Source organism: Bacteroides sp. AM37-9 (assembly GCF_003603455.1).
In the GTDB taxonomy this organism is placed as follows: Bacteria; Bacteroidota; Bacteroidia; order Bacteroidales; family Bacteroidaceae; genus Bacteroides; species Bacteroides xylanisolvens.
Genome location: NZ_QTNF01000011.1, coordinates 56503 through 114173, shown reverse-complemented (window position 1 = coordinate 114173; position 57671 = coordinate 56503). Strand labels below are relative to the sequence as shown.

The following is a 57671-nucleotide window of genomic DNA, read 5'->3' as shown; positions in this document are numbered from 1 at the left end:
GGCATCTTCAATCTTTGTTTTTACAAACATCGTTTCAGGTAGGATGAGGCTTTCCTCTTCTTTCCTTGTTTCTTTATATCCATTGGAGACTTTTTGGTTACTTCCTTTGGTATATTGTGTGTTCCATGTATTGAAATCTGCTTCAGTAAGATTCACCAATCCTTCACTCCATGTATCCAGGACAAGAGATATCGGCTTTCCCTGGATGTTTATCGGGCATACTACTCCTAATCCCGTTATCAGGTTGAAATTTTCCCGATAGTTAAGTTTCATATAAGAAGGGCGGTAGGGCTGTGTAATCGTAATTTTCTTCCGTTGCATGTCAATGGTTAATACAGAAGTGCGGAAAACAGCACCACTTAATACACCCATAACCCCTAGCTTGCGTAGATAAGGTTCGTCTTCTAATGTGAAAGCCGGAAGATCGTTTGCAAATGTATTTTTACCAATAGCTACTGTTCCCATTTCATATACCTTTCCAACAGGTACCTGTTTAAATACAAAATCTTGGTAAGAACTAAAAGTTCCTCTCTTTTCTGTATTGATGTGTAACTTTTTGAGAGCTTCAGGAAGTAGAGCGTTATGTCCCGATAAATCAAGGACAAAGTCAGCTGCTTCACCATTTATAGTGGCTTCCACGATAATTTTTCCATCAATAGTTTTGAATGGAATGACCTCTGTCATACTGTTTTGTGTTTGTGCACTGATGCCTCCTGTAATACAAAATGCAAGCAAACAGAGATACATTTTAGTTATTATTCGTTTCATATATTCTTTCTGTTTAAAGTTTATTTCTCTTTCCTGATTTCAATTCTTTTCTCTTGATTATATTTTTTGATGATAATATAGCCGGTATCACCAGGTATAGCATTCATAATTTCTTCTACGGCCATCTGGCTCATGGGGCAATCTTTAAGAGAAGTTCCGTTGATATTAATCACTTCGTCGCCGAAAGCAACTGCATCTTTCATGCTATCCCATATAGTTGTAATTTCGAATCTTTCGTTGCGCGGTAATATGCTTACGTTCCAAAGAGCGGGAGCACCACCCATGTCGATTTTTCCTTCTTCAAATGGGAGGAAGTAAAAACGTCTCCGCATATAATCAATAATTACTTTACCATATTTCAGTAGATCCACCCCGATGATAGTTCCATTCATGACAGTTGTTGTACTACCTACGTTTGTGAATTCTTTTCCCATGATATTGATGGAAGGTACAGATACTTTTTTAATATCTACCGGCTTGCCCAACCCTGTTATTCCGGCAGCTACGATACCATATCCATGATTGGTAACTTGCGAAATGTCAGCCAACCTGTTGTAATCTTCCGTACAATAAAGCAGAAAGCCTCCTGCACCTGTGTCGAATAGAACTTTTAAATCATTGTTTCCTAAGCGAACGTTGACAATGGAATGATGTTCAGTTTCATCTAACAGCGGAATTCCATCTGTAACCTTTAACTTTTCGGGACGATAAGGATAGTTGATTACCATTATTTTAGAACGGGAATCGAATGTTACTACCGACTGTGCAAAGGCATCTCCTCCAAGAATTCCGACAACTCCCAGGTCTGTGAAGAATGGATTCTTAGGTAGTACCATCGTTTTCAACTGTTTGATTTTGTAGTTCTTTCCGATGGAAACATTTTGTACGTGGGCTTCCTGATAGTTGGAGCCTTGTGCATTCACATCGGAAATGCGCATATATCCTGCGGCAGTAGCTTTCATTTCAGTTGCGGCGTCATACATAGTCCCGGTTCTTCCTCCTGTATCGACGATGTATTTTACATTTACACCATTAACAGTAACGGGTATAATGATTTTCTCCTGAATGAATTCATAAGGAATGGTATCGCAAACCTTATTCTGGATTTGCGCTACCATTTCTTGTCCGCAGTTTAGAAATAATAGCAGCCATAAGACGGTCAGTATTCCTATTCTTTTCATGTCATTCTTTTTTGTAGATAATATTTTTTATTCCGGAAGCAGTCTCAATCGTTAGCTTCGTCTGTTTTTTCTCTTTCAATTCCGGTATTCCGTTCAGAATACTTTCGCAGAAGTCATATTTCTTAGCAGGTTTGCCATTAATCTTAATCACTTTGTCTCCTACTTCTATCTTACCTTTCGTGCTACTCCAGACGGTAGATACATATAAGTCTCCGTCTTTGACCGTCAAATCGAAGTTGTTGCATTGATTGTTGATTTCATTATCCGGTTGGAAAGCTTCAAAATAGAATCTTCCACGTGGATAGTCGATAGTCACTTTCCCGTATTGTAATAACTTTACACCTAGTAATGTATAAGGGTGTTTGTCTGTATGGGTCGTCAGGTTGCGAAATTTAGTGGCTCCTACTGATAATAAAGGAATATGTACTCTATAAGAAGAAGCTTTGTCTGCTTGTCCGGCTACACCGATACTTCCTTCCCCATATCCTTCAGAAACGACTTCCATAGATGCCTCCGGTTTAATTCTCTCGAAATCACTTTCAATAAGAGATAACAGACTGGGACTTCCTGTGTCAAATAATACAGTAATGTTGCTGACTGGAGCTATCTGTATATTGATAATCGGCATACCACCTCCTTTCGTGAAATTCAGCATTTTCCGTAAAGATACTGTGGAAGGCTTTTCTGCAGATGTGACTATGATATTTTTAGCTTGCGAATCAATGTTGACAATAGTATTTGCAAATAAATCGCTGCCGATGATGCCATCTACTCCAAAACATTCCCAGCCTTTTACTTCATTGATGATTAGCGACGGGGCATTTTTAAAGTTAATAACATCATCGGGAGTTGTCAGATTTTCTATTCGCGTAGTTTTGTAATAGCTTTCCACGTTGTTCACATCTGTCACCTTCATAGAGTCTGTTGCTGTTATTTGTAGTGCTTGACAGGCTTTAGTGGTAAGTGCGGTGCGCCCTCCGGTATCAAAGATAAAAGGGCGTGCATTGCCGTTCACTTTCATTTCGATAACCATTTTTTCGCCTACTATCCGATAAGGTATAGTTGCTTTATATTGTTGGGCGAATAAAGGGACCGCCATGCAAAAGGCAATGACGGTTCCTATTAGACGAGTATATCTCATAGATTAATCTTTATTTGCTGACTTTTTCTGCTTCCAAGATTGCTTGATAAGCATTTACGATACCTCCGGAAATACATAGGTCATCAAAAAGGAATAAATCCTGTGAAGGTCTATCGTCCACGCGGATTCCTTTTTCTACTTCTACACCTTTGCGTGAAGTGGCGCTTTTTAATAATATGTCACGGATTTGAGAGCCGGTCAGTTTAGGAAAATAAGATTTTACCAAAGCAGCTACGCCAGCTAAGGTGGCCGAAGCCATTCCTTCTCCGCTTCCTTTTTGATAGGTATCACCCATATAAGATGAATAAATGTCTGTTCCCGGAGCATAGATATCAAGAGTAGTTGCACCGTAATTAGTATTCAATACCGGATTTCCATTCTTGTCTGAGGAAGCAACTACCATAAAATTAGTAAGTTCTCCTTCTTTATTCATCTTACGGTTGGGAAAGAATTCATCTTTATCCATATCTACTGATAGATCCCAAACCGGAACTATAACTAATGCCCCTTTCTTCTCTGCCTCTTTCAACGCCTCTGACACCCATTGTTTCTGCTCTTTCGGATATATGGAGTTTTGTTCCGGTAATACGATTACATCTGCACCGTGGTTTACTGCATAACGGATGGCCAATGCCATATCTTTCAGGTATGGTTCTCCTTCTCCCGGGTGGATGCGTAAGGTCATGATTTTTGCATTGTCTGCAATACCGTTACTTCCGATACCATTGTCACGCTTAGCTGCGATAACACCGGCCTTCATTACGCCTGTTGCCGCATCAGATGTCAACAGTACATTATTACCATAATGCGTATCGTTAATATCCAGAGGATTATCACCTACAATTTCTTTTCGATTATCACTTCCGTATCTCTTTAAAGCCTCTTCATAAGACGCTTTACCTGTTTCTACACTTTTCTTTCCCATATTCTGATAAACAGGTTCCCATTTATCCGTATTATAGATGCTGAAATAGTAGGCAGTAAATACAAAAGCGACTTCAGAAAGACTGTCTCTTTCAGCTTTGGGATCATAACAACTTTGGAAGTCCTCAACGGTCAGCTCTTTTCCGGGAAAACGTTTTTTCATGTCTTTATCGAACTTTTCAACATATTCTTCTATAACATAAGATAGTTGAAGACCGCCGTAAGCTCCACCGATTCTTGATTCCGGCATGACTTTATAGCGATAGTAATTATATTCTTCTATGTTTTCCGGTGCGGGGACTTCTTGGCGTTTTCCATTGACTATTTTATAATACTTTTTTCCGTCAAAGATATAATCAGCGTATTTATCTTTGAGACGGAAGAATTCACGTTCTCCTTCGCGTGTCAAAGCTTCCATTATTTGGCCGTCTTTACCACCGATGAAGTTCCAGCCATTGATGTCGTCAACAAACCCGTTTTTATCATCATCTTTCTGGTTTGACTTTTCTTTTGGGTTGATCCAGATTGCGTGTTTCAGGTCTTCGTGTTCTACGTCCATTCCGGTTCCGATCAGTGCAACAACCGGTCTTTTCTTTGCTTTCTTTTTGTTGGCTTTCAAGTAATCATAAGCTTTGTTTACTTCAGCTCCGTATACACTGTCCTGGTTGAAAGAACAGTTAAACCAGTCCAGTTCGGATTGTTTTTTTTGTGTTTCTGCCTTTGGTTTGATTAACTGGGCTGATACAGTAACGCTGATGAAACAGCATACGATTGGAAATATAAGTTTCTTCATTGTCAAAAGAGTTATAATTTATATAGTTTGTTTATTGTCTTATTTTTAAAATGGCTTCGCGTACTTGTTCACCCCGAACGTTGCGTGCAGCAAGTTTGCCTTCTTTGTCAATGACTACAAGGAAAGGGATGGAGTAGAAGCCGTAAGCAGTCTGGATAGCACTTGGAGTCTTGCTGTTTTTAGGGAATCCTGCCTTATCCCATAGCATCACCCACGGCAATTTTTCTTCATCCAGCATTTTTCTCCATTTTGCTTCGCTGTCATCCAGCGAGACACTGATGAATTCCAGATCGTCAGCCTTCAATTCATTGTATATGGTTAGCATACTACGCATCTCTTTACGACAAGGACCACACCAGGAGGCACAGAAGTCAAGTACGACAATTTTCCCACGGAAGTCTTTCAGACTTACGTTTTTTCCGTTGGCATCTGTGAAAGTAAAGTCGGGACATTCTGCACCAATGATTTGGTGGGAGAGGATTTCTACCCTGTTTACCAGCCATTTGGCAGATAAAGACTTTCTGTCTTGTTCCGGTATCATGTCCAATAGCATTTTGTTGGATTGGTAATCATTTACATCTGCCAGATAGGCTAATGCAGATGCCATGGAGGGAGTTAGTTTTCCTTTGACGGAAGTGGAAATCGTTGCTATATCCGGGTCTTTTTCTGCTGGCATATAGTTTTGTAAAGTCAGAAACGGATCGATGCCAGTGAATGAAAGCGAACTTTGTTCAGGGTTCTTTTCGTCGAAGTAGCCATTGATTGTTACCGGGTTATTTTCCAGATAAATATTCTGTTCGGTTTCTCCTAAATAGAGTTTGTAGACATCAGGAATGATGTTTATTTCATCGGTACTGAATGTGTTATTAGTACCGATGATGCAGCTTAATACAACGCCTTCATTCATATCTTTTATTTGTAAAGTCGTTGGCTTTAATACTTTTATTCTTCCTGATATTCTTAGCCCGTTATTTCCCCATACAGTGGTACCGCATAAGAGTAATATGGTTAATAATAGATTTTTTACTTTTGTCATTATTATGAGTTTATAGTTCATTATCAGAGTTGTTATTCTTCATCTGGAGTCTCCGGTATTGGAGGTAAAGGTAAATCCCAGTCTTCCGGTCCGTTGGCTATTGCTTCCAGATCGATCTGATATTTATCTTTTAAATATTTCTGTACGAAAGCAAACTTTTCGGTGAGAAAAGGATATTTATCAGCCGGATATACCTCTGCTAGTCGTGCTTGGTTATAGTACATGGAAAGATGCATATATCCTATAAAAGTCTCTTCATTGGTTGGAGGATAAGAGTTGTTGGCTGGTTCGCTGATACTATTGAATACATACGTGTTTACACTTCCCGGATATCCTCTGGTAAGATAATAGTTTGGGTCATCTTCCATTCCCAAGCCTGCTATCAGATTAGTGACATGGTCGAATCCCACTTCAAATTCTTCAGGTATAATGATGTTTCCGGCTTTTACTGCTTTTTCCAATACGGGAGCCAATATCATTTTCCGGCGTCTGTCAAGGAGTGCTCTGTCTGTGGGGATTAAATAAGGATCGCTGGGATTGTCTTCTCCAAACATACAAGTGCACCAATAATCCAGCCCATCGTAATTTTCGTGTATGGGTACAATCCAGCTTGCTAGGATTACGCCTCCAACTTCTAATACGCTTTTGCTATAGACATTGTATCCCAAATACCAATACATAGGCAGAACTTTAGATGTGATCGGCGGATTCAAGTATGCAAAGATATGCTTTTTCATAAATTCGACATAGTAATTGGTCATTTCGTCGTTTACACAGCCTTGGCCTTCGTAGCCACTACCATATGATATGCCTGTCCAGCTGCGATTAAAATCAGCCCTTTGCAGATCTTTATAAATAAGATATACATTATAGTCTTCGTATATTTGGGCGATGTCATCGTCCCAACTATTATTTCCTTGAGGTACTTTAAAGCGTAATTCAATGCCTCCTTCTGTAGGAGTCAGTGTGTCTTCTTCATAACATGAGGTGAATAATGCCATACAAGCAAGTAATCCCCATAATATATATATTTTTTTCATATTCATTTCTTTTGTTTAATTCATAAGATATATACTATTAACTTTCGCGTTTTGGAGCTAAAGGATTCTGCTCCAGTTTTTTATTTTTAATTAAGACGGCGTCTGGTATAGGCATGGTATAGGAAGGATCATTCTGTTTTAATGTATATACCTGTTCTCCCCATCTATGAATAATTTGTGGCATTCCGTAGCGTCGGAGATCAAACCATCGTTGCCCTTCAAAACAAAGTTCTTTTCTTCTTTCATTTTTGATGAAAGTTTTGAGCGCATCACCTGTTAATCCGGTAGGCTCAACAAATTTGTCGGGTTCATAACGTTTAGCCAGTAAGGTTTTTAAAGCAGATAGTGCTGTACTCTCGTCATTATTATGGGCAGCTGCTTCTGCTAGATTTAAATAAGCCTCACCTAGTCTGAAGGATAAAGCAAAGTTTTCCGAACCACTAGGTTCACCTGTAGCTGAAAGTTTGTATTTGCCGAAAGTAGTATAAGAGTCTTCATAGAAAACTTTATCATCTTTATTGAACTCTTTTGCTATATACTTTTCTTTTCTTAAATCTCCATCTTCAAAGCTTTCAATCAAGTTATCAGAAGCGATAAAAGCTTCTCGGTAATAGGTGGTGGTATTACCGAAGTAACCTTCTTCCTCATACTCTACCGACTCATCATTGAATACAGTTAAGTCTGAAACGCTTCCATATAACCAAATAACCTCAGATGATTTTAAAGATGTAAAATTGTAATAAGGCTCTGCCACTGTTGGAGAAGGGAGGTTATTTAAGTCTACTAAAGCGAAGGACCAGTCTTTTATTACTTTGTTGGCGTATATGGCTGCATCTTTCCAGTTTTCCATATAGAGAAAGACGCGGGACTTCAGCAATTGTATCATTGGAAGGCTAACCAGATAATTCGGTTCATATTGTTTATCTTTGCTTAAAGTAAGGAATAAACGTTCAGCTTCATTCAGATCGTCCACAATTTGGTTGTATACTTCCTCAACGGTGTTTCGTGTCATTAATAGTTGGTCTTCAGGTAGCAGGTTGCTGTCTAGTTTGAGTGGAACTCCTAAAGCCTGTTTGTTATAGTTGTATGGTGCTCCAAAATGATTGACTAACATAAAATAATAGAAAGCTCTTAATCCGAGGGATTGGGCTATTACATAATTTTTTTCAGCCTCCGTACCATTTACGTCACCGATATAATCAAGAGCTGCATTTGCGCCTAAGATATAGTTATAGTATCCTTCCCAGATATTCTGAAGAGGATAACCATTTCTTTCCATAATGAAAAACATATCCGGTTGCCATGTATAAACAGCTTGTTTGGCTTCTATATTTTTTAGAGAGTTGATGCTAAATTCATAATCAGTTTTGTGGAACTGAATGTCATCGTCTAAGAAGCTAAGAAAGGGTAGTAGGAAATTGCTTTTATCCTGTTTGGGATAAGCAGAACCGATTAACATTTCTTGCAAAGCATTTGCATCTTTGGGAACGTACTCACTTTGAGATTTAGGCTCTAGAAAATCTGAGCAAGAGGATAGTGATAGTAAGACTATTCCTGTTAGTATATATATAATTCTTTTCATTGTCTATCTTTTTATTTTTTTAGAAACCAATGTTAATACCTAATGAATAATTCCGTGGAAGTACACTGTTGCTAACTTCCGGGTCGAAACCGTTGAAACGTTTGCTGGCGATAACAAAGATGTTATCCATGTTAAAGTTAAGTGATAGATTTTTCATATATATTTTTTCGCACCACTCACGTTTCATTTGCCAGGATAGGCCGATGTTACGGCAGCGTAAGAAAGAACCACTGACCACCATAGCGTCAGATTGTTCCCATAATGGAATGCTATAAACACTCTCATTGTTGGGCAATTCTATATAGGCCATTCCTGCTTTGGGTAAAGAAGGAATGATTGTATGGGCTTCGTCTCCCGGTTCTTTCCAACGGTTCAGTAAATCGCGGTTTATATTTGTATATGGATCCGGCATATAATAAGAACTAGCGAATTGGTTGTATGGTGATGGCAGACGCTTCTTGTTGCCGAGCAAAAGTGAAAAACTGGTGTTTAAAGTTAATGATTTATAGCGGAAACTTAAGCTCAATCCACCGGTGAAATAAGGCTCTTTCTGACCAGAATATACCAGATAAGTAGTCGGATCTATTTGTCTGCCACGTTCTTCTTCCGGAATATCCAAAAGATTGAATAAAGCTTCACCGGTTTTTCCGTCTAATCCTGCAAACGAGTATGACCAGAAACTGCTGAGCGGATATCCTTCTTTTAGTACAATATCTGAACGTCCACTTAAGAAGGAAGCTGCATTGACATCAATGTCTGTATGTCCGCCTTCATTCCAGTTCTTGGAAGCATTCAAACTGACACTTAATGCATAGTCCCGTTTCTGTATCGGGGTAAAAGTTAATGTGTATTCGATACCTCTGTTGTGGATAATACCACCGTTTCGTTTCATGGATGTTATTCCATATTCATAAGGTAATTCCAGTTCAACAATGGCATTGGAGCGTCTTGTATAATATTCCAGATTCATATAAAACATACTGAATAATTCCAGGTCTACACCGAAATTCCATGATTTGGTACGTTCCCATGATAGATTCGGATTTGGGATTTGGGAGATGGTAGACTGATATCTATTGTATAGATTAGCCACTTTCCCCTGATTTAAAATCAAATCCGGACTAATGCGCGTTACTGCATTTCCTTGAATACCATAGGTGCCGCGGAAGTTTAAGGTTGTTATCCATTTTACATATTTCTTCATGAAGTCCTCTTCTGAAGCTCTCCAGGAGAAACCGAATGAATAGGTAGGATCAATACGGTGATTAGCATCCTGACCGAAACGGTTGGATGCATCATTACGTATATTTGCATTAACAACATATCGGTTTTTGAGTGAATATGCCAATGTGGCGAATACGGAAAGATAATTGTCTGTAGTATTGACTTTTCTCCATCCACCATCATATATCTTTTTTAAAAGCCCCCATCCTTCGTCTTTAGAACCTGTAATAGGTGTAAAAGCTTGTGGAGTGGTTGGTAATGTTATGACTTCTCCTCTATCTGGGGCATATCCCCATACCGTATTGCTGACACCTTTATTAGTGGAAGAACGTAATTCCATACCTACTAAAGCATTAATTCGGTTCTCATTATTAAAGGCTTTACTGAATTGCAGCTTATTTTGGATGTTGTAAGAGTACTGCTGTGCGTTATTTGTGAATAATTCGCCTCCGAATGGGAGTAAGGCTGCTCCAAACTCTTTACTGTTTGGTGAGACAGAGTTGAAATCATAACCACGATATGTTTCAGCAATATAAAACGTTTGTTCAGTTTCCCAAGCTTCGTTTGTGCTGTTATTATTTGAATATCCACCAGTAAATTGGTAAGTTAACCAGTCTAAAATATTCCATTTCAAGTCCAGTGAAGCTGACATGAAACTTGATTTTGATTTAGAACCACTATTATTCCGTTCATTTACGAAATTGTATGATAATGATTTGACTCCGCTATTGTATGGGTATGAGGCTTTCATTTGATAGTAAGCATCAGGGTCTATAGAACGATTGGTAGTGGTAGCATACCCCATAGGATTGACTCCTCCGGCAAAACCGTTATTCGTACTTACGCTACCGTTGATCGTTGCATTAATCGTTAGTTTTTGTACCGGGCGTATGGTGATGGCAACGCGTCCGGTCATACGTTCACTGTCGTTTCCTATTTCCTGCCCTTCGCTATTGGAATATCCCATAGAAGCTGCATAACTGTATTTATTTGTTCCGCCGGAAACACTTATATTATGGTTATGGCTAAAAGAACGGCGGGTTAGTAGTTTGAACCAATCTGTATTTTGTGTTTCCAGAACATTGCGTTGTGCCAGAAATTCTTCAGAAGATATATCGTGCGATAGATACATATTCAATAATCCCTCATAAGTATATATTTGTTTGATTGGTTCTGCGCCATAAGGTGTTCCCCAGTTAAACGCTTCTTGTGAGAATAGTACTCTTTCTTTGGAGTTCATGTAATTAAACTGTCCATAGTTGGGACGCGTGCCCATTACAAAGTTAGATGTGTAATTGACGCTTAGACGATCAGTCGTATTCTTTTTGGTTGTGATCTCAATAACACCATTCGATGCTTTTGAACCATAAATAGCGGTCGCAGAAGCATCTTTTAAAATACTAATGCTTTCGATATCAGCAGGATTTAACCAAGAAATCTGATTACCGATAATGTTTTTCAAGTCCTCTGTCATGAGAGAAGATGCATTCAATTCCAGGGGGTCTTCCTGAATGATGCCGTCGACTACCCAAAGTGGGTCTTGATTACCCAGTAAGGTACTGGTACCACGGATTTGAATTTTCGGGGCAGTACCTACACGACTACTTGTATTGGTGACAATCATACCTGCCACACGTCCTTGCAACATTTGGTCAATAGTGGTATATGAAGGCATTAAAATATCTTTTGCTTTTACTGTGGTAATAGAACCTACTAGGTCACGGCGTTGAATATTCTGATAACCGGTTACGACCACTTCGTCAATTTCAGTACTGGAACTGTTTAGAGTGACATTAATCGTTTTCTTTCCTGTATATCTTACAGTCTTTTTCTCCATTCCGATGAATGAATAAGTTAATATTAACCCTTCTTGCGCAGGAATATTAAAAGTGTAATGTCCGTCTAGTCCGGCGATAGCTCCATGTTTTGAACCTCGGACAGTGACTGTAGCTCCGGGAAGTGCTTCACCGCTTGCATCACGTATCCATCCACTAATCGTGATTTTATTAGTCTTTCTTTTCTTAATAACGATGGCAGTGCCTGATACTTCATAAGTCAGGTTAGTTCCTTCCAGACATTCATCCAGAATTTCGGTGATCGTTTTGTTTTTTGCCCTTACGCTGATATCGGTTATGTTAGCGATATCTTCTGTTGCGTACATAAAGATGAATTTTGTACGGTTTTGCAAATACCAAAGCGTAGATTCCAGGCTTTCGCCTCTCAGATCAACGGAGATTCGCTGATTGTCTTGTGCTTGAATCATAAGTGAAGAAAGGGAGAATATCCATAAAAGGCAGAACTTAACGAAATTTCTGCTTACATAAGATACTCCCTTTGAGGAGGATTGTGTTCGTTTTTTCATAATGCGTTAGTTATAATATGTATTAATAGTTATTGTTTATAAGAAATGTGCAGTATACCTTCTCTTTGTTTTATGTCTACCATATTTAATTCCATTATCATGTCGATAATTGGATTCATGTTTGCATAGCGGTTGAGATAAGCTCCGATTTGTACCTGTCTGGCTGCATCGTCTTCAAAAGTGTATGTGAATCCGTACCATTTGGAAAGATATGACATTACATTCTCAAGAGGAACATTCATAAATATGAATGATCCGGACTCCCAGGAAGTGTATAATTCTGTATTTACGTTAGATACGGTACTTTCTCGACTATTTTTGTCATATACGAAATGTTGGTTTGGAATCAATTCATAATCTTTGTTTTCACTGTTAATCTCTATAGCTCCACTAATTAGTGTAGTACTTTCCACTTCTTCATCCGCATAAGCCCTTACATTGAAAGAAGTTCCTGTCACCCGAATAGAAGTGTGTGGTGTTTGCACGATAAAAGGATGTGCTTTATCTGGAGCAACATCAAAATAGGCTTCACCTTCAACCTGTACGATGCGTTCCTTATCGCTGAAACAAATCGGATAAGTCAGTTGTGATTCTGCGTTCAGATGTACTTTTGTTCCATCTGAAAGGACAATGTGACATTCCATACCATGCAGTGTACGAAGCGTATTTTTGATTTCTTTCACTTTGGGCTTGTTGGCAGGAGTTTGATAATTAATCCCTTTGGAGTCAATGATGAACATTTCAGTTGCACCCTCCGGAAGGACATTCTCAAAAAGGTTGAAGGTGTTGCCATTACTTAGAGTCAGTTCTCCGCCATGGGTTCCTGGAGTAATTTCACCGATTGGTTCTCCGACTGCCCAATTATATATAAGGAATGAAGCCGGTATTATCAATAGCAAAATAAGAGCCGCATATTTCAGACTCCTTTTCCACGAAAAAACAATACCAGATTGATTGCCTCCTAGTAGCGGGTAGACTTTCTCCCATGCCTTTTGTGAAGAGAAGTTTTTTATTAACCGGCTGTTTTCTTCGTACGTTTCCTTATTTAATATCCGGTCGGCTATTTTTTGATGCTCCGGATTTTCATCCAACCACGCATGATAGTTTTTTTCCTCTTCGGGAGTAGACGAATGAGTGAATAGAGAAGCAAGGATTTTTGCAATTTTAAATTTTTCTTTGAATGAATTCATCGTTTTTTCGATTTGTTATATAAGTAAAACAATCCAATCGGAAAAACGGGGTAATCAAAAAGTTACTTTATTTGCATAAAAATAGTAATAAGGTGTAGTTTATGCCTTTGAGGCTTTCGCGAAGTTTGCGATAGGCGAATTTCTTTAACGTATGGACAGTGCCCTCTGAAATTTGCAATTTGTCAGCAATCTCATGGTTTTTTAACCCTTTCATGGAGTATAAGATGATATTCCGCATTTGGGTAGGCAATTCTTCTACCGCTTTGCGAACCATGTGGAATGTTTCCTGTTCGATAATGGCAGCTTCGAAGCCACTATCGAATTCTTCCTGTCCGGAAAAATTGGGAATATCTAATTGTTCATGTTTTAGGTGATTCAGACATTTATTTCGGGTGACGGTATAAAGGAAGCTTTTTACTTTCAAAATGTCGTCGAAATCTTCTTTCCGTTCCCAATAAGCTAACAATACATCTTGCGCGATGTCTTTGCAAACTTCTTTGTCTTCAATATAGTGGGATGCGAACACGCAAAGAATAGGATAGTAGTCATCAAATAGCTTTTTGAAAGCCTGTTTGTTACCACGTCTGATGTCTGCAATTATATTTTCTATATGTATGTTCACTATTTAGGGTGGAGCGACTGGGGTAGGAATTTTCTTATCCAATCTTACTTATTTTCTTCAGCTTTTCTTCTTCGATGATTTTGATCTTTCTTCCGTCGATTGTAATCAGTCGTTCCGTAGCGAACTGCGACAATGTGCGGATAGCATTCGAAGTAGTCATATTAGAGAGATTAGCTAAATCTTCGCGTGAAAGATAAATGCTCAAAGTAGATCCGTCTTCTTCCAAACCGTAGCTTTCTTTCAGGAAGATGAGAGATTCGGCCAGGCGTCCGCGGATATGTTTTTGTGTCAGATTAACGGTGCGTTCGTCTGATATACCGAGGTCAATAGAAAGCTGGCGGATAAAAAACATGGCCAGGTCATTGTTTTGAGAAATTAGAGTTGTAATGGCACTCATAGGAATCAGGCAGACAACGGAAGGTTCGAAAGCTGCTGCGGCAGTCACAAAATCTTGTTTGGCAAAATAAGCACGATAAGCAAAGTATTCGCGTGTTTTAATCATGCGAATAATCTGACTTCTACCCCCTACACCATCTTTGAAGATTTTGACTTTTCCACTGATAAGGCACATCAGATGAGACGGTGTTTCTCCTTCACAGTAGATGGTTTCATTCTTTTTGTAGGTTTGTATCGTATAATTGTTCATCAGAAACTCCTTTTGCTCGTTATTTAAAGGAGCTAACATATCGGATAACGGTTCCGAAATATCTATGTCTGACATATTCATTTTTACCATGAGTGCTACAAAACTGTGTTATACAGCACAAAAGTAAAAAGAAAAAATGAGAAAATGAACGAATCTATAAAAAGATTGCACAAAAGTGGGAGCTTTCGTGCAATCTTGTAGACATTTTATTTGGTAAACAACAGTTCTCTGTATTTGGGTAACGGCCATATTTCATCGTCTACTTCCATCTCCAGGTGGTCGATGTGGTCGCGGATCTGGTCGAGATACGGGCGTACTTTTTCTTCATACTCAAATGCTCTTTCCTTGTAGTTCTCCATGTGGTTGGCAACTTTTCGTGCTTCGGTCATTTCGCGAACCAGTACTTTGATGGAAGTGACCCGGTGGGAAATCTCACGGATCAGTTCTTTGCGGTCGGCACTCAACACTTCGTATTCTTCAGCCGGGAATATTTCTTTCAGTCCGCGAAGATTTTCGAGCAATCGGTTCTGATAGGCAACGGCAGTCGGTACGATGTGGTTAATGGCGAGGTCGCCCAGTACACGGCCTTCGATTTGCACCTTCATGGTATATTTCTCCAGTTCCACTTCCAGACGGCTGTTCAATTCGGTTTCGTTGAAGATACGTTCGCCAATCAGCACTGATTTGGATTGGTTGTCAATATAGTGCATCAGGGCTTCCGGTACGTGGCAGATGTTAGTCAGTCCGCGGCGTGCGGCTTCCTGTTTCCACTCTTCAGAATAACCGTCGCCCTCAAAACGAATCGGTTCGGAGGCGATAATCGTTTCTTTCAGTATGCGGAAGATGGCTTCATCTTTGCCTACTCCTTCTTCCATCAGTTTTTCTACTGATGCGCGGAATTCGTTCAACTGATTTGCCATGGCGGCATTGATTGCAATCATGGAGGCGGCACAGTTGGAAGACGAACCTGCGGCACGGAATTCGAACCGGTTTCCGGTGAACGCGAAAGGAGAGGTGCGGTTACGGTCGGTAGTATCCAGTAGGATTTCGGGAATACGTCCGATACCTAATTTAAGAGTAGTTTTTTCTTCCGGTGTCATTTTCTCGTTTCCTACCTGGCGGACAATTTCGTCGAGAGTGGACGATAGTTGTGAACCCAGGAAGCAGGAGAGAATGGCGGGAGGAGCTTCGTTGGCTCCCAAACGGTAGCTGTTGCTGGCGCTCATGATGGAGGCACGCAGTAAATCTTGGTTTTTATAAACCATCATTAAGGCGTTTACCAGGAAAGTGAGGAATAACATGTTTCCTTTCGGATTCTTTCCGGGGGCGAACAAGTTGATGCCGGTGTCGGTGCAGAGCGACCAGTTGTTGTGCTTGCCCGAACCGTTTACTCCGCTGTATGGTTTCTCGTGCAGGAGTACATTGAAGTGATGTTTCCTTGCAATACGTTTCATCAAATCCATAACAAGCTGGTTGTGGTCGTTGGCAAGGTTGCAGTTTTCGAAGATAGGGGCTAACTCAAATTGGTTGGGGGCTACTTCGTTATGACGGGTTTTGGCGGGAATACCCAGTTTGTGACACTCAATTTCAAGTTCTTTCATAAATGCCGTGACACGTGGAGGGATGGAGCCGAAATAGTGGTCTTCCAACTGTTGGTCTTTGGCGGAAGAGTGTCCCATCAGTGTCCGTCCTGTCAGGCAGAGGTCGGGGCGTGCATTATATAAGGAAGAGTCAACTAGAAAATATTCCTGTTCCCATCCTAAATTGGTATATACGCGTGTGATGTTCTTGTCGAATAGTTGGCAGACATCCGTTGCTGCTTTATCTACGGCGGCAAGTGCTTTCAATAATGGAGTTTTGTAATCCAGTGCTTCACCTGTATAAGAAATGAAGATAGTGGGGATACAAAGAGTGGTGTCTACCACGAATGCCGGTGAAGAAACATCCCAGGCTGTATATCCTCGTGCTTCGAAAGTGTTGCGGATACCGCCGTTAGGGAAAGAAGAGGCATCCGGCTCTTGCTGGATCAGTAGTTTTCCGGAGAAGCGTTCGATTACTCCGCCGTCTTCGCCGAATTCGATAAAACCGTCATGTTTCTCGGCTGTTCCGTCTGTCAGAGGCTGGAACCAGTGTGTGTAGTGAGTGACGTTGAGTGACTTGGCCCAACTTTTCATGCCGTTAGCAATCAAATCTGCTATTTCGCGGCTGATAGGCGTACCTTTTTCGATAGCATCGGTTACAGCTTTGTAGGCTTCTTTGGGAAGATACTCCTGCATCTTCTTGCGGTCGAACACGTGGCTACCATAATAATCAGAGAGTTTGTTGGAAGGAGCAGTTACTTCCAGAGGTTTCCGGTTGGAAAGCTCTTGTAAGGCAAAAAAACGCATTTTTGACATAAATGGTCTACTTTTTATCGGTTGATGGCGCAAAATTATATGTTTTTTCTGAAAGTACCCCTATTTTAAAGGGGGTATTTTTAGAAATGAATGTATTTTTCTAAAGATACCCCCTCTGTTGATTCTCCAACTTCTGTTCTTATTGCTTCTGTTGGTCCATTTCTTTAGCCATCTGTTTAACCAAACTTTCCACTTGGATATAATGGTTGTGATAGTTCCTGAATAACTGTTTGAATACTGGACTGTCCATAGCCATTTGGGTGAGAAATTGTAGGTGTTTACCCGTAGAGGTGTTCATTTGCATACGTTTTTCTTTGCTCAAGTTATCTTGTAGGGAGTAAACACCGCATGAAATTTGGATTTCTGCGATGCCTTCATCCCAAGGATGGGTGTTGAGGTGAGTCAATGCTGCCAAGATTTTTTTCAGGTCTTTCAGCAGAATGTTTAATAGTTCGAATTCGGTGCGGTTTACGGAGCAGGAATCCGGGTTCAGGAGGAAAGCGAATTTAAGGTAGAAATCCTTTAATTCTTCTTTAGGAATAACAAATGAATCTTTGGAAGCCTTTATCATGCCTCCTACCGCTGGTTGAACGGTAACTTGTTTTGTTTCCATAATATAATTATGAATAAGGTGGTAGGCGAAGATTTTCTATGAAATAAGAGCGGTTCCGCCTTTCCCGTTACTCTTCACCAACCAGGCAGTGGGTGCATTAACACTCCACACGGGGGTACGAAACCGCCATATGAAGCATCAGGACAGGCATAAAAATGCCTGCCACGAAAACGAGGCAGGTTCCCTGCCTGGTTGATATGAAGAGTATCACAAAGATACGACAATTTTCTTCTTTGTCAAAAATAAAAGGAGAAATAAAAAGGTAAGAGTAAGTATTTCTCTTTTTTATGCAGTTTTTAATTAAATGAGAATTTAGCAGTTAGGCTGAAAGCCTTACAATTATATATTTATTGGGGTGCCCTGAAAGGGCTTAATTATATAGCGTAGGGCAACGCCCTACGTAAAAACGACAATCTGAATTTGCGCCCTGAAAGGGCATAATTGTATACAGTTCCGCCCTTTCAGGGCTTGTGGCTGGGGTGTTTTTTTCGTAGGGCGTTGCCCTACGCTATATAATTAAGCCCTTTCAGGGCACTCCGCAAAATTATCATTTAGTTCATTTATGCACCGTTATGAATCAAACTAGCGGTGGTTTGATTATTTTCAAAAATCATGGTAAAATAAAGTATATCAACTTCTCTGTCAACTTAGAAATAAAAGTTTACTTTTGCCTTCCACAAGTTTCACAGACTCGTAAGTTGTAGTATGACAGATGTTTGCTGTGATTTAATGACCTCGTTTTAGCTTTTCACATCCTTCACACTCTAACGAAAAGCCCCCCAGTTCAAACAAAAGCTTAGGCGTTTCTTTATATGGAAGGATATAAGAAGATGAATATGACCGGATAACAGATTGAAATAGTTAACATGGTATCAGCCGACTGCCGTTGACCATACAGCCGACTGCAGTTGTCTAAGTCGCTGACTTTAGTTGACCGAACAGACGACTCTAGTTGTCTATTCATAAATCAACTTTAAAATCGTGATATAGAGTCGATATTGCGTAGTATCAAACCATATACTTCATGTTAGGTATTGGTTTTATTTTATTTTATCCCATACTTGACACTATTCAACAAAAAAACTCTATCTTTGTTCTATAATTGAGATACAAGAAATAATGGGAAGATTTATCAATCCCTTTACCGATTTTGGCTTTAAGTTTTTATTCGGCAGAGAGGTAGAAAAGGAGTTATTAATCGACTTCTTGAATGATTTGCTCGTAGGAGAGCATGTAATTACCGACATCCAGTTCCTAAACAACGAACAGCAGCCGGAAGTAAAAACAGAACGAGGACTTATCTATGATATATATTGTAGAACCAATACGGGGGAACATATTATCGTAGAAATGCAGAACCGGGAACAGCCTTACTTTAAAGACCGTGCCCTTTTCTATCTCTCTAGGGCTATTACCCAACAAGCGAGAAAAGGGATTTGGAACTTTCAATTAGATGCTGTGTACGGAGTGTTCTTCATGAACTTCGTGATGGACAAGGATATACCCTCTAAAATCAGAACGGATGTTGTCCTTTCTGACAGGGATACAGGTAAGCTTTTCAATAGTAAGTTCCGGCAGATTTTTATTGAATTGCCGAACTTTAATAAAGAAGAGGATGAATGTGAAAATGATTTTGAACGCTGGATTTATATATTAAAGCACATGGATACACTTGATCGAATGCCTTTCAAGGCTCGTAAAGCCGTTTTTGAACGACTGGAAAAGTTAGCCTCCAAAGCGAATATGACCCAGGAGGAAAGAATGCAGTACGAGGAAGAATGGAAAGTTTACAACGATTATTTTAATACGTTGGACTTTGCAGAACAAAAAGGTATACAAAAAGGTATACGAGAAACAGCCCGTAAATTGAAAGAATTAGGGGTGGATAATGATATTATCATAAAATCTACGGGTATTTCGAAAGAAGAAATAGAGAAATTATAACCTTTCTCCTATTATTAATAGACGACTCATGCATTCAAACATGAGTCGTTTTTGTTTATTCTTATATTTATATTAATCAAGTGTGAAAAGCTTCCTTCCCCTGATAACTCTTTTTAGTAGCTTAATTCCATTGCTTTTCGATATTCTTTTTTATATTTGCCTACGTTAATGAAGGAGATACGACAATTGAGAGATAAAATATTGATAGGATGCATATTGTGTCTGTTCTCTTTTATATCAAAGGGGGCAGCCAATAATTATATAATGAATCCTTATACCCATCAGGAAATCTCTGCCGACTCCATCATAGAACGTGTGATGACCTTTGCGCCTTTGTATGAAACGATAGTCAGCGATTATCGCGCGAACCTATATATAAAAGGTAAGATGGACATTCAGAAGAAGAATTTTATTCTCCGTTATGTGCCTTCCATGTTTCGTTTGCAAAAGGGTGTTCGCGAATATCTGCTTGAAACGTACAGTGACCTGCATTATACGGCTCCCAATATTTACGACCAGAAAGTAAAAGCCTCCCAGGGAACGGTGAGAGGAAACAGGGGATTGCCGGGCTTGCTCGAATACTTTAATGTAAATATCTACTCTTCGTCTCTGCTGAATGATGAACGCTTGTTATCACCACTGGCTAAAAACGGACAGAAATACTATAAATACCAGATAGACAGTGTGATGGGAGATCCTAATAATCTGGATTATCGAGTCCGCTTTATTCCCCGTACCAAGAGCGATCAGTTGGTAGGTGGATATATGGTGGTTAGCAGCAACGTCTGGAGTGTTCGTGAAATCCGTTTTTCGGGAAGATCGGAACTGATAACATTTACCTGTTGGATTCAGATGGGAGATGTCGGCAAGAAAAATGAATTCTTGCCGGTGCGTTATGATGTAGAAGCCCTTTTCAAATTCCTCGGAAATAAGGTAGATGGTAATTATACAGCTTCTTTAGATTATAAATCCATCGAACTGAAAGAAAAGAAGGTACGCAAGAAAGAGAAGAGGAAATATAATCTTTCGGAATCTTTCTCCTTACAGTGTGATACGAATGCTTATAAGACGGACGCCTCTACCTTTGCTATCATGCGTCCGATCCCTTTGAACGAGAGCGAGAAAAAACTATATTTCGACAATGCGCTTAGACGTGACACGGCTACCATACAAAAGCCATCCAAGAGTCAGGCCTTTTGGGGAACAATGGGCGATTTGATGGTAGAAGATTATAAATTCAATTTGTCCAATATCGGAAGCGTACGGTTCTCTCCGTTTATAAATCCGCTTTTATTCAGTTATAGCGGAAGCAACGGTTTGTCTTATCGACAGGATTTCCGTTACAACCGTCTTTTCAGAGGGGATAAATTACTTCGTATTGTGCCGAAACTCGGATACAACTTTACGCGTAAAGAGTTCTACTGGTCGTTGAATGCCGACTTTGAATACTGGCCGCAGAAACGGGGATTCTTCCGGTTGAATGTGGGTAATGGTAACCGTATTTATAGCAGTAAGGTGCTCGACGAACTGAAAGCCATGCCGGATAGTATCTTTAATTTCGATTTAATTCATCTTGATTATTTCAAGGACTTGTATTTTAACTTCCGCCATACAGTTGAGATAGTCAACGGACTGGATATCGGTCTGGGTTTCTCTGCCCATAAAAGAACAGCCGTAGAGCCTTCCCGTTTTGTGATTACCGGTGATTATCCGATGCCGCCCCCGGAGTTTATGGATAAATTCAAGAACACTTATATCAGTTTCGCTCCCCGCATCCGGATAGAGTGGACGCCGGGACTCTATTATTATATGAACGGAAAGCGAAAGATAAACTTGCATTCTATCTATCCAACCTTCTCGGTCGATTATGAACGGGGAATTAAAGGAGTATTTAAAAGTACGGGCGAATATGAAAGAATAGAGTTTGACCTTCAGCATCAAATCCGGATGGGATTGATGCGTAATATTTATTATCGTTTCGGATTCGGGGCATTCACCAATCAGGATGAACTGTATTTTGTAGACTTTGCCAATTTCTCCCGCCATAATCTTCCCGTAGGCTGGAATGATGAAATCGGCGGAGTATTTCAGGTGCTTGACTCACGTTGGTATAACTCCTCCCGTCGTTATGTGCGGGGACATTTCACCTACGAAGCTCCGTTCCTTATTCTCCGGCATCTGATGAAGTACACCCGTTATGTGCAGAATGAACGTATTTACATCAGTGCACTTTCTATGCCGCATCTTCAACCTTATCTGGAAGTCGGATATGGCATCGGTACGCATATTTTCGACGTGGGAGTCTTCGTAAGCAGCGAAAACTGGAAATTCGGAGGAATAGGCTGTAAGTTCACGTTTGAGTTATTCAACCGATAGTTTTTCCCCGTTCCGGTTGTTTTATCGAAAGATTATACTTATCTTTGTATAAGAGAGGATGAGGGCCGAATTTAGCATCAAAGAGGTGTAGTCGCCTCGTAAGCACAGGTGTTTTTCCTAGAAAATAAATTCTAAGGTATAAATACCTAAATTTATTTTAGTAAATAACTCATCCTCTCTTCTCTTTGTTTATATACATAATACAAAATGGACGGAATTCTAATAACGATACTTATTGTCACAGGTTTTCTGATTTATAAGATGATTTCCTCAAGCAGAAAACAAGAGGGGTATAAAAGATGGAAAGCGACAGACGGTAGTAAGGAAGAAAAGACTACTAAAGTAAAATGGGAACATGGAGCCTGGCTTAGGCATGCTTTGGGAGCGACAGTTCCAAGAGCACAGTATGTTCAAAAGTATGATGAATCGGCTGTCGTCTGGTGTGCCAATCTGTTGGGAATGGAAACGGGACAATTGAAGGAAATACTACGAAACGTTTCTGTACATTACCGGGAATTTTGGATGAGAAAAAGAAAAGGAGGGTATCGTATGATCTCTGCTCCTAACAAAACAATGCAATCCATTCAAGCGACTATTAATTCTCGTATATTATCACCTGTAACGATGATTCATCCGGCAGCGGTAGGTTTCCGGAACGGTCATTCTGTAGTCGACAATGCCAATCCTCATTTAGGAAAGCGGTATGTGTTGAAAATGGATATTCATGATTTTTTCTTTTCTATACGGAGTCCGAGAGTGAAAAAGACATTTGAGAAGATCGGTTATCCGGAAAATGTATCTAAAGTATTGGGAACGTTGTGTTGTTTGCACAGACATTTGCCGCAGGGAGCGCCTACAAGTCCGTCGTTAAGTAATATCGTTAGTTATGAGATGGATAGGAAGTTGGCGGCATTGGCAGCGGAATACGGATTGACTTATACCCGGTATGCCGATGACCTGACTTTTTCGGGAGATGTATTTCCTAAAGAGCAGATTATTCCTCGTATTAAACAAATCATTCGTGATGAGAAATTCGAACCGAATCATAAAAAGACCCGTTTCATCAATGAGTATGGTAGAAAGATTATCACGGGAGTGTCCATCTCTTCCGGTGTGAAACTGACTATCCCTAAAGCCAGAAAGAGGGAAATCCGAAAGAATGTCTATTTCATCCTGACGAAAGGTTTGGCAGAACATCAGCGACGGATTGGTTCGAGTGATCCTGTCTATCTGAAACGGTTGATTGGAGAGCTTTGTTATTGGCGGTCAATAGAACCGGACAATAGCTATGTATCCGATTCTATTGCTGCTCTGAAACGTTTGGAGAAAGGGTATTGATCTAATTCCTGTCACCTGAATCTACTAGACAGGATCACTCGAACCAACATTTAATCCGCAATCGTCACCCGTTCGTTTTCAATTTTGGCATAATTCCTTTTCACGGCTTCGCGAATACCTCTTTGCATGGCAGCGTCTATGTTCGATCCCATACGGGCAAAGCCGAATTGTTGTGCACATGCTTTTATCAAATCTGCCACAGGCAGGCTAATGGAGTCTGTCAACAGTTGTCGGATGGCATTGGCTATCTCTTCAGGAGCTATATCTGTCGCTTCCCGCTCGGAAACCGGACGATAAATAGAGTAGGAGATGCATTGCTCTCTGTTTTTCCAGCAGAAAACAAATCCTTCATGTTCAGTACGATAGATATTTAGTGCATCTAAAGCCGTCTCTATCTGTGTTTCTACCCGTGCTCCCAGACGACTGATTCCCCATTCAGACAGAATCTTCTTGCAAAGTAATGATTTGCTGACCGGAGCTTCATTCTCTATAATCTTCCGTATTTGAGAAGTGAGGATAGAATAGCTTTCACTAAAGAAAAAGTCTTCCGGCGAATAGCTGCCTGGAGTGATCTTTGCCGATCGGTACTTTTGCTGTATTCCGCTTTGTGCGGAAGATGCGGAAGCAGTTTGCTTTTCAGAAGTGGCAGGTGATGCTTTGAGTACAAATGAAATTTCATTGTTATCTCTCTCTGCAGTCGGTACTGCTTCTTCTATTGACTCTTCTTTTATTGGCTCTTCTTTTATTATTTTTTCTTTGTCTGTCGACTCTTTGTTCACAGATTCTTTTTCTGCTGTCATTGGATCAGATCCAATTCCGATGCCTGTCGTTGTTTTGGCATTAACCTTTGAACTTATTTTGCGTGCGATAGCCTCTTGAATAGCTGCTATTACTTCGTCCGGTTTTTCCCACCAGTCCATAGTCCATATTCGGTAGATATCCCAGCCGAGTGCTTTTAGTACATTGTTTTGCACAATTTCCCGGTCACGTGCGGTCTTGGTACGTTTGTAGTTTTTGCCGTCGCAGATAATACCTAATTGATAGTTGGAGGTATTTTCGGTGTCAACAATACCTATATCTATTTTGTAACCGGAGCATCCGATGTCTGTATGCACGGTGTATCCCAATGAACGCAGTTTATCGGCAATGATATTCTCGATGGAGGCTGCTGCTTCCGTGGATTGGTCTGTCACATTGTTGATTGTGTTTCTGGTTCCTTTCTCCGCATATTCGAGGAAACGTTTTAATCCGGCCACTCCGATAGAGGAAGTCCGGTTCAGGTCAATCATATCCGATCTTAAAGTGGAATAGATAATCATCTCATAGCGGGCACGTGAAACGGCCACATTCAACCTTCTTTCGCCACCTACCCGGTTCAATGGACCGAAATTCATGCTGACACGTCCTTCCGCATCCGGGCCGTAGCCCACAGAAAAGAGAATAACGTCCCGTTCATCTCCCTGCACATTCTCCAGGTTTTTGATAAACAACGGTTCGTCACATTCCAGGGCAAGAGTTTCCAGTTCGGGATGGAAGATAAAGAGGTCGGAAAGTAAATCTTCTATCAAGGCTTGCTGAACGATGCTGAAAGTCACTACGCCGATACTTTTCTTTCTTAATTCTTCGCTTCTCAATCTTCTGGCTATTTCGTCTACCACCGCTTGAGCTTCCGCCCGGTTTTGGCGCGATTTGCCTTTATCATAATAACCGTTGATGTTGACTATCCTGACTTTCGATTCAATGTTGTCCGGAGAAGGGAAAGTCATCAGTTTGTTATCGTAATATTCGGAGTTGCTGAAAGCGATGAGGCTCTCATGTTTGCTTCGATAGTGCCATAGTAAATATTTGGAAGGGATAGACAAAGCAAGGCAGTCGTCAAGAATACTCTCCAAATCCTCCATTTCAATATTATCTTCATCTACGGTGCTGACCGAGAAGAAGCTGGTAGGAGGCATCTGTTTCGGGTCCCCCACGATAATCACATTTTTGCCTCGGGCAATAGCGCCCACCGCTTCATAAGTAGGCATCTGTGACGCTTCGTCAAAGACAATCAAATCGAATTTGTCGGCATCCGTATCAATGAATTGAGCGACGGAAAGCGGGCTCATCAGCATACACGGACACATACGCGATAATAAGGTAGGAATCTGGTCGAACAGTTTGCGGATGGAAATGCCACGGGCATTGTTGCGGATATTCTTTTGAAGGATGCCCACTTCGGAACTTTGGATAGCTTCGTGAGTAAAAGACGGAATGTTGGAAGCCAGCCGCGCAAACAATTCTTTTTTGGTCGTTTCTTCGAATTTGGCGGATATTTGTTTGTATTTAGCAATAATATCGTTGAAAATCTTGCCGTTGAATAATTCCAGCGTGGGCTCTTTGGCAATGATATACTGAATAACCGCCTGGTAGAAACTCTTGCAGAAGATGTCTGTCAGTTGGTCGGTAGGGATATTCTTTTCCTTATATTCTGTCGCGACAAATCCGATTCCCAGTTTATTCAGAGTTTGGTATGCTTGTAACCACTGATAGCAGTCTTTGAGTTTGTCGAGGTTATCTTTCCAGGTTTGGGCTTTCGATAGCGCGATCGTTATCCAATCGGCCGAAGAGGTATAAAGCTCTTCTGTTGATATACCCAACGTGCCGGACAACTTCTTTTCAATGACTGTGAGTGTATCCGACAACTGATACAGTTCATTGAAAGAGTGAGCGTGAATATCTTTGAATGTTTGAATTCCTTCTGTGAGCTGTACAGATAAATTCTGTTTGATTTGTGACACCTTGGCAATGTCTTTTGCATAATTCAGCAAATGCGAGTGAAGAGAAGCCATGTCATTGATAATCTGCTCAATGACAGTCCAATCCTCATTCTTGCCGAATCGTCCGAACAAAGAGGGGAGTTGGTCGGTGTATTTCTGAACAGCGTCCTCTTCTTCCTGATACCGGATAATCCGGTGGAGTAGCGGTTTGATGTCTTTTGTTTCAATGGTTTTTAAAGCATAGATGTTGATAGCCTTTTTGATTTTCCGCTGACCGAAATATCTGGGAAGGAACCATTGATCGGATACGCGGTTCCATTCGGCTACCATCTGCTTTGCGTCGATGGACAGAATCTCTTTGGTAAATCCTGCCTCTATCTCTTTTCTTTGTTCATCACGTTTTTGCCCATGAACCACCACTTCACGATATTCATTCAGCGTTTCATTCAATAACGGCAGAGTCAGCAATCTCGGAGTCAGCTCCGGAATATCGAGTATTCTCCGGATGATACAGGCAATCGTTTGGAAATCCTTGCGTGTAGGGTGTATATCCGTATCTTTCAGAAGTACGGAAAATACATCCAGCTTCTGTCGGATGGTATTTAATAAAACAATGAAAGCGGTAAGTAATTGGGAGGCTTCTTCTTTTCCGGCAGATGAATATTCGGAAATCGAGATGCCTGTTAATGGATGCCGATAAGGGTGTCCGCACGCATTGGCGGTTCTGACTAACGATTCAATAGCCTCTTCCCATTGCGCAAATGTATCTTTGTCTAATGTATCCAGATAAGGTTGTGGAATCTCAAAACAAGGTTCGACGTCCACAGATTGATAATGGATAATGGCGTCGTATAGTGAAACTCCGAACGGATATTCTTTATGCAGGGCTTCGATATACTGATTCAGTTCCGCCCGCAAATTCAGCAAACGTTCCGCTTCCTTTTTGAATTCTTCGGGAGGTGTCTGCCTGATAATTTCCGTTGTTTCTTTCAGTTGTGAAATAACGGCGGATTTCTTTGTTTTGTTGGAATGAATTTCCAAACAGAACGGAGCCAAACCGATAGCCGCCAGTCGGTTTTGAACAACGGAGAGGGCAGCCATTTTTTCTGCAACGAATAAGACACGTTTCCCTTTGTAAAGCGCGTTGGCGATGATATTGGTAATTGTTTGCGATTTACCCGTTCCCGGAGGGCCGTGCAGGATAAAAGTCTTATCGTGTACGGCTTCGTAGATAGCTTCCAATTGCGAAGAATCGGCGATGATAGGCAAAACGATGTCCGTTGGCGACAGTTGTTTGTCCATATCCGTTGCGTCTATTTCTTCTGTTGCGGCTTCCCATTCTATCTTTCCGTTAATGAGGCTTGAAACAATTTTGTTCTGAACCAGTTTATTGGCATTATTGTGAATGTCATTCCACATGATGAACTTATTGAAAGAGAAGATGCCTAAGATGGCCTGCTCTTCCACGTCCCATTTGCGTTGGTTTTTGATACTGTTACGAATGATGGAATAAATCAGTTTGACGTTGACGCCGCTTTCATCGGTGGGCAACGGGTCTAATCCCGATACGGTAATTCCGAAGTTCTGGCGAAGCATTTCTAATAACGTAATATTCATCATCGTTTCCTCTTCCCGTGAACGGATCACATAGCCTTTAGCTGCCGATTTACGGATGATTTCAACCGGCATTAGCAGGATGGGAGCGTAGCGGGGACGTTCGCTGGAAGGAGTCTCATACCATTTTAAAAGTCCGAGAGCCAGATAAAGAGTGTTGGCTCCGTTCTCTTCAATAGAGGTACGCGAGGAACGGTATAGGTGAGTCAGTGCTTTGCCTAAATCGTTTTCGGACAGATAAAAACGCAATCTTTTCTGTGAAAGCTCCGAGTTGATGAAACCAACCACCGGATCAGATTCCGGTACAGAGGAGTAAATTCCGAAATCCATCGCTGGGCTTTCCCAATCGGCAGGGTGGTGCAGGATGCGGAATTCTTCTCCGTCAGCCAATGCATCTTCCAGACAAGCCAGATTAGCCGGGATCAGTTGGAGCGTGTTTTTGGTAATCCGGATATTCAGCAGGTTGTTGCGAAGGCTCAAGTCCAGCAACCGCCTTTCCCATAACAGTTGTTTGGTGATTACGGTCTGGGTTTCATTGCCCGATAAATCATACGGATTGATACTTTGCGGAGTGGCATGAACAGCACTTTTCTGAATGTTGGTCTCTTTTTCGTCGACTTCCCATACCTGTCCGTGCAAAATACGTTGAGGGATGGGGCGTACACCCGAATATCTCGCTCTCTTGATGTCTATTGCAAGAAGGAAGTTGTTCCCGTCCGCCAACTTTCCGTTTGCTTTCTTCACCGCATCGTCAAAATCGGACGAATGTCCCATATTCATGCAGGTCGTTTCAACCAAAGTAATGTCGTAGATTCCTTCCGCTGTTCTTTTCGTTAATAGAGAAACATCATCAATCGTAGGATCCGGGAAAGTTTCCGGCACCAGCCAGGCGCCTGCAAAGGCATGCCCTTGCGTGATGACGATTAAAGCATTCAGCCCGATTGCCTCCAGACAGGAAGCATAGAGCAAAGCCATATCCAGGCAGGTTCCCAATTTCTGTGCCATCACAGAATCGGCTAACCGGACACGCTGCCCATATTCTTCGAAACTGGCGGGAACGGTACTGTATATAATCTGTTGCTCCGCGATAGCTGTATAGATGGCAGCCATCTGTTTCCTCACCCTGTCCGGAGTGCGGCTTTGATATTCATCGAGAGACGGGTTGCCGGTCCATTGCCCCAGGATGGAAGCAGCTCTTTTGATAATCGGCGAGATAGCCGTATGATTGGGAGTGATGAAAGCAGCCAGCATTTCGGGCAATACGTTGAGTCCGCCCCATTGGTCGTATGCCAGGATGTCGATAGGATATGTTTGGCAGAATATCGGTTCTGCTTCAGCAGTAATTTCAATTTTCAGGTTGCCGGATAAACGTTCGGTCAGTTGTGTGAAGTAGTTGGCGGACAAAGTGAGATTGAATGACGACAGACGGATCGAACCGTTGGCCGGGATCTGTTCAACAGCCATCGGAGCGGCGTTTCCGAAAGTCGGTTCTGTCGTGATTACTACCTGAATGTCCTTCAGTGGGGCAGATGTCGTGTTCTCAATAGAAAGCTGATGAATGATCGATGCTCCGTTTTGTTGTATCGCAAAATTAATAAGCGGTAAATAGTCGCATTGCACCTTGACTTTGTCCAATCTCTCGTCCATGGCAAAAACTGTATAAATTAAAGATTGCAATATTACAAAAAATACGGATATAAATCTCTTTTCTTCTGCCATTCTTTTGTCAATCAAGAAAATATTTCTACCTTTGCGCCCGATTTATAGATAATATAATGTCTTATTTAATTAAAGTATTAAACAATTTTATTATTAATGGAAAACTTAAAGAACGTAGCTCCTATTGAAGATTTCAACTGGGATGCTTATGAAAATGGCGAAACAGTAACCAACGTTAGCCACGATGAACTTGAAAAAGCTTACGACGGTACGCTTAACAAAGTGAACGACCGTGAGGTTGTTGACGGAACCGTAATCGCAATGAACAAGCGTGAAGTAGTTGTGAACATCGGTTACAAATCAGACGGTATCATCCCTTTGAATGAATTCCGTTACAATCCGGACCTGAAAGTAGGTGATACTGTAGAAGTATACATCGAAAACCAGGAAGACAAAAAAGGACAGCTCGTTCTGTCACACAGAAAAGCCCGCGCTACTCGTTCTTGGGATCGCGTTAACGCTGCTCTGGAAAATGAAGAAATTATCAAGGGTTACATCAAGTGCCGCACGAAGGGTGGTATGATCGTAGACGTATTCGGAATCGAAGCATTCTTGCCGGGTTCTCAAATCGACGTTAAACCGATCCGCGACTATGATGTATTCGTTGGCAAAACAATGGAATTCAAAGTGGTTAAAATTAACCAGGAATTCAAAAATGTTGTTGTATCTCACAAGGCTCTTATCGAAGCTGAACTGGAACAACAGAAGAAAGAAATCATCGGTAAACTCGAAAAAGGACAAGTTCTTGAAGGAACTGTTAAAAATATCACATCTTACGGTGTATTCATCGACCTTGGTGGCGTAGACGGTTTGATTCACATTACTGACCTTTCTTGGGGACGCGTTAGCGATCCGAAAGAAGTGGTTGAACTGGATCAGAAGCTCAACGTTGTTATCCTTGACTTCGATGACGAAAAGAAACGTATCGCTCTTGGCTTGAAACAACTGACCCCGCACCCATGGGATGCGCTTGATACTGACTTGAAGGTTGGTGACAAGGTGAAAGGTAAAGTGGTCGTTATGGCTGACTACGGTGCATTCATCGAAATCGCTCCGGGCGTAGAAGGTTTGATCCACGTTTCAGAAATGTCTTGGAGCCAACACCTGCGTTCTGCACAAGATTTCATGAAGGTAGGCGACGAAGTAGAAGCTGTTGTGCTGACACTTGATCGTGAAGAACGTAAGATGTCTTTGGGTATCAAACAACTGAAACAAGATCCATGGGAAACTATCGAAGAAAAGTATCCTGTAGGTTCTAAGCATACTGCAAAAGTTCGTAACTTCACTAACTTCGGTGTATTCGTAGAAATCGAAGAAGGTGTTGACGGCTTGATCCACATCTCTGACCTTTCTTGGACTAAGAAAGTAAAACACCCATCAGAATTTACTCAGATTGGTGCTGACATCGAAGTTCAGGTATTGGAAATCGATAAAGACAACCGTCGTTTGAGCCTTGGCCACAAACAACTCGAAGAAAATCCTTGGGATGTATTCGAAACTGTGTTCACAGTAGGTTCTGTACACGAAGGTACTATCATCGAAATGTTGGATAAGGGTGCTGTTGTAGCTCTTCCTTACGGTGTAGAAGGTTTCGCAACTCCGAAACACCTTGTAAAAGAAGACGGTTCACAAGCACAGTTGGATGAGAAACTTGAATTCAAAGTGATCGAGTTCAACAAAGACGCTAAGAGAATCATCTTGTCTCACAGCCGTATCTTCGAAGATGTAGCTAAAGCTGAAGAAAGAGCAGAAAAGAAAGCTACTTCTAGCGCAAAGAAAGCATCTTCTGGTAAGAGAGAAGATTCTCCGATGATCCAAAACCAAGCTGCTTCAACTACTTTGGGCGACATCGACGCTCTGGCTGCATTGAAAGAACAGTTGGAAGGAAAGAAATAATCTGAACAGAATATTTTCTGATGAAGGCGCTCCCGGTTGGGGGCGCCTTTTTTTATTCACCACAGAGGACGCAGAGGACACAGAGGGTAGGGAGGATATAGAGAGGGTATAGAGAACAGGAAGGATATGGAGAATACAGAGGGGGTGAAGGCTTGATTTAACAAACTAACGATGGCGATATATTTTATTTATATAAATCTACCCTCTTCTTCTCCTCCGCATCCTCTCCATATCCTCCTTACCCTTCTGCGTCCTCCGTGTCCTCTGTGGTGAATAGAAAAAAAAGTTTCTTCCTTTGCAAGATTGAATCTGAAATGCTTTATCTTTGCATACCATGGAAAAATTTGAGTTACATATATTGGGATGCGGTTCCGCTTTGCCTACCACGCGACATTTTTCGACCTCTCAAGTCGTAAACCTGCGTGAAAAACTATTTATGATTGATTGTGGCGAGGGAGCACAAATGCAGTTACGCCGTTCGCGACTGAAATTTTCCCGATTGAATCATATCTTCATCTCTCATCTACATGGTGACCATTGTTTCGGATTGTTGGGGCTGATTTCTACATTCGGATTATTGGGAAGAACAGCCGATTTGCATATTCATTCTCCACGAGGACTGGAAGAACTGTTTGCACCGATGCTTGCTTTCTTTTGTAAGACTTTGACTTATAAGGTGTTCTTCCATGAATTCGAAACGAAAGAGCCGATGCTTATCTACGATGACCGTTCGGTGACTGTAACTACTATCCCTTTAAAACATCGAATTCCCTGCTGCGGTTTCCTTTTTGAAGAGAAACAGCGTCCGAACCATATCATCAGAGACATGGTGGACTTTTATAAAGTCCCGGTCTATGAACTGAACCGTATCAAGAATGGAGCAGACTTTGTAACTCCCGAAGGAGAAGTAATACCCAATTTGCGTCTGACCCGTCCTTCGGCTCCGGCTCGTAAATATGCTTATTGCTCCGATACAATCTATCGCCCGTCGCTTGCCGAACAAATCAGCAATGTAGATTTGCTTTTCCATGAGGCTACCTTTGCGCAGACAGAGCAGGCACGTGCCAAGGAAACTTATCATACTACGGCTGCGCAAGCCGCACAACTAGCTTTGGACGCCAATGTGAAACAATTGGTGATCGGACACTTTTCAGCCCGTTACGAGGATGAATCTATTCTATTTGATGAAGCATCCGCCATTTTCCCGCAAACCATTTTAGCGAAAGAGAATATGTGTATTGACGTTGATGGAGGAACTGTGTATGAGAAATAGACGCCTGCTTTGGGGAGCGGTAATCCTGTTCGTCGTTTGTTTGGCAGCCTGTAAGAAAGAGAAACCCCAGTCTCCGATACCGGACTCATTGGCTTCCCTGCAAGAACTGTTCAACCCTGCTTATCAAATAGATGCCGACAGTATTCGTCTGATGATTCGTTCCTATTTGAACGAAAGCCCCGTAACTCCCTGGGATTCGGCTTTGTTGGCCCATTATCGGGAAAAAGATGAATTCTTCTGGTTGAATGACTCGCTTGTATCCGATAAACCTGCCGCACAGGTGGCGGACTCTATGTTGTTCTGGTTGGGAGACATCTCACGGCATGGCATTAACCCGAATCTTTATTCGGTCGATAGCATCCGTGAGAGATTGCAACAAATACGTTCTTTGAAGTTGCAGGAAGGAAAGACAATGAACCGTCTGTTGGCAGATGTGGAATATCAGTTGACAGCCGCATATCTTTCGTATGTGTGCCAGTTGAAGTTTGGTTTCCTGCCTTCGGAACGCAGATGGAATGATTCGATCAATCGTATCCCCTTAAAACATTGTGATGTAACTTTTGCAAATGCCGCCCTCGATTCCTTGCGTGCAAATCCAATTGCTGCTCTTCATGGAGCACAACCTTCTTCTCCGCTTTATCGCAAGATGCAGGAAGAACTGGTTCGTGTAAATGCTTGGGGGAAAACGGATACTACGGATTATTACCGGAATCGTCTGTTGGTAAATATGGAGCGGGCACGTTGGCAATATGCATTGGACAAAGGACAGAAATATGTGATAGCCAATGTGGCGGCATTCATGTTGCAGGCAATCAACGAAGAAACGGACTCTATCCTGGAGATGCGTATCTGTGTGGGGAGTGTGAAAAATAAAACTCCTCTGTTGTCGAGCAGGATTTATTATATGGAACTGAATCCGTACTGGAATGTACCTCAAAGTATTATCAGGAAAGAAATCATCCCTACTTATCGCAGAGATACGACCTATTTCACCCGTAATCGCATGAAGGTATACGATAAGAACGGCTTACAAGTAAACCCTCATCAGGTTAATTGGGCTAAATATGCAGGAAAAGGTGTACCTTATACGGTGAAGCAGGACAATAAAACGGGGAATTCATTGGGATGCATCATCTTCCGCTTTCCTAATCCTCATTCTGTATATCTGCACGATACTCCTTCCCGGTGGGCTTTCACGCGAAACAATCGTGCAGTGAGCCACGGTTGCGTCCGCCTTCAGAAAGCACTCGACTTTGCTTTCTTCTTGTTGAAAGAACCGGATGAATTATTGGAAGACCGTATCCGCATTGCAATGGATATCAAACCGGTGAGTGAAGAGGGGAAGAAGCTGCCTGTCAGTGCGACCTATCGCGAACTGAAACATTATAGTTTAGAGAAATATATACCTTTATTTATAGATTATCAGACGGTTTATCTGTCTGCCGATAATAATTTGAGGTATTGTGAGGACATTTATAAATATGATTCGTCTTTACTAGAAGCAATGAACAACCTGAATTTGAAACCATAAATAAACATACAGATACAAGAGATTATGATTCCTTATAACGAACGCGAAGTTCTGAAACTCCTTCAGGAGGAGAGTACACAGCGGAAAGGATTTGAAATGATTGTGGCGCAGTATAGCGAGCAATTATATTGGCAAATCCGCCGGATGGTACTGTCGCATGAGGATGCGAACGATCTCCTGCAAAACACTTTCATCAAGGCATGGACGAATATCGATTATTTCCGTGCCGAGGCGAAACTGTCTACCTGGCTCTATCGCATCGCGCTGAACGAATGTCTTACCTTTCTGAACAAGCAGCGCGCTATGACTACCGTGGATATTGACGATCCTGAAGCTGCGATTGTGCAGAAGCTGGAAAGTGACTCCTACTTTTCGGGCGACGAAATACAGTTGTGTCTGCAAAAAGCTCTATTGACTTTGCCGGAAAAACAGCGTATGGTGTTCAACCTGAAATATTATCAGGAAATGAAATACGAAGAGATGTCGGAAATCTTCGGCACATCGGTTGGTGCGCTCAAAGCGTCATATCATCATGCGGTGAAGAAAATAGAGAAGTTTTTAGAAGAAATAGATTAAACCTTTTAAATTGGACGTTGTCTAAGTAAAAGAGAGGAGAAAAACGTATGAAAGAAGAAGATATCCTATTGAAGAAGCTTGGTAAGGAAAATTCCTTCAAAGTGCCTGATGGTTACTTTGAAAACCTGACTTCGGAGGTAATGAATAAACTTCCTGAAAAAGAAAAAGTAGTTTTCAAGGAAGAACCTGTCAGCACATGGACAAGACTGAAACCATTGCTCTATCTCGCTGCTATGTTTGTGGGTGCGGCCCTGATTATCCGGGTAGCGTCGACAGATCACAAACCTGCTGCGATCGATGAAGTGGCGGTGACGGAGGTGGATACTGAAGTTGTATCGGACGAAATGCTGGATGTGGCACTAGACCGCGCTATGCTGGATGATTATTCGTTATATGTTTATTTGAGTGACGCAAGTGTAGAATGATTTATTAAAACTGATTGAATACAGAAAATGAGAAAACTAATCGCATGGGTTGTTTTGTTGTGTGGCTTTATGCCTGTTCTTTGGGCTGCTGACGGATGTGATCAGCATTTATCCCGGGAGGAGTTCAGGGCAAAACAAAAGGAATTCATTACCGAACAGGCAGGATTGAGTAAAAAGGAGGCAGCCAAGTTCTTTCCCGTCTATTTTGAACTCCAGGATAAGAAGAAGAAGCTGAATGATGAATCGTGGGATTTGATGCGCAAAGGTAAAGATGATAAGACGACGGAAGCTCAATATGCAGAAATCAACGATAAGATAGCCAACAATCGTATTGCTGCCGATCAGCTTGATAAGACTTATCTGGGTAAGTTCAAAAAGATTCTTTCCAGTAAGAAGATATTTCTCGTGCAGCGTGCGGAAATGCGCTTCCACCGGGAGATGATAAAAGGAATGAATCGTGGCATGGATAAAGGAAACGATTCGAAGAAGAAATAAAGGAAAATAGAGCGTCTGACTCGTATGATTAGACGCTCTGTTTGAGTAAAATAGAGGCTCTACTCGCACGGAATAGAGCCTCTATTTTTTTTATTTAGACAGCATTGATTTTAAGTATTCTATTTCTGCAATCAATAGTGGAATATCCTGTTTGGCATGTGTTATGAACTCCAAATCATCTTTCGATGATTGCATGTAAATCAATGTTATTCATGGGTCTTACAGGCCTTTTTTCTTTGCTTCATTCCAAATAGCATCCATCTCTTCAAGAGACATATCCTTCAGGTTTTTTCCTTCTTTGATAGTATGTTCCTCCAAATAATTGAAGCGACGGATAAACTTTTGGTTGGTAAGTTCCAAAGCGTTATCAGGATTGATCTTGTAGAGACGCGCTGCATTGATAAGGCTAAACATAACGTCGCCGAATTCAGCTTCTGCCTTGTCCTTATCCATATTAGCCACTTCATCCTGAAATTCTCCGATTTCTTCCTTCACTTTATCCCATACCTGTTCACGCTCTTCCCAGTCGAAACCTACATTGCGGGCTTTGTCTTGAATACGATAAGCCTTGATGAGCGAGGGGAGGGCAGCGGGTACACCGCTCAATACACTCTTATTGCCGTCTTTCTCCTTTAGCTTCAACTGTTCCCAATTTTCGGAAACTTGTCCTGCTGTCTCTGCTTTTACCTCTCCGAATACATGCGGGTGACGGAAAATCAGTTTATCACACAGTTTGTCGCAAACATCTTTGATGTCAAAATCTCCTGTTTCCGAGCCTATCTTGGCATAGAAAGCAACGTGCAATAATACGTCGCCCAATTCCTTGCAGATTTCTTTCTTGTCATCCCTCATCAGGGCGTCGCAAAGTTCGTAAGTCTCTTCTATGGTGTTGGGACGCAGACTTTCATTGGTCTGTTTGCGATCCCAGGGACATTTAACACGCAGTTCGTCGAGAATGTCCAGGAAGCGTCCGAAGGCTTCCATCTGTTCTTGTCTGGTATGTGACATAAATATATCTATTTTTTGTTCTTGATTTTTATTTCTTTTTCCACTCCTGATAGGAAATCAGCAGCCCCACTACTTCCGAGTAGTTCTGCCGTCCGCTTTCTATCTTATTCCCTTTCAGATAAAGATCGTATATCCAATCCTGCACAGCACCGACCACAGGGCTATACTTGGCAGCCCAATACGCCTGGTTATTCTTAGCCAATTCGATAATTTCCGGTCGGATGCGTTTAAAAAGTCGGGTGTATTCTTCTTCCGGTAGTAATCTTTGCGCATTTCCCAATACATGTCCCAATATAGAGAAATATCCGGAAAAACGGATTCCCATCGCTTCTGAACGGGTGCAAACCTGATAAGCATAGAAATTAGCTTCCGCTTCGCTGGTGATACCTAATAAATGGGCTAGTTCGTGAGCATAAGTGGCCGGATAATTAACGGGAAGCAAATCTCCGTTGAGTGTAAACTCGCAGAAGAAAGGCCCCATGCTACCCGTTACCCCTACCATCGAAATGAAGGGAGTGAATAACATTGTTTTTACCCTCGGATGCTCGTGTGGAGGGTGATGTACGCCCAGGCTATCACTTAACTGATGATAGATTCGCACAGTTTCCTCTCGTATCAAATCTTGATTGATACTATTGACAGGAGTATACGAACGGTTCAGTTGAGTAATATAATCATCTACGAATTCTTGGAAAATCTCGGGAGTATAGGCGGTATACGGGATTTCTGTTCGTTGATAGAAATTTTTCTGCGAGTAGTTCAGTCCCCATGCCAGATAGAACCATACATAAATCCATAATAAGTATTCCCCGTCGCGCAATAAGATTTTCTTCCAAGGCAACTTCTTGCGGAGACGGGCATAAAAGGGATAAACAATCACGCCTGTGATGCTAAGGAAAATAAATAAATCCCCTATGGCAAAAGGAAATAAACCGGAAAAAAACGACAGGACGTAGGAGATAAGGGGATAGATTGTTTGAGAATAGATCGTTGCCAGAGCAGGAATCCATTGCGTTAGCCACACCAGGATTAATAATGCTCCTAAGGCTAAATATCTTACATTTGGCTTATTTTTCATCATTCGTATAAAATCAGTCAACAAAAATATGCATTTAATAAACGTCGCGCGAAAAAATACCTCTATATTTGCAAAAAATCTGTTAACAGTGACTTTGTGTACCTGCGTAATCAGAGAAAGTTATTCAACATAAACCGGATAAGATGGCTACATCAGAAGAAATAGAAAAGTATTGCAGGAATTGCGTGTCACGTGATTTTGTGAACGGAAAAGGACTCGTTTGTAAACGTACCGGAGCACTTCCCGCTTTTGAAGAAGAATGTGACAGTTTTGAGCAAGATAAAGAACTGGAAAGATTAGCGCCTCCCAAGCCGGAAGACTTTCCGGTATCTATGACAGAAGAGGAAATGCTTGCCGAAGAGAATCTGCCCAAAGGAATATTGTGTGCAGTTGTCGCATGCATCGTTGGTGCGGTGGCATGGGGCTTGATCTCCGTTTCTACAGGTCGTCAGATAGGATTTATGCCCATTGCTATCGGATTCATGGTAGGTTTTGCGATGCGGCAGGGCAAGGGAATACGTCCCATTTTTGGAATTACCGGTGCGGCATTATCTCTGGTTAGTTGCATCTTAGGTGATTTCTTGTCTATTATCGGGTATATCTCCCAAGATTATGAAATGGGCTATTTTCAAGTCCTGGCAGGTGTAGACTATGGAGAGATATTCTCTATTCTGTTGAAAAATGTAATGTCGATGACTGCCCTGTTCTACGGATTCGCTCTTTATGAGGGATATAAATTCTCTTTCCGTGCACAGAAACACCCCGAGGGTGGTAAGATTTGAATTTAAATTATTAATTTTGCACCCGTTATTTTTAGAATATACATTATCATATACATAAAACAATATGGAATTAGCAAGTAAGTACAATCCCGCTGACGTGGAGGGAAAGTGGTACCAGTATTGGCTGGACCACAAATTATTCAGTTCAAAACCCGATGGCCGTGAACCTTACACCATCGTCATCCCGCCCCCGAACGTCACCGGTGTGTTACACATGGGACACATGCTTAATAATACCATCCAGGATATTTTAGTTCGTCGTGCCCGTATGGAAGGCAAGAATGCTTGCTGGGTGCCGGGAACTGACCACGCTTCTATTGCTACCGAAGCTAAAGTTGTAAACAAACTCGCTTCTCAAGGTATCAAGAAAACCGATCTATCTCGTGACGAATTCTTGAAACATGCCTGGGAATGGACAGACGAGCACGGTGGTATTATCCTGAAACAACTCCGTAAACTCGGCGCATCCTGCGACTGGGATCGTACTGCTTTCACTATGGATGAGAAACGTAGCGAAAGTGTAATCAAGGTATTTGTCGATCTGTTCGATAAAGGATTGATCTACCGGGGCGTCCGCATGGTAAACTGGGACCCGAAAGCCTTGACTGCCCTTTCTGACGAAGAAGTAATCTATAAGGAAGAACACGGAAAACTGTATTACCTCCGCTATAAAGTAGAAGGTGATCCGGAAGGTCGCTACGCGGTTGTTGCAACAACCCGTCCTGAAACAATTATGGGTGATACGGCTATGTGTATCAATCCGAACGACCCGAAGAACGAATGGCTGAAAGGAAAGAAAGTGATCGTTCCGCTGGTAAACCGTGTCATTCCTGTGATTGAGGATGATTATGTAGACATCGAATTCGGTACGGGTTGTCTGAAAGTAACCCCGGCCCATGATGTAAACGACTATATGCTGGGTGAAAAATACAACTTGCCTAGTATCGATATTTTCAATGACAACGGTACATTGAGCGAAGCTGCCGGTATGTATATCGGTATGGACCGTTTCGATGTTCGTAAACAAATAGAGAAAGACCTCGAAGCTGCCGGATTGCTCGAAAAAATAGAAGCCTATACTAATAAGGTAGGATATTCGGAACGTACCAACGTTGTGATCGAACCGAAATTGTCTATGCAATGGTTCCTCAAGATGCAACATTTTGCAGATATGGCATTGCCTCCGGTAATGAACGACGATCTGAAATTCTACCCTGCCAAATACAAGAATACCTACCGTCACTGGATGGAAAACATCAAAGACTGGTGTATCAGCCGTCAGTTGTGGTGGGGACATCGTATTCCTGCATACTTCCTGCCGGAAGGTGGTTATGTAGTAGCCGCTACTCCCGAGGAAGCTCTGGCAAAAGCAAAAGAAAAGACGGGTAATGCCGCCCTGACAATGGAAGACCTTCGTCAGGATGAAGATTGCCTGGACACTTGGTTCTCTTCCTGGTTGTGGCCTATCTCTTTGTTTGACGGAATCAACAACCCGGGCAACGAAGAAATCAAATACTACTATCCGACAAGCGACCTTGTGACAGGACCGGACATTATCTTCTTCTGGGTAGCCCGTATGATTATGGCAGGCTACGAATACGAGGGACAGATGCCGTTTAAGAACGTATACTTCACAGGAATCGTTCGTGATAAACAGGGACGTAAGATGTCTAAATCGCTCGGTAACTCTCCCGATCCATTGGAACTGATCGAAAAGTATGGTGCCGACGGTGTGCGTATGGGTATGATGCTTTCAGCTCCCGCCGGAAACGACATTCTTTTCGACGACGCCCTTTGCGAACAGGGACGTAACTTCTGCAACAAGATATGGAATGCTTTCCGTCTGATTAAAGGATGGACTAATGGCAAAGGTTCCATTCCAGTTCCACCCGATGCTCATCTGGCTGTTCAATGGTTCGACCAGAGACTGGATGCAGCTGCGGTTGAAGTTGCCGATTTGTTCTCTAAATATCGTTTGAGCGAAGCATTGATGTTGGTTTACAAACTGTTCTGGGATGAGTTCTCTTCCTGGTTGCTGGAAATTGTGAAACCTGCTTATGGACAGCCCATTAATGGCTTTATTTATAGTATGGTGCTTAGTTCTTTCGAACGTCTGCTTGAGTTGCTTCATCCTTTCATGCCGTTTATCACAGAAGAACTGTGGCAACAACTGCGTGAGCGCGAACCGGGTGCAAGTTTGATGGTTACTCTCATGAAGGAGCCTCTTGAGGTAAACGAGCAATTCCTGCAAGAATTTGAATTGGCTAAGGAAATTATCAGCAATGTTCGCAGTATTCGTTTGCAGAAGAATATTGCTTTGAAGGAACAACTCGAATTGCAGGTTGTGGGTAGTCATCCGGTAGAAAAAATGAATCCGGTGATTATCAAGATGTGTAACCTTTCTGCTATTAATGTAGTATTCAAAAAAGCAGAAGGTGCTGCTTCTTTCATGGTTGGAACGACAGAATTTGCCGTACCATTGATTGACATGATTGATATAGATGCGGAAATCACTCGTCTGTTGGCCGAACTTAAACATAAGGAAAGCTTCCTGCAAGGCATCGTGAAGAAATTGAGCAACGAGAAATTCGTGAACAATGCTCCGGCAGCCGTCATAGAACTTGAACGCAAGAAACAGGCGGATGCGGAAAGTATCATTCGTTCTTTGAAAGAAAGCCTTACTATCTTGTTGAAGAAATAACTCTTTGATACTTGGTTTTATATAATATAAGGCATCTCAATTAATTTTGAGATGCCTTTTTTTTGCGAAATGGAAATAAATACTACCTTTGCCGTAGCTATTATAGAACATCACAAATGAAACAAGTACTCCGAACCATCTCATTCTTAGGCTTATTCCTTTTTATAGAAGGATTCTTATTATCTGTGTCAGCCCGAACTGAAACAACAAATAAAGAAGTACTGGTTTTGAATTCCATTAATTTTAATCTGCCTTGGGCTAAAAATTTCTATTGGTGTATACACGATGCTCTTCAGAAGCAGGGGATATCTGCCAAAGCGGAATCTCTTTCCGTACCAGCTTTGGCTAATAAGATGGAAGCAGATGCCGTAGTCACCCATTTGCGTGAGAAATACCCGGTAGCTCCCGCTGCCATCGTCCTGATTGGAGATCCGGGATGGATTGTCTGCCGTGAACTGTTTGATGACGTATGGAAAGACGTTCCGGTAATAGTGACAAATGCCCGCGACCGCCTGCCTGCTTCTCTCGACGTTTTGCTGTCTCATGCTCCACTAACAGAAACCAATAGTGTCCCCGGTGAAGAATGGAGAAGAGGCTATAATCTGACACTTTTGAAGCAGCATTATTATGTGAAGGAAACAGTCGAACTGATTTATAAACTAATACCGGATATGCAACGTCTGGCATTTATTTCAGACGACAGATATATTAGTGAAGAAACCCGTAGAGATGTAAAGGAAGCCGTCGAAGAGAATTTTCCGGATTTACGTTTGGATCTGCTTTCTACCACTCAATTATCGACAGAAATGTTGCTGGATACCCTGCATAGTTATAAACCTAATACAGGGATTATTTACTATTCCTGGTTTGAGTCTCATAATGAAAATGATAACAACTACCTTTTCGACCACATACAGGAAATTATAACCAATTTTACTCCCTCACCTCTGTTTTTGCTATCTCCCGAAAATTTATCGAACAATACTTTCGCAGGAGGATATTATGTATCGACGGAGTCTTTTTGCGATTCTTTGCTGGAAATCCTGAATCGCATATTGAATGGAGAACAAGCCCGCAATATTCCCGGTGGAGTGGGAGGGGAAGGAAATTCCTATCTTTGTTATCCTGTATTAAAGTCTTATAATATTCCGTCAAGTCGTTATCCCGACGATGCAGTATATATTGATAAACCTCAAACTTTTTTTCAGCAACACTATGTTAAGATTATTGCTAGTTCTGTTTTTCTATTACTTTTGATAGCTGCTATTGTCTATTATATTCGTATTCTTCGGAAAACGTATAGCCGTTTGAGTGAAGCGGTGGAGAAAGCGGAGCAGGCTAATCAATTGAAATCTGCCTTTCTGGCGAACATGAGCCATGAAATACGTACTCCTTTGAACGCAATCGTGGGCTTTTCAAATATGCTTCCCCATACAGAAGATCCTGTCGAAATGCGCGAGTACGCAGATATCATCGAAACAAATACCGACTTGTTGCTCCAATTAATTAATGATATTCTGGATTTGTCGAAGATTGAAGCCGGAACATTTGATTTCTATCCTTCCTCGATCGATGTTAATCAGACAATGGAGGAAATCGAACAAAGTATGCAGTTACGTTTGAAAAACAGTGATGTTACCCTTGCATTTACCGAACGCTTGCCGGGTTGTCTTTTTTATATTGATAAGAATCGACTGATACAATTGCTTGCCAACTTTGTCAATAACGCTATCAAATTTACTCAAACAGGCACTATCTGTATGGGGTATCGTATGACAGACACCGATACTATTTATTTTTATGTATCAGATACCGGCTGTGGTATGTCAAACGAACAGTGTGAACATGTTTTCGAACGATTCGTAAAATATAATCCATTCATTCAAGGTACCGGCTTAGGACTTTCCATCTGTCGTACGATTGTTGAGCATCTCGGGGGAAAAATAGGAGTAGATTCAGAAGAAGGTAAAGGATCTACTTTCTGGTTTACGCTTCCTTATAGAAAGAGATGAAGTTAGTTAATAGATAAGTTACTGTCTCCTTATTGCAAACTTCCTTTTCCTTACTGCCAAAGTTGTTTTTGTCTAAGAGAAATCTATAAACGGAAGCTTTGTTTTTATAAATGAAACTTGCGTTTATAAAAATGAAGGTTGCATTTATATAATTGGAACTTTCGTTTATAGTTTGTTTCAGGTCAAAGGGAACTTTAGCCTTAGAGGAACGTAAGTTTATCTTTAATACAACTTAAGTTGTCTATTAATACTTTAGCTGACAGGTAATAGCTGCTAAATGAAGTAATATTGGTGGTTACTTATATGTTTCGTCTCTCTAGGGAAATAAGAGAGGTAGTAGTAACGGGAGGTAATCTTTCAAATCCACGCGCAGTTGCTTTAACGCTTGTTGAATACGGTAATCTATTGTTTTGGGCGATACCCCCAGTGTTTCTGCAATCTCCTTGTAACTCATATCCCGGAATCGGTGCATCACAAAAGCTACCCGATAACTTTCGGGCAGTGCCGCGACAGCATCTTCAATCCGTTTCGCAAGTTCTTCAATCTGATAATAGTCCGTATCTTGCAGCATTTCCTGCATTTCTTCATAAAAGCGGGTATCCGCCCGTTGGGTGGCATCGATATGTGCAAGCTTGTTCAAAGCCCTGCGATACACCATCTTAAAAAGATAAGAATTAAGAGAGGACTCGATAACCAGTGTTTCCCGATTTTCCCAAATCCATAAAAGAGAATCCTCTACAATCTCTTCTGCATCTTCCAACTCGACAAACCGGTGACCATACGCGCACAGCATCGGATAATATCTCCGAAACAGTGTATCGAACGCTTTTTGATCTCCGCGTTGAACGGCTGATAATAGAAAATCATTGTCTGATTGATAAGTTCCTTTCATGTATTAGCTCCATAATTTACTGCAAATATAGCTTTTTTAGATAGAAACAGAGATTTTTTGAAAAAAAATGGTTTTTAGTTTAGGAGTCTTCCTATTTTCCCTTGTCTTATAGTAAAAGGCAATAAAAAAAGATATGGATAAAACAGATAGAAATACGATAGAAGAACTGCTTCCACGTTATTGTGAAGGGGTGGCAACGGAAGAAGAACGTCTGCAAGTTGAGATGTGGATGAGCGAATCGGACGAAAATCGACGGATGGCAAAACAGATACATGCTCTTTATCTTGTCACGGATACAGTTAATGTTATGAAGAAAGTCGATACGGAGAAAGCATTGTTGAAGGTGAAAAGTAGAATGTCGGGTAACAGACACAAGGGAACGATGTGGTGGCAATGGGCACAACGTGCGGCAGCAATTTTGTTCATTCCACTTCTCGTTACATTGATGCTCCAGTATTGGGGAGGAAACGAACAGGAATTGGCACAAATCATGGAAGTGAAAACAAATCCTGGGATGATGACCTCATTGACCCTGCCCGATGGTACGCTTGTTTATCTGAATTCGGAATCAACACTAAGTTATCCTTCACGTTTCGATAATGATACAAGAAATGTGACTTTACAGGGAGAAGCTTATTTTGAAGTGGCTAAGAATCCGGAAAAGAAATTTATAGTCTCCACTTCCCATCAATCACAAATAGAAGTACTGGGAACTCATTTTAATGTAGAGGCATACGAAAAAGAAGATCGGATTTCAGCAACATTGGTAGAAGGAAAGATCGGTTTTATTTATAAATCAAATGATGTCTCGAAAAAAGTGCTGATGGATCCGGGACAGAAATTGGTCTATGATTCAAAAGATAATAAGGTTCAGCTTTATGCCACTTCCGGAGAATCGGAGATTGCCTGGAAAGAAGGTAAGATTATATTCAGAAATACTCCTTTGGAAGAAGGCCTGCGAATGTTGGAAAAACGGTATAATGTGGAATTCATTATTAAAAATGATCGTTTGAAAGGAGATTCATTTACGGGAACATTTACCAACCAACGCCTGGAACGTATCCTTGAATACTTCCAACTTTCTTCTCAAATCCGCTGGCGTTATCTTGATTCGCCGGATATGAAGGATGAAAAGAGCAAAATAGAAATATACTGATTGATTAACCTTAAAACAAAAAATGCAATGAAAGACAGAGCCCCTTAGTTAAAAAACATACGGGATGATATTGGCGTATCTTCCCGTATGGAAATCGGTAAATCTTTTTGATGCTTGTTTGGCGACAAGCTTAGATAAACTTTTTATTAACTTTAAGTCATCACAAATTTATGCAAAATTATTTTAGCATCCAATTTTTATGGGTGGTAAAGTCACTTTGGCTAACCTCAAAAAAAATCCCATTATCTATGAGACTATTGGTTTTGTTCTTAGTATGCTCTATCGGACTGAGCTATGCAGCCGATAGTTACGCTCAGAAAGCTCTAATCAGTATTGATGTACACAATCAGCGGGTGGAAGATGTTCTGAGAGAGATTGAAGAGCAGTCGGACTTTGATTTTTTCTTCAATAACAAACATGTAGATTTGAATCGACGTGTATCTGTATCTGCTGATAAGAGTAATATATTCAGTGTGTTGAAAGAAATTTTTTCCGGCACTAATGTGAAATATTCGGTGTTGGATAAAAAGATTATATTGTCTGTTGAGGCGCAGTTGCCGCAACAGGAACAGAAAATAACCGTATCCGGTACTATATTGGATGCGCAGGGTGAACCGATCATCGGAGCCAGCGTGCTGGAGAAAGGGGTGCAGGGAAATGGAACGATAACGGACATTGATGGTATTTTCAAACTTTCTGTATCTTCATCCAAAGCACAGTTAGAAGTCTCTTATATCGGCTATCAGTCGCAGACTGTTGCTGTACAACCGGGAAGAAACATGAAAATCACTTTGCAGGAAGATTCCAAACAACTCGATGAAGTGGTCGTTGTGGGATATGGCACACAGAGCAAGAAGACATTGACCGGTGCCGTTTCTATGGTAAATATGGGTGACGTGGAAATGAATACTGTACCGAATGTGTCTCGTGCATTGGCAGGTAAGGCTGCGGGATTCCGTGTAAATCAGGTTTCTGCACAGCCGGGTGGTGAGGCAAAGTTCCGTATTCGCGGTGAGGCATCTATTAGTGCAGGTAATGAACCTTTATTTGTTATCGATGGATTTCCGGTGTCTTCCTCCGGTAGTTTGAGTTCAGGTGATGATTTTTACAAAGCCGGTAATATTGATAATGTACTTGAATCTTTAAATCCGGATGATATTGAATCGATTTCGGTGTTGAAAGATGCTGCTTCCACTGCTATTTATGGAGCACGTGCTGGTCATGGAGTAGTTTTAATCACTACAAAACGTGGTAAGAGCCAAAAGCCAAGAGTTACTTATTCCGGTATGGGATCAGTACAGGTGGCCCGTTCAAACTATAAAATGCTTGACACTCGTATGTACATGGATATGTATAATAAACAAAGGTATGAAGAATGGTTGAAGTTGAACGGGATGGGAATTTATGAAGGTTATGTAGATAAACCGTCTGAATCTCCTACTCAATACAAACCGACCTTTAATAACGATCAGATATTGATGGCAAGTGGCACTGATTGGCTGAATGCAGTGATGCGTAACGGATATACGCAACAGCATAATCTGTCAGTAAATGGTGGTACAGACAAAACTCGTTATTTGGCTTCTATCAATTATATGGATCAGGAAGGTATTGTTAAAAAGAATGGAGTGAGTCGTTTTTCTGCCCGTTTAAATTTGGATCAGGAACTAAGTAAGTATGTTTCTTTTGGTCTGACAGCTACTTATTCGCAAAATAAGTATGATAATGTCCCTTTGGGTGATGATGCTAATGAATATTCGGGGGTACTGACTGGTGCTATTCAGGCTAATCCTACTGTTCCTATTTATAATTCGGAAGGGAATTTCTCTGTCGATCCGAACCGTCCTTTTGTAGCCAATCCGGTTTCTTTGTTAGAAATAAAAGACAATACACTGAAAGACCGTATCATTGGTTCGGCGTTCGTATCCGTGAAACCTATTAACGATTTGGAAATAAAGGTTCAGTTGGGAGCTGACCGTTCTTCTCAAAAACGTTCTTCTTACTGGCCGAAAACAACCTTATATGGAGAGCAATATAATGGAAAGGCGGATATCTCACAAGAATATAATACGACCTATCTGATGGAGTTGACGGCACAATATTCCAAAACTTTAGGTGACCATAACCTGAAAGCTATTGGAGGTTATTCATTCCAAAAATTTAAAACAGAGGGAGTCAGTGCCGGAAATTCTGATTTTTTGGTAGATGGATTCGGTTATAATAGTTTAGGAGATGGTAATTATAAAAAACCTTCTGTTGATTCTTGGGCTTCAATTAATAGTATCGCTTCTTTGTTTGCCCGTGTCAACTACTCTTATAAAAGTAAATATTTGTTAGAGGCCACCGTGCGTGCTGATGCGGCGTCTAATTTTGATCCGGAAAACCGTTGGGGATATTTTCCGTCTGTATCAGCCGGTTGGTTGATGAGTGAAGAGAATTTTATGAAAGGTGCTTCCAACTGGTTGTCAATCCTGAAGTTGAGAGCTTCATACGGTCAGACTGGTAATTCCAATGTCGGTTATCGTATTTATGATTACTATTCCGTAGGAAGAAATTCAATTATTGGAGGTGCAGAGTCAACCGGAGTATATGCTTCAGAGTTGGGAAATAAAAGTCTGACATGGGAGACAACTTCAGAGTTTAATATAGGTGTGGATTTCGGAATGTTTAATAACCGGTTTAAGTTGTCTGCCGAGTATTTCAATCGTAGAATCACAGATTTGCTGGTGACAAACAAACCGTTACCTTTCTATAATGAAGTGAATAAAATTGCGGGTAATGTGGGGTCAACGCAGAGTCAGGGTGTAGAGATCACAGTGAATACTGTGAATATAGTAACGAATGATTTTGAATGGGATACGACACTGACCTTGTCACATTATAACGACCGTTGGTTGAAACGTGACCCAAATTGGAAGCCGAGAGCTTACGAAAAAGAAAATGATCCGATACGTGCATGGTGGGAATACGAAGCGATTGGTATTTTGCAACCGGGCGAAAAGGCACCGGAAGCTCAAAAAGACTTGGTTCCCGGTATGATGAAACTGAAAGATCAGGATGGTAATGGCGTGTTGGGAGATGAAGATAAAGTGTACATGGGTAATGGTGATCCGAAGATTATCTATGGTTTGAATAATTCATTCCGATATAAGAATTTTGATTTGAACGTCTATTTCTACGGAGAAGCAGGCAGAAAGAGAGGAACCAGCTATTATGAAGGTTGGACACGTATGGATAACGGTATTAACGTATCCACTTATTCATTGAAAGCTTTCAATAGTAACAATCTGACAGCTACCGACCCGACGTATGTTAGAGGGGGTAACGGATGGGGTGATTATTATGTGAAATCCATTTATTATATCCGTTGTGGAAGTATCACGTTAGGATATAAAGTTCCGATCAGCCAGGAAATAGTGAAGAATCTGCGTGTATATGTTGATGTGAACAATCCGTTTGTGATAACTAACTGGACAGGTCTGGATCCGGAAACGGATAACGGGACTTATGCATATCCCAATGTGACTTCTTATAATTTTGGTGTATCAATATCTTTTTAATAAGTGATGAATATGAAAAAGACAATTTATAGTATAATAGTAAGTTTCTTGTTTCTCGTTTCGTCTTGTACGCTGGAGCAGGAAGTATATGATAAAATCAATCCGGGCATGTTTCCGCAAAACGCTGAAGATGTAAATGCTTTGGTTAATTCGAGCGCTTATTATGTATTCTCTCCGTGGGGGATTTTTGAAGTAGCAGCCGGTTATGTGACGACTTCGGAAATGGTAACTGATTATGTGGAAAATACCTGGGGATGGACCACTGTATATAACTCTTACGAAGCTAACGACTGGCACATTGATGGAGATCATCGCCGCGTGTATGATTATTCTCAATATTTGGCTTCTATGACCCTGACGCAGGAACGCATCAAGGATGTAGACATGGATGAAACCTTGAAAGCGCGTTACATAGCCGAATTAAAATGCGGACGTGGTTTTATGGCTTTTCTGATGTACGACATGTATGGTCCGATACCTATTGCCGATTTGGATCTTTTACAGAAGCCGGAAGCGGAAATTGTTATTCCCCGTTTGACGGAAGAAGCGATGCGTGAATATATTGTTTCCAACTTAAAAGAAGCGGCCGAGGTGTTACCTTATCAATATGAAGATAAAGATTACGGACGCTTCACGAAAGGACTTGCCAACACACTGCTGCTGAAATTCTATATGATGACAAAACAGTGGGATGAAGCCGAGAAGATGGGACGTGAATTGATAAAACCGGAATACGGCTATAAACTGGTAGATGATTATAACTCTTTATTCTCCTTGTCGGGCGAAAAGAATTCAGAAGTAATATTCTCTTGTGTTGCTGAAGCTGGCGTGATGGAACAGAAATGGTTTGCCCATACATTGACTTCTGATTATCCGCTTCCTGCCGGAATGTCAGTGACTACTTGGGGAGGATATAAAATATCCTGGCCTGCCTATGAGTCTTATGATCCGAAAGACAAGAGACGTGAAAGAATAATTGGTGAATATACAGGTACGGAAGGTGTATATCACAGTCGTGCAACCGATCGCGATGGCGGTACAACAGGTACTCTTTTCTATGGTGCGATTCCGGTGAAATACAAAATAGAAGGAGTGATAGGAGAGAAGTGTGAAATAGATATGCCTATCTACCGTTATGCAGATGTGTTGACTTTACTTTCGGAAGCAATAGTTCGTAACGGAAATAGTATCACGCAGGAAGCCATCGGTTTGTTAAATCAGGTACGTGTCACTCATGGCGGATTGAAAGCTTATCAATTAAGCGACTTCGCTTCTGTAGAAGATTTCTTGGATAAACTATTGGAAGAACGTGGACATGAATTTTATTTTGAAGGTGTACGCCGGCAGGATTTGATCCGTCATGGAAAATTCATTGAAGCAGCACTTGCGAAAGCCAGATTTGCCGGGCAACCGACAGGTAAAATCGAAACGAAAGTAGACGGGCAATATAAATATGAAAAATTCCCGTTGCCCACTCATTTGATTACTGAAGGACAAGGCATTATTATTCAAAACCCCGGTTACTAAAAAACAGATAGCATTATGAAACATTTATTATATAGTCTATTAGGTATTTTGTTACTTGCCGGATGTAAAGAAGACAAGTATAATGTGATTATCCCGATGTCGGATATTTACTTGAGTGCACCTCAAGATGGAGCGACAATCGATTTGAATGATTTATCAACCGATGAATACAGTTTCTCATGGGAGAAACCTTTGGAAAATGGCGCTAAACTGTTTTTCTGTGCTAGTAGAGATTTTAAACAGACAGTAAAGATAGATGCAGGTAAATCCACTTCTTTTGCTATGTCTGCATTGGCTGCCGACCAATATTTCTCTCAATTGGGAATTAAAGCAGGGCAGGAAGCTTTACTATACTGGACAGTGAAAGAAACAGGTAATACCGCAGCTGCTGCTTCGGATGCACGTACAATTCGTGTGAAGCGTATGTCTACCAAATTGCTAAAACCGGAAGATATGGCAGCGGTGGCCTTGGCTGAAAATGCTCCGGAAACAGCAGTACAGTTTGAATGGGATACTACCGAATGGCCCGAGTCAACATCGTATTCGCTTTGCTTCTCACTGGATCCTGAAATGAAACAAACTGTTGCCGAACAGAGTGTGGAAGCTATAGCTGGTAAGTCATCGTTGACCCATGAAGAACTTCAGGCATTGCTCGACCAACTTGCTATCAAACGTTGGACTTCTAACTCCGTATACTGGAATGTAAAAACAAGTAGCGGACAACTGGTATCCCGTTCTTCCGGAGTATTGAATATGACAGAGATGATGCGATTCATTGATGTTCGTGGTGATGAAAAGATTACTTACCGTGTTGCCCGTATTGCTTACAGTGACGGAACCTCATTGGTTTGGCTGGCGGACAACCTGCGAACAACTAAATATCCTGATGGCACAGATATTGAGGCCGCTAATTATATGAACACACCGGCATCCTTGGGAGAAGGTAGAGTGAAGGCTTACGGAGTACATTACCATTATGACATTCGTGACAAGATAGCACCTAAAGGATGGCATTTGCCAACCATACAAGAATATAAGACCTTGTTTGCTGAAGCGGGATCCGCTGAAGGACAGTGGAATGTCTTGAAAGATCCTGAATATTATGAATCGGTGAAAGGAAAAGCACATTTGAATGAATGGAAATTCAATTTAACGGCTTCCGGACAATGGAGTGGCTCTGCGATCACTAATCACACCGGACAGTATTGTTATCTGTTGGTAACCGATGACATGTCTCATCAATGTATTCTTCACGACGGTGGAGCAACATTGTGGAGTCCTTGGACGACAGGTGCTCCTGCACGTTTTATCTACAATGAAAATTAATCAGGTGAAAATTAAAAGTATATCAATCATGTTAATCAATATAAAGAAAACTATGACCATATTATCTACCTTATTATTAGGTATTATGTGTAGCTTTTGTTCCGATACGATAGATGTATATGCCGGACAGTTTGGAGAAGGAGAAGATGCGAGTGAACCGGAAACTCCGGAAGTAGTAGGAAAAATAGTCGATATCGACCCACTAAGGAATCCCGACAGGGGATTCCACCTTGAATGTAACTTGCTTGCCGACCAAATGAAAAGTCCGTATAACGATTATGAGGTTTATGCAAGTGATCTGTATACAAAGAAAGTAGAACAATTCGATGCAAAGGATGATGACCTGACTCTTGTACAGCAATATATCTATTTAACCAAGTGGGTGAGTAAAGATCTTGACGCTGAAGCTTTAGATAACATCCGTAAAGTGTTCGAATTGATGAAAGCCCAGGGATATAAAGCAATTCTTCGTTTTGCTTATAATCATGCAGGGTTGAATACTTCCGGTGGTGAATCCAAACAATGGATTCTTAGACATATCGAGCAACTGACCCCTCTGTTGAATGAGTACATCGGACAAATAGCGACAATGCAAGTTGGTTTTATCGGTGCCTGGGGAGAGTGGCATACTTCTCCGTTGATGAGTGACCAAAGTGCAAAGAATGCAATTGTCAGTGCTCTATTGAGAGCTTTGCCTGCACCTTACTGTGTGGAAATGCGTTATCCCAATCATAAGAAAGCATTGACACTGGAACAGGAAGAATATCGTGGACGCATCGGCTATGCGAACGATTATTTCACGGCTGGCGAGCACCCTCTTGCACCGGGTAATGATTTTGTTCCGAATACGGATGATTATAAGCAAATAACAGAAGAGGTGAAAGCGAACAATTTCTACATGAGCGGTGAGATCCCTTATAAAGAGGATACAGAGTGGGGATTGTCCGAACTGATTAGTCCGATGAAATCCTTACGTATCTTGCGAGAGCACCGTTACTCGGCGTTTGATGTGACGCAGAACTTTGATTTGAACATCATGAGTTGGAAACAGGTGAAGTTGAATGCTGCTTTATTGAATGATAACCATATCCTTTTCGATGAAAGCTATTTTAAAGATGCTGAAGGCAATGATGTAGTCCGTTCATTCTATGATTTTGTACGCGACCATCTGGGTTATCGCCTGAATCTGAAGAGTGAATCAAAAGCAGAAGCAAAAAGTGGAAATCTGGAATATGATTTGACGATAACCAACACAGGTTTTGCTACGGTGATTAACCCGAAAGAAGTATATCTTGTGCTTGTTTCCCAGGACGGTCAAGTGGTTAAAGAATTCAAGCTGGATACTGACCCTAAGAGCTGGATTCCTGCTACCGATCAGGAACCGAATCAGGCTGCAAAATATACCATAAAGGGAAGTGTGGCAGCCGGAGTGACCGGAACTTATAAAGTAGGAATTTGGATGCCGGAAAAAGCAGCTGATTTGAAATACAATTCTGTATATGCCATTAAGTTTGCTCAAACAGAAAATGTGACTCATTGGTATGATGATGCAGGAAAATACGCAGTAAATCTTTTTGGTGAGGTTACATTCTAATGTAATTAGCTGAACACTTCGGTCGGAAGCAAGGAGCTTTATTCCGGCCGGAGTATTCAAAATCCACATTATATTTGAATGGAGATGAATAAAAATCATAGAACCGTATTTATTATACTTAACTTACTTGTATCATTTCTATTTTCAGCCTGTTCCTCCCCCAAGGAACAGGTTAAAATAGAAAATGGTACATTTAATATTAATGGGAAGGACATACAGTTAATCTGTGGCGAGATGCATTATCCCCGTATTCCACATGAATATTGGCGTGATCGTCTGAAGAGGGCACGTGCTATGGGTTTAAATACTGTATCTGCCTATGTCTTTTGGAACTTTCATGAACGTCAACCGGGTGAATTTGATTTTACCGGACAGGCTGATATTGCAGAATTTGTCCGTACGGCACAGGAAGAAGGACTGTATGTCATTCTTCGTCCTGGTCCCTATGTCTGCGCAGAATGGGATTTCGGAGGTTACCCTTCGTGGCTATTGAAAGAAAAAGACATGATCTATCGCAGTAAAGATCCTCGTTTCCTTTCCTATTGCGAACGTTATATCAAAGAACTGGGTAAACAACTGTCTCCCCTGACCATCAATAATGGAGGTAATATCATTATGGTACAGGTAGAGAATGAATATGGCTCGTATGCGGCAGATAAAGAATATCTTGCTGCTATCCGTGATATGATTAAAGAAGCCGGATTTAATGTCCCGTTGTTTACTTGTGACGGTGGTGGACAAGTAGAAGCCGGACACATTGAAGGTGCATTGCCTACATTGAACGGTGTGTTTGGAGAAGACATCTTTAAGGTCGTGGATAACTATCATAAAGGCGGTCCCTACTTTGTGGCGGAGTTCTATCCGGCTTGGTTTGATGAATGGGGAAAACGTCATTCGTCCGTCGCTTACGAACGTCCGGCCGAACAACTGGACTGGATGTTAAGTCACGGAGTTTCTGTCAGCATGTATATGTTCCACGGAGGTACAAACTTCTGGTACACGAATGGAGCCAATACCGGAGGAGGTTATCAGCCCCAGCCCACAAGTTATGATTATGATGCACCTTTGGGTGAGTGGGGGAATTGTTATCCCAAATACCATGCGTTCAGAGAGGTCATTCAGAAATACTTGCCCGAAGGAACAGTGCTGCCGGAAGTTCCCGCAGATAATCCGACTACGACCTTTGCAACAGTCGAATTAAAAGAAAGTGCTCCATTGAAAACTGCGTTCCATCACACCACCCAGTCCGAAAACGTACTGTCTATGGAAGACCTGGGTGTTGATTTCGGATATATCCATTACCAGACAACGATTCAAAAAGCGGGAAAGCAGAAACTTGTCATACAGGACCTGCGTGACTATGCTGTAATCTTGATAGATGGCAAGCAAGTAGCGAGTCTGGATCGCCGTTACAATCAAAACAGTGTCACCTTGAATGTAGCGAAAACGCCTGCATCACTGGAAATCCTGGTAGAAAACACCGGACGTGTGAATTACGGTCCTGATATACTTTTCAACCGGAAAGGTATTACCAATCAGGTTTTGTGGGGAGACGAAAAGTTGACCGGATGGTCTATCACTCCATTACCTTTGTATAAAGAAAACGTTTCAGATATAAATTTTGGTGGAATCATCAAAGATGTTCCGGCTTTCCATAAAGGAACGTTTACCATCCAAAAGAAAGGCGACTGCTTTGTCGATATGAGTCGATGGGGAAAAGGTGCTGTTTGGGTGAACGGCAAATCCTTGGGACGTTTTTGGAATATCGGTCCCCAGCAAACACTCTACCTGCCTGCCCCCTGGCTGAAAGAAGGCGAGAATGAAATCATTGTCTTTGAAATGGAAGATACGGGGAATCGTGTGCTGCAAGGACTGGATCAACCTGTTTTAGATAGCTTGGGAGTGGACAAAAATTATCAGCAAGGCCAACGTCGTGCAGTGGTAGGCACTCCGATTCTGGAAAGTGGCGATATTATATTGAAAGCCACCCTACAAGAAACCAATGACTGGCAGCAGTTCGACTTTCCGGTAGCGACCACTCTTCGCCACTTCTGTTTGGAAACTCTTTCTTCATATACAGAAGATAATCAAGCCTGTATTTCCGAAGTGGAATTGATTGATGATAAAGGACAGCCGATTGACAAGACAAAATGGGAAATCGTTTATGTAAGCAGCGAGCAGTCCGATAAAAACCTGGGAGTGGCAGAGAATTTGTTCGATGGTGATATATCTTCCTTTTGGCATACGGATGCGACCATGGAACCCGTTCATCCTCACCGGGTCATTGTTGATATGAAAGAGATTTATAAAACTTCGGCTTTTCGTGTAAAGGTTCGTAAAGGTTCGTTTTTATCAGGAAAGGTAAAAGATATAAATGTATATGGTCGTCCACAATTCTTCTTATTTCATTGAATAAAACGTAACAAATAGATAAAATGCGACTCTTATTTTTATTATATTTGACGAACTGTAAAAATAAAACTATGTATACACGTCTTTTATTAATTCTGTTATTGGGAACTACACTGATGTGTAGCTGTCAGACCGAACCATTGCCTGTAAATTCATTGGCAAATCGTGTGACGGAAGGCACTTCGAAAGACCGGATTCTTTTCCGGATAATTGCTGACGAGAACAACTCATCAAAAGATTATTTTGAAATCTCCTCCGAAGACGGTAAAGTGCTGATAACCGGAAACTCCGACTTATCTCTGTCTACCGGACTAAACTGGTATCTAAAATACGTAGCCGGCATTCATCTCTCTTGGAACAATCTTTCGCAGAAATTGCCGGAAGTGTTGCCGCTCCCGCAGGAGACGATCCGTAAGGAGACATCCATGCAGGACAGATATTATCTGAACTATTGTACCTATTCTTATTCTATGGCTTTCTGGGATTGGGAACGTTGGGAAAAAGAAATAGACTGGATGGCATTACACGGCATCAATATACCTTTAAGCATAACCGGAATGGAAGTGGTCTGGTATAATCTGCTGAAACGTCTTGGATACACCACAGAAGAAATCAATGAATTTATTTCCGGTCCCGCTTTTATGGCTTGGTGGCAGATGAATAATCTGGAAGGTTGGGGCGGACCGAATCCCGATAGTTGGTATCGGCAACAAGAAGTACTTCAAAAGAAAATAGTAGCCCGTATGCGTGAACTAGGCATTGAACCCGTATTCCCCGGATATGCAGGAATGGTTCCTCGTAACATCGGTGAAAAGCTAGGTTATCAGATTGCTGATCCCGGCAAATGGTGCAGCTTCCCTCGTCCGGCTTTCCTTTCTACGGAGGATGAACATTTCGAATCTTTTGCCGCTATGTATTATGAAGAATTGGAGAAGCTCTACGGAAAAGCCAACTATTACAGTATGGACCCCTTTCATGAAGGAGGTAATACAGAAGGAGTGGATTTGGCGAAAACCGGTGCTTCCATTATGGCGGCTATGAAGAAAGCGAATCCAAAGGCAGTCTGGGTTATTCAGGCTTGGCAGGCGAATCCTCGCGAAGAGATGATCTCTTCCCTCAACCAGGGAGATATGCTGGTCTTGGATTTATATAGCGAAAGACTTCCTCAATGGGGAGATCCGGATTCGAAGTGGTATCGGGAGAAAGGTTTTGGCAAACATGACTGGCTCTATTGTATGCTATTGAATTTTGGCGCAAATGTAGGCCTGCACGGCCGGATGGATTTGTTGGTGAATGGATATTATGACGCTTGTGCGCACGCTAATGGAAAAACATTGCGTGGAGTAGGGGCCACCCCGGAAGGTATTGAAAATAACCCGGTGATGTTCGAGCTTCTTTATGAACTCCCTTGGCGCGAAGAAAGATTTTCTCCTGATGAATGGTTGCAAGGCTATTTGAAAGCTCGCTACGGTAAAGACGTTTCTCCGGAAGTAATGGAAGCATGGCGTGCATTAGAACATACCGTTTACAATGCTCCGAGAGACTATCAGGGTGAAGGAACAGTTGAATCCTTATTGTGTGCCCGTCCGGGTTTCCATTTAGACAGAACCTCCACATGGGGATATGCTAAATTATTCTATTCTCCTGATTCTACGGCAAAGGCAGCCCGGTTATTAACCTCTGTTGCCAAACAGTATGAAGGAAGCAATAATTTTGAGTATGACCTGGTAGACATCGTACGCCAAAGCAACGCCGACAAAGGAAATGTGTTACTTGAAGAAATATCGCAGAGCTATGACCGGAAAGACAAAGAGAATTTCTGCAAACAAACACAGCAATTCCTTGACTTGATAGTATCGCAAGACAGCCTGCTCTCTACCCGAAAGGAATTTTCCGTATCTACTTGGTTGGATGCTGCGCGTTCTTTAGGAACTACCGATGCAGAAAAGAAACTGTATGAATGGAATGCTTCTGCATTAATCACTGTCTGGGGAGATAGCATCGCTTCCGATCAGGGAGGACTGCACGATTATTCACATCGGGAATGGAGCGGAATATTGAAAGACTTGTATTACCAGCGTTGGAAAGCCTTCTTTGAGCAGAAACAGGCGGAGCTGGACGGGAAATCTGTTGGGCAACCTAATTTCTACGGGATGGAG

Annotated in this window: 36 protein-coding genes (2 of these 36 only partly in view); 19 read left to right on the top strand and 17 right to left on the bottom strand. The window is 41.5% G+C overall.

All coding sequences use genetic code 11. The features are described from left to right. The 13 genes from DW862_RS09820 to DW862_RS09760 form a co-directional block, all read right to left on the bottom strand. Positions 1 to 768: the 5' portion of a thioredoxin domain-containing protein gene (locus DW862_RS09820; protein ID WP_074707517.1), read on the bottom strand. Its footprint begins 522 nt before the window's first position; only the first 768 of its 1290 coding nucleotides appear in the window; its start codon is at positions 766 to 768; its stop codon lies beyond the left edge, outside the window. A gap of 20 nt (positions 769 to 788) precedes the next feature. Then, positions 789 to 1949: an aspartyl protease family protein gene (locus tag DW862_RS09815; RefSeq protein ID WP_120067978.1), complete on the bottom strand. Its 1161-nt coding sequence runs from the start codon at positions 1947 to 1949 to the stop codon at positions 789 to 791. 1 nt (position 1950) lies between these two features. Next, positions 1951 to 3090 (bottom strand): aspartyl protease family protein, encoded by a 1140-nt coding sequence (locus tag DW862_RS09810; protein WP_120067976.1) that lies wholly within the window; start codon positions 3088 to 3090, stop codon positions 1951 to 1953. Between the two features lie 10 nt (positions 3091 to 3100). After that, complete coding sequence (locus DW862_RS09805; RefSeq protein WP_120067974.1) at positions 3101 to 4807, bottom strand: S8 family serine peptidase; 1707 nt, start codon at positions 4805 to 4807, stop codon at positions 3101 to 3103. Between the two features lie 31 nt (positions 4808 to 4838). Further along, positions 4839 to 5843 (bottom strand): TlpA disulfide reductase family protein, encoded by a 1005-nt coding sequence (locus DW862_RS09800; protein WP_032811708.1) that lies wholly within the window; start codon positions 5841 to 5843, stop codon positions 4839 to 4841. A gap of 32 nt (positions 5844 to 5875) precedes the next feature. Beyond that, positions 5876 to 6889 carry a hypothetical protein gene (locus DW862_RS09795; RefSeq protein ID WP_004315453.1) on the bottom strand — a complete coding sequence of 338 codons (1014 nt, stop codon included), beginning with the start codon at positions 6887 to 6889 and terminating at the stop codon, positions 5876 to 5878. A 31-nt stretch (positions 6890 to 6920) separates the two neighbouring features. Next, positions 6921 to 8465 (bottom strand): RagB/SusD family nutrient uptake outer membrane protein, encoded by a 1545-nt coding sequence (locus DW862_RS09790; protein ID WP_004315454.1) that lies wholly within the window; start codon positions 8463 to 8465, stop codon positions 6921 to 6923. A 19-nt stretch (positions 8466 to 8484) separates the two neighbouring features. Next, a complete protein-coding gene (locus DW862_RS09785; RefSeq protein ID WP_165861904.1) occupies positions 8485 to 12051 on the bottom strand; it encodes a SusC/RagA family TonB-linked outer membrane protein in 3567 nt (1188 codons plus the stop codon). A 29-nt stretch (positions 12052 to 12080) separates the two neighbouring features. Further along, positions 12081 to 13241 carry a FecR family protein gene (locus DW862_RS09780; protein WP_120067972.1) on the bottom strand — a complete coding sequence of 387 codons (1161 nt, stop codon included), beginning with the start codon at positions 13239 to 13241 and terminating at the stop codon, positions 12081 to 12083. 67 nt (positions 13242 to 13308) lie between these two features. Then, positions 13309 to 13863 carry an RNA polymerase sigma factor gene (locus DW862_RS09775; protein ID WP_004315457.1) on the bottom strand — a complete coding sequence of 185 codons (555 nt, stop codon included), beginning with the start codon at positions 13861 to 13863 and terminating at the stop codon, positions 13309 to 13311. Between the two features lie 34 nt (positions 13864 to 13897). Then, positions 13898 to 14599: a Crp/Fnr family transcriptional regulator gene (locus DW862_RS09770; RefSeq protein WP_004315458.1), complete on the bottom strand. Its 702-nt coding sequence runs from the start codon at positions 14597 to 14599 to the stop codon at positions 13898 to 13900. 116 nt (positions 14600 to 14715) lie between these two features. Then, positions 14716 to 16905, bottom strand: a complete 2190-nt coding sequence (locus tag DW862_RS09765) for a glutamine synthetase III (RefSeq protein ID WP_120067969.1) — start codon at positions 16903 to 16905, stop codon at positions 14716 to 14718. Between the two features lie 139 nt (positions 16906 to 17044). Then, the gene (locus DW862_RS09760; RefSeq protein WP_074707492.1) at positions 17045 to 17518 is read right to left on the bottom strand and encodes a hypothetical protein; all 474 of its coding nucleotides are present in this window, start codon (positions 17516 to 17518) and stop codon (positions 17045 to 17047) included. Positions 17519 to 18637: 1119 nt separating this feature from the next. Here DW862_RS09760 and DW862_RS09755 point away from each other — a divergent pair. The 3 genes from DW862_RS09755 (at position 18638) to DW862_RS09745 (ending at position 23176) form a co-directional block, all read left to right on the top strand. Further along, positions 18638 to 19462 carry an Rpn family recombination-promoting nuclease/putative transposase gene (locus DW862_RS09755; RefSeq protein WP_008645685.1) on the top strand — a complete coding sequence of 275 codons (825 nt, stop codon included), beginning with the start codon at positions 18638 to 18640 and terminating at the stop codon, positions 19460 to 19462. Positions 19463 to 19630: 168 nt separating this feature from the next. Next, on the top strand, positions 19631 to 21838 hold the full coding sequence (locus DW862_RS09750; RefSeq protein ID WP_009039698.1) for a DUF5686 family protein: 2208 nt from the start codon (positions 19631 to 19633) through the stop codon (positions 21836 to 21838). Positions 21839 to 22045: 207 nt separating this feature from the next. Further along, on the top strand, positions 22046 to 23176 hold the full coding sequence (locus DW862_RS09745) for a retron St85 family RNA-directed DNA polymerase (RefSeq protein ID WP_120067966.1): 1131 nt from the start codon (positions 22046 to 22048) through the stop codon (positions 23174 to 23176). A gap of 50 nt (positions 23177 to 23226) precedes the next feature. Here DW862_RS09745 and DW862_RS09740 read toward each other — a convergent pair whose 3' ends face one another. Next, the gene (locus DW862_RS09740) at positions 23227 to 29268 is read right to left on the bottom strand and encodes a DUF3320 domain-containing protein (RefSeq protein ID WP_120067963.1); all 6042 of its coding nucleotides are present in this window, start codon (positions 29266 to 29268) and stop codon (positions 23227 to 23229) included. Between the two features lie 96 nt (positions 29269 to 29364). Between DW862_RS09740 and rpsA the strand changes: the two genes are divergently transcribed. From rpsA to DW862_RS09710, 6 genes are all read left to right on the top strand, one after another. Next, the gene (gene rpsA / locus DW862_RS09735; RefSeq protein ID WP_120067960.1) at positions 29365 to 31164 is read left to right on the top strand and encodes a 30S ribosomal protein S1; all 1800 of its coding nucleotides are present in this window, start codon (positions 29365 to 29367) and stop codon (positions 31162 to 31164) included. Positions 31165 to 31498: 334 nt separating this feature from the next. After that, on the top strand, positions 31499 to 32437 hold the full coding sequence (locus DW862_RS09730) for a ribonuclease Z (protein WP_120067958.1): 939 nt from the start codon (positions 31499 to 31501) through the stop codon (positions 32435 to 32437). Further along, positions 32427 to 33968 (top strand): L,D-transpeptidase family protein, encoded by a 1542-nt coding sequence (locus tag DW862_RS09725; RefSeq protein ID WP_243636469.1) that lies wholly within the window; start codon positions 32427 to 32429, stop codon positions 33966 to 33968. The genes DW862_RS09730 and DW862_RS09725 overlap by 11 nt, the downstream gene beginning before the upstream one ends. 24 nt (positions 33969 to 33992) lie before the next feature. After that, positions 33993 to 34544, top strand: a complete 552-nt coding sequence (locus tag DW862_RS09720) for an RNA polymerase sigma factor (RefSeq protein WP_008016827.1) — start codon at positions 33993 to 33995, stop codon at positions 34542 to 34544. Between the two features lie 47 nt (positions 34545 to 34591). Next, entirely contained in the window at positions 34592 to 34969 is a 378-nt protein-coding gene (locus DW862_RS09715; protein ID WP_008645696.1) for a hypothetical protein, read from the top strand. Positions 34970 to 34996: 27 nt separating this feature from the next. Next, a complete protein-coding gene (locus DW862_RS09710; protein WP_117685018.1) occupies positions 34997 to 35464 on the top strand; it encodes a hypothetical protein in 468 nt (155 codons plus the stop codon). A 219-nt stretch (positions 35465 to 35683) separates the two neighbouring features. Here DW862_RS09710 and mazG read toward each other — a convergent pair whose 3' ends face one another. Further along, positions 35684 to 36472, bottom strand: a complete 789-nt coding sequence (gene mazG / locus DW862_RS09705) for a nucleoside triphosphate pyrophosphohydrolase (protein ID WP_007752769.1) — start codon at positions 36470 to 36472, stop codon at positions 35684 to 35686. A 28-nt stretch (positions 36473 to 36500) separates the two neighbouring features. Continuing rightward, positions 36501 to 37553 (bottom strand): DUF3810 domain-containing protein, encoded by a 1053-nt coding sequence (locus DW862_RS09700; RefSeq protein WP_074707474.1) that lies wholly within the window; start codon positions 37551 to 37553, stop codon positions 36501 to 36503. A gap of 140 nt (positions 37554 to 37693) precedes the next feature. On the opposite strand from DW862_RS09700, the gene DW862_RS09695 reads away from it, so the two are divergent. The 3 genes from DW862_RS09695 (at position 37694) to DW862_RS09685 (ending at position 43045) form a co-directional block, all read left to right on the top strand. Then, on the top strand, positions 37694 to 38332 hold the full coding sequence (locus DW862_RS09695) for a hypothetical protein (protein ID WP_120067953.1): 639 nt from the start codon (positions 37694 to 37696) through the stop codon (positions 38330 to 38332). Between the two features lie 64 nt (positions 38333 to 38396). After that, a complete protein-coding gene (locus tag DW862_RS09690; protein ID WP_120067950.1) occupies positions 38397 to 41033 on the top strand; it encodes a valine--tRNA ligase in 2637 nt (878 codons plus the stop codon). Between the two features lie 116 nt (positions 41034 to 41149). Continuing rightward, positions 41150 to 43045, top strand: coding sequence for an ATP-binding protein (locus tag DW862_RS09685; RefSeq protein ID WP_120067948.1), 1896 nt, complete (start codon positions 41150 to 41152; stop codon positions 43043 to 43045). A 316-nt stretch (positions 43046 to 43361) separates the two neighbouring features. Here the strand turns inward: DW862_RS09685 and DW862_RS09675 are convergent, their stop codons facing one another. Beyond that, on the bottom strand, positions 43362 to 43937 hold the full coding sequence (locus DW862_RS09675; RefSeq protein WP_118219371.1) for an RNA polymerase sigma-70 factor: 576 nt from the start codon (positions 43935 to 43937) through the stop codon (positions 43362 to 43364). Between the two features lie 133 nt (positions 43938 to 44070). Between DW862_RS09675 and DW862_RS09670 the strand changes: the two genes are divergently transcribed. From DW862_RS09670 to DW862_RS09640, 7 genes are all read left to right on the top strand, one after another. Beyond that, positions 44071 to 45093: a FecR family protein gene (locus tag DW862_RS09670; protein WP_120067945.1), complete on the top strand. Its 1023-nt coding sequence runs from the start codon at positions 44071 to 44073 to the stop codon at positions 45091 to 45093. A 170-nt stretch (positions 45094 to 45263) separates the two neighbouring features. Continuing rightward, entirely contained in the window at positions 45264 to 48653 is a 3390-nt protein-coding gene (locus tag DW862_RS09665) for a TonB-dependent receptor (RefSeq protein WP_120067943.1), read from the top strand. A 12-nt stretch (positions 48654 to 48665) separates the two neighbouring features. Further along, entirely contained in the window at positions 48666 to 50180 is a 1515-nt protein-coding gene (locus DW862_RS09660; protein ID WP_120067998.1) for a RagB/SusD family nutrient uptake outer membrane protein, read from the top strand. A 15-nt stretch (positions 50181 to 50195) separates the two neighbouring features. Next, complete coding sequence (locus DW862_RS09655; protein ID WP_120067941.1) at positions 50196 to 51506, top strand: SusE domain-containing protein; 1311 nt, start codon at positions 50196 to 50198, stop codon at positions 51504 to 51506. A gap of 28 nt (positions 51507 to 51534) precedes the next feature. After that, a complete protein-coding gene (locus DW862_RS09650; protein WP_120067939.1) occupies positions 51535 to 53100 on the top strand; it encodes a DUF4874 domain-containing protein in 1566 nt (521 codons plus the stop codon). An 84-nt stretch (positions 53101 to 53184) separates the two neighbouring features. Next, entirely contained in the window at positions 53185 to 55512 is a 2328-nt protein-coding gene (locus tag DW862_RS09645) for a beta-galactosidase (RefSeq protein ID WP_207895145.1), read from the top strand. A 71-nt stretch (positions 55513 to 55583) separates the two neighbouring features. Continuing rightward, on the top strand, positions 55584 to 57671 hold the 5' portion of the coding sequence (locus DW862_RS09640) for an alpha-N-acetylglucosaminidase (protein ID WP_120067935.1). 45 nt of this gene lie beyond the right edge of the window; the window shows 2088 of its 2133 coding nt (coding positions 1–2088); the start codon lies at positions 55584 to 55586; its stop codon lies beyond the right edge, outside the window.

Excerpts from the sequence above, each read along its gene's own strand:
- DW862_RS09815 (WP_120067978.1), bottom strand. The coding sequence starts at position 1,949 with ATGAAAAGAATAGGAATACTGACCGTCTTATGGCTGCTATTATTTCTA.
- DW862_RS09810 (WP_120067976.1), bottom strand. The coding sequence starts at position 3,090 with ATGAGATATACTCGTCTAATAGGAACCGTCATTGCCTTTTGCATGGCG.
- DW862_RS09805 (WP_120067974.1), bottom strand. The coding sequence starts at position 4,807 with ATGAAGAAACTTATATTTCCAATCGTATGCTGTTTCATCAGCGTTACT.
- DW862_RS09800 (WP_032811708.1), bottom strand. The coding sequence starts at position 5,843 with ATGACAAAAGTAAAAAATCTATTATTAACCATATTACTCTTATGCGGT.
- DW862_RS09795 (WP_004315453.1), bottom strand. The coding sequence starts at position 6,889 with ATGAATATGAAAAAAATATATATATTATGGGGATTACTTGCTTGTATG.
- DW862_RS09790 (WP_004315454.1), bottom strand. The coding sequence starts at position 8,465 with ATGAAAAGAATTATATATATACTAACAGGAATAGTCTTACTATCACTA.
- DW862_RS09785 (WP_165861904.1), bottom strand. The coding sequence starts at position 12,051 with ATGAAAAAACGAACACAATCCTCCTCAAAGGGAGTATCTTATGTAAGC.
- DW862_RS09780 (WP_120067972.1), bottom strand. The coding sequence starts at position 13,241 with ATGAATTCATTCAAAGAAAAATTTAAAATTGCAAAAATCCTTGCTTCT.
- DW862_RS09770 (WP_004315458.1), bottom strand. The coding sequence starts at position 14,599 with ATGGTAAAAATGAATATGTCAGACATAGATATTTCGGAACCGTTATCC.
- DW862_RS09765 (WP_120067969.1), bottom strand. The coding sequence starts at position 16,905 with ATGTCAAAAATGCGTTTTTTTGCCTTACAAGAGCTTTCCAACCGGAAA.
- DW862_RS09760 (WP_074707492.1), bottom strand. The coding sequence starts at position 17,518 with ATGGAAACAAAACAAGTTACCGTTCAACCAGCGGTAGGAGGCATGATA.
- DW862_RS09755 (WP_008645685.1), top strand. The coding sequence starts at position 18,638 with ATGGGAAGATTTATCAATCCCTTTACCGATTTTGGCTTTAAGTTTTTA.
- DW862_RS09750 (WP_009039698.1), top strand. The coding sequence starts at position 19,631 with ATGAAGGAGATACGACAATTGAGAGATAAAATATTGATAGGATGCATA.
- DW862_RS09745 (WP_120067966.1), top strand. The coding sequence starts at position 22,046 with ATGGACGGAATTCTAATAACGATACTTATTGTCACAGGTTTTCTGATT.
- DW862_RS09740 (WP_120067963.1), bottom strand. The coding sequence starts at position 29,268 with ATGGCAGAAGAAAAGAGATTTATATCCGTATTTTTTGTAATATTGCAA.
- rpsA (WP_120067960.1), top strand. The coding sequence starts at position 29,365 with ATGGAAAACTTAAAGAACGTAGCTCCTATTGAAGATTTCAACTGGGAT.
- DW862_RS09730 (WP_120067958.1), top strand. The coding sequence starts at position 31,499 with ATGGAAAAATTTGAGTTACATATATTGGGATGCGGTTCCGCTTTGCCT.
- DW862_RS09725 (WP_243636469.1), top strand. The coding sequence starts at position 32,427 with ATGAGAAATAGACGCCTGCTTTGGGGAGCGGTAATCCTGTTCGTCGTT.
- DW862_RS09720 (WP_008016827.1), top strand. The coding sequence starts at position 33,993 with ATGATTCCTTATAACGAACGCGAAGTTCTGAAACTCCTTCAGGAGGAG.
- DW862_RS09715 (WP_008645696.1), top strand. The coding sequence starts at position 34,592 with ATGAAAGAAGAAGATATCCTATTGAAGAAGCTTGGTAAGGAAAATTCC.
- DW862_RS09710 (WP_117685018.1), top strand. The coding sequence starts at position 34,997 with ATGAGAAAACTAATCGCATGGGTTGTTTTGTTGTGTGGCTTTATGCCT.
- mazG (WP_007752769.1), bottom strand. The coding sequence starts at position 36,472 with ATGTCACATACCAGACAAGAACAGATGGAAGCCTTCGGACGCTTCCTG.
- DW862_RS09700 (WP_074707474.1), bottom strand. The coding sequence starts at position 37,553 with ATGATGAAAAATAAGCCAAATGTAAGATATTTAGCCTTAGGAGCATTA.
- DW862_RS09695 (WP_120067953.1), top strand. The coding sequence starts at position 37,694 with ATGGCTACATCAGAAGAAATAGAAAAGTATTGCAGGAATTGCGTGTCA.
- DW862_RS09690 (WP_120067950.1), top strand. The coding sequence starts at position 38,397 with ATGGAATTAGCAAGTAAGTACAATCCCGCTGACGTGGAGGGAAAGTGG.
- DW862_RS09685 (WP_120067948.1), top strand. The coding sequence starts at position 41,150 with ATGAAACAAGTACTCCGAACCATCTCATTCTTAGGCTTATTCCTTTTT.
- DW862_RS09675 (WP_118219371.1), bottom strand. The coding sequence starts at position 43,937 with ATGAAAGGAACTTATCAATCAGACAATGATTTTCTATTATCAGCCGTT.
- DW862_RS09670 (WP_120067945.1), top strand. The coding sequence starts at position 44,071 with ATGGATAAAACAGATAGAAATACGATAGAAGAACTGCTTCCACGTTAT.
- DW862_RS09665 (WP_120067943.1), top strand. The coding sequence starts at position 45,264 with ATGCAAAATTATTTTAGCATCCAATTTTTATGGGTGGTAAAGTCACTT.
- DW862_RS09660 (WP_120067998.1), top strand. The coding sequence starts at position 48,666 with ATGAAAAAGACAATTTATAGTATAATAGTAAGTTTCTTGTTTCTCGTT.
- DW862_RS09655 (WP_120067941.1), top strand. The coding sequence starts at position 50,196 with ATGAAACATTTATTATATAGTCTATTAGGTATTTTGTTACTTGCCGGA.
- DW862_RS09650 (WP_120067939.1), top strand. The coding sequence starts at position 51,535 with ATGTTAATCAATATAAAGAAAACTATGACCATATTATCTACCTTATTA.
- DW862_RS09645 (WP_207895145.1), top strand. The coding sequence starts at position 53,185 with ATGAATAAAAATCATAGAACCGTATTTATTATACTTAACTTACTTGTA.